This window comes from Veillonella sp. T34266-5 (genome assembly GCF_002959815.1).
Lineage (GTDB): Bacteria > Bacillota > Negativicutes > Veillonellales > Veillonellaceae > Veillonella > Veillonella atypica.
Window position 1 is genome coordinate 1 of the sequence record NZ_PPCZ01000015.1, and the last position, 42,630, is coordinate 42,630.

Consider the following 42,630-nt stretch of genomic DNA (forward strand, 5'->3'; position numbering starts at 1 on the left):
CAAATGGATTATTCTCGGCAAAAGAATGCTTACAATGAGGGCAAATATATCGACGTTGTCTGTATTTTCCAATTAATGGTCCTCGTTGTACTTTTCCAAATTTTACCGTACGTATGTGGTAATCTTTAATACGCTCTGTAGTTTCTCCGCATTTTGGGCAAATATGTGGTGTTACCGGTAATTCTATGTCAAAAATAAATGTTCCGTCCAATTCGTAGCTGTTTGTAATAAACTCTTGTTTTACATTATGTAAAAATTCAGTATAATCAGTAGTAGGCATATAAGCTCACATCCTTTCTTTAGGACTTTGACACTTTTATTGTAAAGTATGTGAGTCTTGTATGCTTATTTTTTTGCAAAAAAATAATGTTGGAAGTGACACCGTAGTGGTGTCACCCCAACATTTATTATAGAACCTTTTTATATGAGATATTCTATTGTTTTTTCTTAAAAGATTTTAGGATGAAACCACCCACAGTTCCAGTGATACCGAAACCTAAGAGCCCCATACCAATTGTATGCATTAAAATACTTGTTTGATTGTTTTTAGAGATTTCTTGTGCCGCTTGCATTGCACTAGTAGCTTTTTTTGCAATCTCCACATTGTTAGCTGATGGATCTGGAATGACAAATAAGATTACGATGGCAATAATTAAACTAATAATACCAGCAATGAATAAATACTTTCCGCGTTGGTTTACTCTTTCCATAATATCCTCTCCTTTATATATTACGAAATAAGATATATAGTGTTCATCTTGATTATATCCTGTATGTATATAAATGTAAATTAATAATTCTGTATATGATTTTCGTAATTAAGTACTTATGGAAGGTTAATGAAAATGAAAAGGGAAAAGACAGTTTATGGTTTGTTTAAAAATAGAGATTTGATGTGGTTGAGATAATGTTCGAACTAATATTAAAATATATTTAAAAATACATAGAAACAACTAATTATTCAGTATCGTAAATGAATAGAAATATCTAATATTCATAATTAGTTCATGAAAATATAGTGAGGGTGATGCGTTTGGAATTTACTGTGCTTATTAAAATATTGATTATTTATAAGTAAATTGATGTATCGCATGAAAAGGGCACAAAGTATTCTGATTTTAAAGCTCATCATAAAAATTGATGAGCATATCAATAGGGTATAGAACAATGGCAATCAAGCTATTTTTGATGTATGTGAAGTGTTATTAATGAACTTTATATGGAAAAAAGTCTTGTGCATATCGTAAAATTTTGATATGCTATGCAAGTAATTAACAATATAAATTTTTCTTAAACTAACTCAAACATGATTATTTAGAGATAGAGAGAAAAAATATGTTTAGGTTAGGCTAAAGAGAGAGGCGAATAGAGAGACTGAAAAATTGTATTGTATATTGTTAAGGATTTTAATTTAGTGAGGGTGTAAGATGAGAGAAAACAAACATTCCAAAAAATTAGCATTTGCAGTATTGGCTGCTACAGCAGCTGTTGGTGTATCCGCAGTTGCTCCTGTTAGTGCAGCAACACCTGTATCTAAAGCAGGTGGTTTTATTTTTGCAGCCGTAGGTGATCAAGCTGGTCAAACTCCAGACACCACACACAATAGTGTTTCTTATGGTACTGTTGCAAATGGTACAGCTACTAGTATTGCAGTTGGCCAACATAATGAAATTACAAGTGCTACTGGCTCTAGTAGCGCTTATGGTAACCAAAATATCGTTAATGGTGATCAAGCTAATGCATTTGGCGATGGCAATACTGTAACAGGTGCTTATGCACAAGCATTTGGCGATAGCAATGTTATTAATGGTACACATGCTATTGGTTATGGTTATAAAAATACTGTAGGTGAATCGACTTCTAATTTCCGCGATCGTGATTATGATAACGAACCAGATAGTGCAACATTACGTCCAGGAGATTGGAAATCTAATTCTGTAGCTATTGGTTCTGAAAATACTGCATTAGGCAGTTCCGCATTGGCAGTAGGTAATGGGTCTCAAGCTAAAATGAGCGAATCTATTGCTATTGGTCACGCTGCAGAGGCTGAACGTACATGGTCTACAGCTATTGGTACACGTGCTAATGCATCTGAAGTTCGTTCTCAAGCTATTGGCTATGAAGCACAAGCTGCTGGCTATAAAGCTAATGCTATTGGTTCTGGCGCTCAAGCCACTGGTGCACATACTAATGCAATCGGTTCTTCTGCTATTGCCTCTGGTGATCATGCACAAGCTTATGGTGCGGGTGCACAAGCTCAAGGGTTACGTGCTAATGCTTTTGGTTCTGATGCACATGCTACTGCTGACCATGCTATGGCGATTGGTGATCACTCCGTTGCGTCTGATGCAAACTCGATTGCTATTGGTTTCCAATCCCAATCTGCTCCGGCAAGAGCTGTAAGTGAAGCTTCTATTACTACTACTAGTCTTACAAGTGGCGCTCCAATTAAAACTCATACATATGGTGGCTTTGCAGGTGTGGGCTCCGCTACTAATGGATCTGTATCTGTAGGTCAAGTTGGTCAAGAACGTCAAATTAAGAACGTAGCTGCAGGCGAAATCTCTGCTACATCTACAGATGCTGTAAATGGTAGTCAATTGTTCTCTGTAGCTCGTGATTTACAAAACCAAATCGATAATACAACACCAGGTCAAATCAATAATAATATTACTAACTTGAATAATCGTGTCGGCGATGTAGAACAACGCGTTAATAAAGTAGGTGCAGGTTCTGCTGCATTGGCTGCGTTACATCCATTAGACTTCAACCCAGATGATAAATGGACAGTAGCTGCTGGTTATGGCCACTACCATAATGCTAACTCTGCTGCATTGGGCGCTTTCTACCGTCCTAATGAAGATACAATGTTCTCCATCGGCAGCACAATCGGCAATGGTAACCCTCAATTAAATGCAGGCGTATCCATTCGTCTTGGTAAACGTGCTCCTGAATCTCGTTCCCGTGTAGCTATGGGGCGTGAAATTGCTGAATTGAATGCACGTCTTCAAGATATTGAAAATAAATACAATAACTTGTTACAAGTATTGAATCCACATGCAATTGATCCTAGCAAAACTGCTGAATTCCCTGATGTTCCTCGCAATCACTGGGCTTACCAATACATTAGCCAATTGGCTGGTAATGGTATCCTTGTTGGTTACCCTGATGGCACATTCAAAGGCGATGCAACAATGACTCGTTACGAATTCGCAACTATGTTGTACCGTGCTCTTCAGAATGGCGCTCCTATCGATGATAACATGCGTCGTGCTATGAACGAATTCCAACCTGAATTACAAAATATTCGTCTTAACCATTACCGTGTTGACCGTATTTCTGGTGGCGATAATGACCGTCATAAAACAGAACGTGTTCGCGTTAACAACGAACCTAAAAACCAACGCGACGTATATGGTTCCCGTATTAGCCAATAATACATTGACTATAACTTCCCCTCGAGCTTGTGAAAGCTCCAAAACAGGATGTATCCTCGTGATGCATCCTGTTTTTGTTTATTATAAAGATTATAAAACTTCATCAAATATTTATGTAAAATTATTGCATTTAGATACATATAGGAGTATAATTACATTTATGATAAATAAATATACAGAATATATGTATAAAATATAAATATGTAGTTTGATAAAGATATAAAATGAGGGCAAGAGAATGAAAGAATTCAGACAATTAACAGTAGAAGATACAGCGGAATACCATAAGGTTTTAATTGATGGTTATGCAGCTATTAAAGATTTTCCAATCACCTTTGATGCCATCGATTTTACCGAAGAAGAATCTAAAGAGTGGATTGAAACCTATCCTGTATATGGATTGTATATTGACGGACAATTAGTGAGCTCTATTACATTCTGCATGCCATGGGTTAAATACTCTACACCGGATAAATTTCCACATATTGCCCATTTCGTAACAGCACCAGCTTTCAAAGGCAAAGGCTATGCACGGGAAACACTTGGTTATGCAGAAGAGTTGTTAAAAACTCAATTCAAAACACCAGCCGTTACATTGGGGACGGCTAAAGAGCATCCATGGTTGCCTAAGATGTATGAATCCTTTGGATTTAAAGCTTATGATAAAGTACATTTTAGAGGAAAACAACATACAACGGTATTGTTTAAAAAAGACTTGATATAACTAATACAAGCACCTCGTGAGAATATTCCTCGTGAGGTGTATTTTTTTGTACAAGATGGTTCAGGATTTTTACATTTAGATATATAATATATACATATATGTCATATCTATGCGTTCATTTTGAATGGTAGATGGTTTATTGAAAGGATGTGAGACTATGTTAGTCTTATCTGGTATTTTAGTGATGGTCATCGGTCTGATGCTGCGCTTTAATGCCTTGTTAGTTGTCGTAGCCGCAGGTTTTGTAACGGGCCTTGCAGGTGGTCTCAGTATCAATGATATCGTTGGTGCTATAGGCGAAGCTTTTGTTAAAAATCGTTATATGTCATTATTTATTTTGATTTTACCTGTTATTGGTCTTATGGAACGTCATGGTTTACGTGAACGGGCAGAAATTTTGATTGGCAAGATCAACGCTGCTACGGCTGGTCGTATCTTTATGATTTACTTATTTGTGCGCCAAGTAACTGTAGCTTTTGGTATTAACATGTCCGGTATGGTTGCCATGGTACGTCCGTTGATTGCACCTATGAGTGAAGCTGCAGTAGCTCAAGGTCGCCCAGTATCTCAACGTACTCTTGATAAGGTGCGTGGTGTAGCTGCTTCTGCAGATAATACAGGCAATTTCTTCGGTCAAAACTTGTTCCTTGCTGCTGGTGGGTTATTGCTTATCAAAGGTGTTATGGAACAATTAGGCTATTCTGTAGAGTTAACAGATATGGTATTGTACGGATTGCCAACGGCTGTTTGTGCATATATCGTTAATTTTATTCGTTTTATTATTTTTGATGAAACAATTCAAGCCTCTGTAGCTCGTGACGAAGCTGATATGAAAGCTGGTAAATTAGTACCAAATGAATTTAATATCCTCGTTACTCCAGAAGAATTAAAGAAGGAGGCTAATTAATATGTTAGAAATACTCTATAAAATGCAGCCTTTAGATTATGTATACCTTCTTGTAGGTATTATTCTATTTATTTTCGCAATTCAATCATTTTTAGATAAAGAACATAAATATCGTATTGGTACAGGCTTATTCTGGTTATTGTACAGCGTATCCTTTATCTTTGGCTCTTATCTTTCTAAAGAAATTAATGGTTGGCTCGTAATTGGCATGGCAGCTATCGTTTTGGTGAAACAACTCGGCAAAGGTCATTACTCCGAATCTCCTATCGAATTTAAAAAAGGCGAAGCAGTTCGTATCGGTAATATTATTTTCGTACCTGCTTTACTTGTTGGTATTATTACCTTCGTAATTGGCTTCTTTACTAAGCTAGGTGCTCTTGTAGGACTTGGTATTGCAGCAATCATCGCGATGTGTGCCGCTCTTTACATTACAAAGGGCAATCTTAACCAAGGCTTCCATGAAGGTCGTCGTCTTATCGATGCGATTGGTTGGACTGCTATCTTGTCCCAATTATTAGCGGCTCTAGGCTATCTATTTAATTTGGCTGGCGTTGGTAAACTTATCTCCAGTGCCGTAGCAAGTGTAGTACCAGCAGATAATGTATTCCTCGTAGTTGTAGCATACTGCATCGGTATGGTCATCTTCACAATGATCATGGGGAACGCTTTTGCAGCCTTTGCGATGATTACAAGTGCTATCGGTGTTCCAATGCTCGTTGTAGCTCATGGTGCAAACCCAGCTGCTATTGGTGCTATCGCAATGCTTGCTGGCTATTGCGGTACCTTGATGACACCTATGGCGGCAAACTTTAACATTGTACCGGTAGCGCTTCTTGAAATGCGTGATCAATACGGTGTTATTAAAGCTCAACTTCCAATTGCATTGATTATGCTCGTGTTGAACATCCTATTGATGTACTATTTTATTTAAGACCTTGTTCTGTGGATGAACAATCTTTTGAAATATCCTTATGAGGTGTTATGATGAAAACTATTTTAATTACTGGATTTGATCCATTTGGTGGCGAACCTATTAATCCTGCATGGGAAGCTGTAAAAACGATGGATGGTTATACTGATGGCGATTACAAGGTGGTAACTCAAATGGTGCCAACTGTACGTTATACTTCTGTTGATACTGTGAAAGCAGCTGCTGAAAAATGCGAACCAGACTTTATTCTATGTGTAGGCCAAGCAGGGGGCCGTCCAGATATTACAGTGGAACGTGTTGCTATTAACTGCGATGACTTCCGCATTCCAGACAATGCAGGCAATCAACCAGAGGATGAGCCAATCGTAACTGATGGGCCTAGTGCGTACTTTTCTACATTGCCTATTAAAAACATCGTCAATGCATTACATCAAGCGAGCATTCCTGCAAAGGTTTCTAATACAGCCGGTACCTTTGTATGCAATCATTTGATGTATGGTGTATGCCATTATGCGGCACAAAAGGGCAATATCAAGGCTGGCTTCATGCACATTCCATATTTGCCATCTCAAGTGGTGGATAAACCAAATCAACCAAGTATGGCTGTTGAAACTGTACGTGCCACATTAGAAACCATCGTGCATGTATTGGCTCATGGTGAAAGCTACAAGGCACAAGATATTAACTATACAACACCTCATGAATAGGTGGTATCTTTAATACGTGTATCGCATGTTATATAGTATGATGATGCGGTGTAGATAATATAGAGTCATATATTTTGTTTGTGTATAGATGAGAGTGGGTTATCTCTATGAATAGAAAATTAGTAGCAAGTTTAGTTTCTTGTTTTGTATTGGGTTCTGTCAGTGCCTATGCAGCCAATCCATTTAGTGATGTAGAGCCTTCTAGTTGGGCCTATCAATCAGTAGAACAATTGGCATCTGTCGGTATTATTAATGGTTATCCAGATGGGACTTTCAAAGGCAATAAAGATATTACACGGTACGAAATGGCTCAAATGGTAGCGAAAGCCATGGCGAATCAAGACCGCGCTAATGCAGAACAACAAGCTATGATCAATCGCTTAGCCGATGAATTTAGTAATGAACTCAATACATTGGGCGTGCGTGTAGCAAAATTAGAAGATCAAGTGGGTAATGTGAAGGTAACAGGAAATTATCGTTTACGCTATCGCGGCAGCCAATTGAAAAATGATGCGTATGCTTATGGAAAGCATTCTTCCTTTGATTATCGGGCGCGTGTGATTTTTAATGCTAAGGTCAATGATAAAACCGATGCCGTTGTTCGTGTACAAGGTTCCGGTGAGCTCGGCAATAGCAATGCTAATATAGCTCAGGTAAATCTTGCCTATGTCGACCATCATTTTGGTAAAGACACAACATTGCGCGTAGGTCGTCAATTATATACGCCTGCACTAGGTCTTATGTATGATGACCTCATCGATGGGGTGCGCCTCATGTATAAACATGGTAAGCTAGATGTATCCGCTAGCTATGGTTACTGGTGGGGTGGTGCAGGTACGTACCAAAATAAGGAAAACACTATCTCTGCAGCTATGCTAGAAGTGAAAGGTAAACTTAACAAACATGTTACCCTTGGCGGTATGTATGGCCGATTCCACAATGGTAAATTATACCAAGGTCAAGACATTGATGCGGCTACAGGTAAACAAGTTAAATCCTTTATCGATTCCCCGTACAAAAATATTTGGGGTCTTAACGCGAATATGAACTTCAACCGTTGGAACGTATTCGGCGAATGGCTTACAGCACCAGGCATATCCAACTCCCAAGCTTGGATGGCTAGTGTAGGTTATGGTAATTACAATATTAGTAAAGCCCGTACTTATAGCGTACGTGGTCAATATTACTATGAAGAAGCTAACTCGCCTGTCTTTAGTAGTGCCTTTGCACCGGCCTATAGCTTCTACAATCAACACTATGTGGATACTAAGGGCGTTGCTCATGTACGTAATGGTTTTAAAGGCTTTGTAGCTAATGTAAACTACGTACCATTCCAAAATGTATCCATCGGTGCTTACTATGGCTTCGGTAATAAAGACATGGACGGTAATAAATTAGGTAATTACTGGCGTACAGACGTGAACTTCATGTTCTAATCTCAGAACGTCTTATATATGTGGTTCTAATCTTAGAACGCCCTATACATGTGGTTCCAAAATTAGTACAGGCCTGTACTAATTCTCAGAAAGGATATATAGGGGTACTACAAAATAGAACAGGCCTGTTCTATTTTGTAGTAGGGGTTGTTCAAAATGTAATAAGAGGCTGTCATTATTGACAGCCTCTTTTGCTATTGTTGAGCTATATTGGGATGAATGAAATTGATGTATTTTTCGTCGAGTAAACGTATGAAATAAGCAGATCGTTGTTGGATATAGGATTCTAATATATCTAATTTTGCATCTGTTAATATATCTGATGGAATACGATTAAATTTAAAATTTAGTAATGGTGTTAACATGGCACGGTGCGAATCGTGAAGATATAATTTTGCCAATGTATCAAAGGAGAGTCCCCAAAAACTGATATCTTTCACACCATTTAAATCGGCATATTCATCGTTAGTTATATTGTAGAATAATGAATTTCCATGATCAAATAAAGGTGCAGGACCTAGGATACGATTGCTTTCATTATCGATGAGAACACCAAAATTGTTGAGGTGTCGGTCAGTATTATGAATGAGTGCATCGAATACCATCATATCAGAAAATGGGATAATACCGTACAAGCTAGCTATATCGTGCTGTGTGTCATATAACATAAGTTCGTCACGAGATATCGTTTCTTTTAGGAGACTAGATATAGGCATGTATCCGACCTGTTCCGATGTGAATAGAGGGCACGCACTAACTAGTTGGTCGTGGAATGTAGTGAGTTTATATTCCACATGTGCTAACCCCATAGCTGCTGCAATCTGACTAGCATATACTTCACTGAGTGCCTCAAGCCCTCCATTGGCATAGCGAGGTGTTGAACCTTTATATAAATAAATGACATCATTTTCACGATGCCAACACTTACGGAGCATGCCGTTTGTTGTGTATTCTGGGGTCGTCACAATCCCTTGTATATGACTATCTTCGCCTGTGAAAGCGATGCCTGACACAATTTCGCTAAATGGATTGTCGTATAAATTAACATCTGACCATGAAATAGTGGAATGAGTCGGTTTTACCCAATATGTATCATTTAGGGATAGACCATAGGTTACATCTAAATATCGATATGGATTTTCTGTATCTGAAATGGCATCTAATAAATTCTCAACAAATGCACGATTATTTGGAATCTTACGTTGTAATAACCAATTTTTTAGTCCTTTTATGGTAGGTTGCATATTTATTGGCAATGTCGCATTATCTATGATTGTTAAATCAGAAATATCCATGCGAACCAATGTGGTTAAGTTGACAACATCTTCGTGCCTCTCGATGCAAAACTGCAAGAGAGGGGTATCCTTGTTGAGTAATACATACTCCATATGAATCCTCCTTTCCTTTGAGTTTTATATATGCTCATTATAGCATACGGAAAAGTCTATATATTTTATAAATTAGTACACGCCTGTACCAATTTCAAAGTAGCTTATATATGTGGTTTCAGAATTAGAACAGGCCTGTACTAATTCTCAGAAAGGGTATATAGGGGTACTACAAAATAGAACAGGCCTGTTCTATTTTGTAGAAGGGGATGTATTCGAGCCTCTATCTCCTAATGTTCTATAATTTAGCAATTAAAAAGAGTCGCACCATATGATGCGACTCTTTTTCTGTACCCAGTTTCTATTTACAATTATTTTGTAACAACTTTAAGATCTACAGGGATTTTAGCTTCTACAGCTTCGCCTTTGATAACTTTTTGAGCTGTATCGATAGCGATTTTACCCATTTGGTCTGGTTGTTGAGCAATTGTTGCAGCCAATGTGCCGTCTTTAACAGCTTTGTCTGCGTCAGCAGTACCGTCGAAGCCTACGATGAAGATTGTTTTGCCTGCGGATTTAGCTGCTTGGATAGCGCCCAATGCCATTTCGTCGTTATGAGCGAAGATAGCTTGTACGTCTGGGTTAGCTTGCAAGATGTTAGTTGCTACGTTCAAACCTTTTGTACGGTCGAAGTCAGCGCTTTGTTTTGCTACTACTGTTAAGTCTTTGTCAGCTACGTTGTGGAAACCTTGGCCGCGTTCACGAGTTGCGGAAGCACCAGGGATACCTTCAATTTCAGCTACTTTTGCAGCTTTGCCAACTTTATCAACGATAAGTTGAGCTGCCATTTCGCCACCTTTTACGTTATCGGAAGCGATGTGAGCTACTACTTTGCCTTTGTCAGCAGAGCGGTCAACAGTGATTACAGGAATGTTTTTAGCATTTGCTGCTTCTACAGAAGTAGAGATAGCTGCAGAGTCTACAGGGTTGATGATCAATACGGAAACGCCGCTTTCAATCAAGTCGGAAATATCATTTGCTTGTTTTGCAGGATCGTTTTGAGCATCAACGATTTTAACTTTAAGACCAAGTGCTTTAGCTTGAGCCTCAACGCCTTCTTTCATAGATACGAAGAATGGGTTGTTCAATGTGGAAACAGAGAAGCCGATAGTGCCGGATTTTTTGTCGCCGCCGTTATCAGCGCTTTTACCACAGCCTGCTACAAGACCGATAACCATAACGGCCATCGCCAACAGTAACAATAGTTTTTTCATAGGAACCTCCTAGGCTTTCTTACGGTCTGCAAGAACAGCCAGTAAAATAACAATACCTTTTACAACTTGTTGATAGAAACTGGAAACGTCGAGAATATTTAACCCATTGTTGAGGGTACCGATAATTAGGGCACCAATTAATGTGCCAACGATATGACCACGACCACCAGCAAGGCTTGTACCGCCAAGAACTACCGCTGCGATAGCGTCAAGTTCGTAGCCTGCACCTGCTGTAGGTTGTGCAGAGTTAAGACGAGAAGTGATGATTGCACCAGCGATACCACAGAGCATACCAGTTAAGGCATACACGAAGATTTTAACGCGGTCAATCTTGATACCAGCAATGTAACTTACCTTTTCACTACCACCTACGGCGTATGTTTTACGACCTAAGGATGTGCGGCTCAATACGAACCAGAGGACGATGAAAGCTAGGAACATTGTGATGGCTGGAACTGGAAGGCCTGCAATATCCCCTTGGCCAAAGCCGTGGAATAGAGGGTCTTGTGTAAGGCCAGAGATTGGGTTACCGTCTGTAAATACTAGCGTCGCACCACGGTAGATTGTCATGGTCGCCAAGGTAGCGATAAATGGAGCTACGCGGCCATAAGTAATAACGAGGCCGTTAATACCGCCCAATACAAGGCCGGCACCTGCGGCTAATACGATAGCCAATACAGGGTCAGTACCAGTTACGATGAGGTTAGCCATCACTGCACTAGAGAGGGCAAGGATGGAACCGACAGATAAGTCGATACCGCCCGTTAAGATGACGAACGTCATACCAAAGGCGATGATTGCATTGATGGATACTTGGCGCAACAAGTTACGCAAGTTAGAGAATTCAAGAAAACTGTCATTCATGACAGAGATAATGATAAATAATAGGATGAGGCCGATGAGGGGGCCTAATTTTTTTACATATTGTAGAGCTTTGCTGTCCATTATTGTCCTCCTGTGGCTAATGTCATAATCGATTCTGGTGTTGCATCGCAGCGGTCCAAGATACCTGCTACGCGACCTTCATGAATGACCATAACGCGGTCGCTCATGCCTAGCACTTCAGGTAACTCAGAGGACACCATGATAATGGACACACCATCGTTCGTTAATTCGTTCATTAAATCATAAATGTCACGTTTCGCACCGATATCGATACCGCGTGTCGGTTCGTCCATGATGATAATGGATGGCTTTTTACCAACCCATTTCGCGATAACCACCTTTTGTTGGTTACCACCGGATAGGGACGATGCCGGTTCGTGAATAGATTGTGTTTTAACGCCTAGCTTTTTAGACAATTCGTCAGCAAAGGAATTGAGCTTGCCCTTATCCAATACATGGGATGGGCAAATATCACCAAGGTTCGGCAATGTAATATTGGAACCGATGGAGAAATCGAGGATCAAGCCTTCGCTCTTTCTATTTTCTGTGATGAAAGCAATGCCAGCTTTGATGGCATCTTCTGGTTTTTTACAGTTCAGAACGGAGCCGTTAACTGTTACGGTACCGCCATTATGCTTATCTACACCGAAGATAGCACGCATGATTTCAGTACGGCCAGCGCCCATAAGGCCTGCTACGCCGAGGATTTCGCCTTTGCGCAAGGAGAAGGAAATGTCGTTGTCGAAACCTTCTGGTTTGAGGTTATCTACGCTCATTACCACTTCGCCCGGTGTTGTAGTGCGAGCAGGGTAGAACTCGTCGATGGAACGGCCTACCATGTGGCGTACTACTTCGTCTACAGAGATTTCAGCAGTTGGTTTTGTAATGATAGTATGACCATCACGCATAACTGTTATAGTATCGCATTCGCTAAATACCTCTTCCATACGGTGAGAGATATATACGATAGCAACGCCACGTGCTTTCATTTTGCGCATCATGTTAAACAATGTCGCCGTTTCACGTTCTGTAAGGGCTGCTGTTGGTTCGTCCATGATGACAACTTTGGCATCTAACATCAAGATGCGAAGGATTTCTGTCATTTGTTGGTGCCCAACGGAGCAAAGGCCTGCTTCCGTTGTGAGTGGTAATTCGATACCTAGCTCGCGGCATGTATTTTCCGCCTCAGCGAGCATCGCTTTTTTATCGAGCATACCAAATTTATTGCGCTTTGGTCTCATTAAATATAGATTTTCTAACAATGTTAGATTTGGCCAAATGTTGAGCTCTTGGTGGATGAAAGCCACGCCGTTTAGCTCGGCCTCTCTCGGGTTCGGGAAGGTGCGCTCTACGCCGTCAATAGTGATTGTACCAGCGTCTGCCTTGTGAATGCCCGTAAGAATATTCATGAGGGTGGACTTGCCGGCGCCGTTTTCGCCCATCAAGGCGTGAACCTCGCCCTCCTTAAGGGTAATACTTACATCGCGCAGTACTTGGTTCGTACCAAATGCCTTTGCAATGCCTGACATAACAATTTCCATAACTACTCCTATATGACTTGTGAAAGTATCTCTTAATCTATTGCTCTAGGGACGATCGCTGAAAATACAATCGGCACGCAAGATAATGTTCGCATACGGAGATGCTTCACCAGTTTTAATAATGCATTTGCATTGTTTTGTTGCTTCTTTGAAAGCTTCATGGCTCGTTTCAATCCATTCGTATTGACTAGATGGGAAGGTAGACTCCAAAAAGTCATAAGCTTCAGGATTATTTTCCTTAATTTCCTTTGCCACATGAACCGCTTCGGATTTCATATGCTTAGAGATGATGGATACCACTTGCTCGAAGCTTGGTACACCAAAATCTAAGGCTAAATCAATCTTTTGAACCCCTTCAGGTACTGGCAATCCACAGTCGGAGATACAAATCGTATCTGTGTGACCAAGATCTGCAAGAACCTTAGCAATATGGCTATTTAAAATGCCGTGTCGTTGCATATAAACTCCTTTCATTCCAATGAATGAGGCTGCTAAAGCCTCGTTCATTGTTCCTTTTATTATATAGAGGTTGAAAGTATTCGTTATTAGGTAAATATTTGTTGGAGCTGACTAGGACTTTCAAATCGACTTTACCTTCACTGTGGATTTCGATTCTCGAAATCTTACGTTCAGGACTAAGTGATGTGTGGCTCCCATGCGTCGCGTTGCTCCTCTGTTAGCTCACACCCTACTTATGTCCCTGCGAAGGCCGTAGGCCGAAGTCAGACCCGGCCGGTGGAGCTTTTAAAGTCCTGTTCAGTTCGTTAATGCTTAGACAAGAATGCGTCGACCTCATCCTTGGTAGGCATTCCGGACTGAGCACCTAGTTTTTGGATGGATAAGGCCGCAGCTGCATTGCCGTAGTGCAATGCGTCGGCTAAGCTTTTACCATTAACGATAGCTGTTGCAAAGGCACCGTTGAAGGTATCGCCTGCACCTGTTGTATCCACTGGTTCTACCTTGAATCCAGGAACAATGTGAATTTCGCCATCGTCTGCGTAGCCTACACCTTGGCTGCCGAGAGTAACGATGATCTTGTTTTCATTAGCTAATAATGTTTCCTCTGTAGTTTTGTTAGGGTAGAGGGCCGATAATTCATGCTCATTTGGCGTGATATAGGTTGCTAATTCTAACCATTCAGGATTGAGGTCCGCCGCTGGAGCCGGATTTAAGAGGACCTTTACATTAGCATTGTGACACCGACGAACGATATATTCGATGGTTGGAATAGGAATCTCGTTTTGTATCATTACAAGATCTGCTTGTTCGATAGCAGACCAAGCATTATCTACGACAGATTGGTCCACCTTAGCATTAGCACCTGCAATAACAATAATACTGTTATCGCCTTCAGCCAATGTGATGTGGGCTGTGCCAGTTGTCGTATCTGGGACAGTGACGATATAGTCCGTATTGATATGATTTTCTTTGAGGTTATCCAAAATCATTTGGCCGTATGCATCTTCGCCGATACAACCTACCATGGTAACCTCTGCGCCTAGGCGAGCGGCAGCAACCGCTTGGTTTGTACCTTTGCCGCCATGAGCGATGTGCAATTCGTTGCCCATAATTGTTTCGCCTGCTGCGGGACGCTTATCCGCGAGGACCACAATATCCATGTTGCAACTACCTATAACAACAATGCGATTCATGATATCTCCTTACCTGTTTATTAGTGTATCTTAATTCTGTTATTAGTATAGCGTAAATAACGTTGTTTATCTACATAAATAACCATAAATTATGGGAATAAAAAATCGGTATACATTTTCTTGAGAGAGAAATGTATACCGAAGGTATTATATGTAATTATAGACCATTTATAATATTAATATTAGGTTAGTCTAATTGATGTATCATTTTATCAATACTATTAAAAGTTTCCTCTATGGTTATTGTACGTCCTTGAATGATATCATTTTGTCCTTCCACTAGAGCGGTTAATATTTCTAACTGGGCTTTTAATTTATTATATGTTTTACTTTCTAGAATGATTGTATCATTTGAATTTCCCATAGATATCTCCTAATATATGGTAGTTTATAAAAACGATGGTTTATCGTAGTGTGTACCTGGTTCACCTACACCAATGCTGGCACGGCTGAATGGCGTTTCGTCTTCAACGTGTAGGATATCATACACGGCTTTTACTACAGCTTCGCGTGTAACTTGTGCGTCGTTGAATGGGGCGCCTTCTGCGATAAATTCATAATTTGTGTTCTCCATATTGTTATAGAGCCAAGGTAAACGCAAAATAGTGTAGTTTAGGTTAGATTCTCGTAAAACGTTGCGCGCCTGACGTTCGCCTTGTACATAGCTAATTGGTAGAGTATCGAAGGTAAATTTTTCTAAAGCCGTTGGAAATTCACCAGATAGGCCAACCATGGATAAGCCGATGATACGACGAATATTTTGGCGAGCAAGTGCTTTCACAATAGCAGCCATATCACTGCCAGTTTCCATAGCACTGAGAAATACGACTTCTGTATTTTTAACGGCTTCCTCTAATTTTTTAGGGTTTTGAAAGGATCCTTCGATAACGGTTATCCGTTCGTGTTCTAAAATTTCCGGATGAATGCGTGTGCTCAATTGGCGTCCATATAATGTGATGTGCATATCTGTATATGTTAGAAGTGTTGCTGTCAATCGTTGTGCGATTTGGCCTGCAGCGCCTAAAATTGTGATATATTTGTACATGTAGACCTCCTGTGTGGGCGTAATTAATATATGCATTATATCATAACTATGTGACGTGGAAGTGAGAATGGTATGTATAGTGAGGTTACAATTTATTCGTTTATATAATGCTGTAAAATTTATTGTTGAATTTACATGATAATTTAACTACAATAATAATAAGACATTTGAAAAATGAGTGTTATATTACTAAAGTTTCTTGGAGGTGATAGTATGCCGAATATAAAACCTATTTCAGATTTACGTAATTATTCTGAAGTATTGCGTGATGTTGCTATAGATAGTCCCGTATTCTTAACTAAAAATGGTAGAGGTCGATATGCAATTATGGATATTCAAGACTATGAACGTGTAATGGCTACGATAAAACTTATGGGCGCTTTAGAGACCGGTCGCAAATCTGGTGAAGAACAAGGGTGGATTTCATCAGAGCAACTAAAGAGTGAATTGGGGATTTAATTGTGGATTATCAAATTAGTTATGCACCTAAAGCACGAGAAGATTTGCTTAAAATAAAATCCTATATAGAAGAAGAAACTGGTGATATTGAGTTAGCTAAGAAAACTATTTCGGATATAGTGACTACTAATGATTCCTTAAGCGTTTTTCCCGAAATGGGACAGCGGTTATTGATAAATATGGGGAGTAAAATTGAATATAGATATTTGCTTTGTCATAATTATTTAAGTTTTTATCGTTATTTAGATTGGACTATCTATATTGATAGAATATTAAATAGTAGACGTGAATATCTTAAAATACTATTGGATGAAGTACATTAGTTTTTAAAGGCACCATCATTAATAGATGGTGCTATAAAATGATTTTAATAGTAACATGAAGATGCGTGAACACTCTTTATAATTTGAATGCATTGTGATTTAATGATATAAAAGTAAGATTTTATTTAATTTTAATCTGTAATTGAAAGAGAGAAGGCATTCATTACAAAATTATTTGGAGGGAACTAACATGAAGTTTTTAGATCAATTAGGAGATGCTGTAAAGGATGTAAAAGAATTAGCTAAGTCTAAAGCTAGTGTTGTAAAAGATTTAACTGCTGATGCAGCGCAAGAAGTAAAGGTATTGGCTAAAGAAAAGGCGGCAGATGTAAAGGCTAAATCCGCTGATGCGGCGCAAGAAGTAAAGGGCTTAGTTAAGGAAAAGGCGACGGATGTAAAGGCGAAATCGGCTGATGCAGCACATGATGTAAATGAATTAGTAAAAGCTAAGTCTGCAGATGTGGCAAAGGACCTAGAAGCGACCCTTAAGGTGAAGGCTGAAGAGCTAAAACAAAAGGCTAGAGAAGTGAAAGATATAACGGCTGATGCAGCTAGGGATATTACAGATACCGTGAAAGAAAAATCCGCAGGAGCGGCAAAAGACATTAGAGCGAAAGTTGCTGAAACAACAGAAGGTAAAGAAAACGCTGAAGTTCCGAGTGAAGCAGTAGCAACAGAGGATGGAGAAAAGACTGAATAGAATTTTAGATTGAATAAATCTAATCTACATTTATATATACGTATTGACTTATACTGTTTTAATTTGTAATATTATTGCACATAGAAAAATCTTATATGGTTTCAAGCGGCGGCATCGTTTATTCGGTGTCGCTTTATTTTTTGTATGAATTATATTGTTGCATAGAAAAGGATTATAAACTTTCACAATACCCATATAAATGTTAAAATAGACAGTATATATTCTATTGAAGAAAAGAGGGTATTATGGAACGAATAAAGGATCTCGTGTACACCCATGATCAGGGTGGACAGTTTAGATGGGTAACAGTGAGTACCTTGATGCTCGCGTTAGGCACGATTTTGCATTTAGTAAGTCCTAGTTTTGCAGGTGTTACACCAAACTGGATGATTGCGGCCTATTGTGTGGCGATTTTGTTGACGAAACCTAGCGTCTCTCAGGCATTAGGAATTGGCTTAGTAGCCGCTTTGATTGAAGTTTTAACCTCAAAATCTGGCTTCCCTTATGGTAACTTGTTGTCCGAGCCAGCTGGTGCATTGGTGATAACATTCATTTCACGTACCATGACATCTATGAAAATCGGTAAAATTGGTTCCTTTGAAATCACGCCGATAGTAGGTGCATTTTTTACAACTGTTGTATCTGGTGGTATTTTCGTTACGTTGTTATGGCAAATTGCAGGATTACCTAATAATGTATATCTGTATGCTATGTGGCCTCTTGTGTTAGTGGTAGCGGCTGTAAATGCAGCGATTACACCAGTGTTGTACATTCCGGCTCAAAAGATGTTCGCTAAGAGAGGCATGTTGCCTACCGGTAGCGAAGCTTCTAGCGACCATAATGGTCTCGTTATTACGCCAGAACGGGATGCAAAGATTTCCATTGAGCATATGAATTATTACCATCCTAAGGCGACTGCGCCTACGTTAAAGAACATCAACCTCGATGTGCATGATGGTGATTTCCTCGTTGTAACAGGTCCTGCCGGTTGTGGTAAAAGTACGCTTTGCATGGCCATGGTTGGGGCGGTGCCAAAATTCTACGGCGGTCGTCTAGAAGGTATGGTATTCGTAGATGGTAAAGCGACTACGCAAATGGAAATTCCTGAATTGGCTAATCACATCGGTGTAGTTCTTGCCGATTACGATACACAGCTTGTTACGATGACTGTTCGTGAAGAAGTAGCCTTTGCCATGGAAAATCGTGGTTACGATCGAGCTACTATCGATGCTCGTTGTACGGAGGTATTTAAACAAGTTGGTATTGAAGGCCTTGAGGATCGTAAAATTACGAGCTTGTCCGGCGGTCAACGTCAACGGTTAGCGATTGCTTCCGTGCTGGCAACCAATCCATCTGTCCTCGTTCTTGATGAACCAACTAGTTCACTTGATCCAGATGGGACAGCCGAACTATATCGCCTCGTTGGTGATTTGAACCGCAATCATGGTATCACTGTTGTAGTTATCGACCATGATTTGCATGCCGTATTGCCATATGCTAATCGCATGGCACTTATGGTGGATGGTGAAATCGTATGTGATAGCGATGTGGCTACAACATTGGAATACATGTACAATCATAATATTTATGTAGAAGCATTGCCATCCGTATTTACAACGTATATGGAATTGGAAAAGGCCGGTTATCATAGCGATGAACCTTGGCTTAGCATCGAATCGGCTATTAAGGGTCTTCATCACATCGAAATGGCTAAGGCCATCGATCGTTCTCGTTATGAGCATATAAATGTAAATGGTGAAAGCCAAGCTCAACAAGGTAATCGTGTAGGTGAAAGTACAGGAGGTGGCGCACATGCTTAAGGTAGAAAACTTACGATTTGGCTATGTGCCTACCGTAGATATTTTTAGAAATGTAAACTTTACCATTCGTGAAGGCGAATTTATTGCTGTGGGTGGTAAGAATGGTTGTGGTAAAACGACGATTACCCGTCTCTTAGTAGGCCTTGAAAAGGCTAGTGAAGGTTATATTCGTTATAACGGCAAGGATATTACATCCATGCCACCATCTAAACGAGGCCAATTTATTGGATATGTGTTCCAACAACCAGATCGCCAAATGTTTAGACCTACTGTGGCTACAGAGGTAGCGTTTGGTCCTGAATCCTTGGGACGTTCTAAAGATGAGATTACACACATTGTGGACGAAGTGTTAGATCGCTGTGGTATCAGTCATTTGCGTGACGAGTATCCACCTACATTGCGCCGTGGCGAAAAACAACGTGTTGCCATTGCATCTGCATTAGCTATGCAGTCTAAAATCCTCATCCTCGATGAACCTACAAGTGGTCAAGATGGAAAGGAAACAAAAGAATTGTTAGCCTTGCTCCGTCAGTTGAATAGTGAAGGCATTACGATTTTATTGATTACTCATGACATGGAAATCATGGCGGCTGAATGTTCTCGTGCCATCATCATGGGCCATCGCACCGTATCCTTTGACGGTACACCAGAAGAATTATTTTCGAAATCTACCGATGAATTACATGATCTTGGCCTCACAAAACCGCCAAGTGTAGAGCTTTCACAAGCGGTACCGGGACTAGGTTACTGCAAATCGATGGATGAATTACGGACGCGTCTTATCGCGCAATTGGCAGAATAGGAGGGGACCATGGAACGATTAGTACCATTAACAAAAATTTTGATGACCCTCGCCGTATCCGTATGGGCCATCTTCTTGCGAGACTGGATGTCATTGATGGCATTAGTTGTCGTAGAATTAGTAGCATTGTTGTTGACCGGTTTATTATGGAAACAATACAAGGCGGTGTTTGCTTTAGTTGTGTTCGCCGTATTCCTAGGCGCCGTTCAATACTTAGGTAGCGGGGACGTTGTATCTGCCGTTGTATCTGGTCTTCGTATGCTTGCCATGACACTCGTATTTATTGCACTTTTGGCAACGACTAAATTACAAGATTTAACCGCGGCCCTTGTAACACAATGCAAAATTCCTTATGAATATGCATTTATGTTTACGGCAGCACTTCGCTTTGTACCGGATTTCATTGGTGAAAGCAAGGCTGTACAAGAGGCACAATCTTGTCGAGGCCTTTCCTTAGAAGGCAATATTTTTAAACGCATGAAATCCTATGCCTCTGTTATACAACCATTGCTCTTAAAATCCTTGGGCCGCTCTGAAACGATGGCATTATCCTTGGAACTAAGAGGCTTTGGTGGCAAGACACATAGCTTTGCAGCGTCTGTAGGCCTTAAATTATTAGACTATATAGTTATTGTTGCGTTAGTTGTAGTTACGCTTATTCTATTTGGTGTACTATAATTTTTGGACAGGATTTACAAGAATATAGAGTAAATCTATTTAAGCGTAAAAACAATACTTTTTACTCTTAAGAAATTTAAATATATAAAGTGAGTGGTAAAAAACGTTGTTTTTACCACTCACTTTTGTTATATTGAAAATATAAAAGTAAAATTTATGATTTTTACGTTTTAAAAGTCTATGAAAGGAGGAGGAAGTATGTCATATGAACCTTTATATAAGGTGTATTATAAATATCCCGAAAAATGGCAAGAGATACTTAATACACGATATACGTCTGAAAATACAGAGCATATAGGAATATCTATAACACAAATTAATAGAAGAAAAAGTTTTTCAGCTTTCTTTGTATATCATAAGGATATTCTTGATGTAATGATTAAAATTGAGAGAAAACATTCTGCATTTTTAGAGTTGTTAAAAGAAGTTCCTTTAATTATGCATCCGTATTTACTTAACACTTTTTTAGTCGAAGAAATTAAGGCTAGTAACGATATAGAAGGTGTTCATAGTAGTAGACGGGAAATACAGGAAGCAATTGGTACGAATGTTACTGAAATCAAACGGTTTAGTAGTGTTGTTTCGAAATATAGAGATATCTTAAATCCAACAGGAAAAAAAGAGTTTTATTTAAATGAAGAAATTAGATCTTTGTATGATGCATTGGTCTCGAATGAGATTGAAGAGAAAAATAAGTTAGATGGGAAGATTTTTAGAAAAGATTCAGTTTCTGTTTATGATGGTTTTGATAGAGAAATACATGTGGGAACAACACCTGAATCGGAAATTATTAGACTTATGAATATTGCTTTGGGTTTTTTAAATAATAATGAGATACAATTGTCAATTCGTGTTGCAGTATTTCATTATATATTTGGGTATATCCATCCTTTTTATGATGGTAATGGGCGCATAAATCGATATATATCCTCTTCATATTTAGCAAAAGAATTTCATCCTTTGGTAGCGTTGCGTTTATCAGCTTTGATAAAAGCAAATCGTTCTAAGTATTATAAAATCTTCAGTAAGACTACATCCGAATATAATGGGGGTGATTTAACACCTTTTATAATTCAGTTTTTAAATTTTTTAGTTGATACGATAGATAATTTACATGACTTGCTTAATACTCGTTTAGAAAGATTACGTAATGCTTGTAATCAATTAGAACAGTTCTTTATTAATCAAGGTATCACAGATGAAGTGGTACAAAATATATATTATATTCTGTTACAGACCTCTTTGTTTATGATTGGTCCAGGCATTACTAGAGAAGAATTATGGAAGAATCTTGAGAAAAGTAAAAAGACAGTGTATGAGCGTATTAAACATATACCACGTGAACATCTTAAGATTCAAAAAGTTGGTAAAATAGAATATTTTAAATTAAAGAAATCTATACTGGGATCTATCCAGTAGAATATGGTGGGTATTATGAGTAAATTACAAATCCGTAGGGCTGTAATTAATGATGTACAGGACTGTCTTACAATTTACAACTACGAGGTCGAACACGGCGTAGCCACCTTAGACCTCGAACCACGCACGTTAGGAGAGTGGCATGAATGGTATAATGCTCACCGCGATGAGCATCATCCTATTATTGTGGGAACCGTTAATGATGTAGTGGTAGGTTATGCATCGCTTTCACCATATCGATTAAAGGATGCTTTCAAAAGTACTGTAGAATTATCCATATATATTCACAAAGATTACCGTGGCCAAGGTGTGGCAACACAGTTGATGGAACGTATTTTAGAGATGGCTAAAGAAGATACAATGCTTCATAATGTAGTATCTGTTATTACGGCAGGCAATGAGGAAAGCACGAAATTACACAATCGATTCGGCTTTACCTATTGTGGACTTACCCCTGAAGTTGGTTTTAAACATGGAAAATATCAGGATACCGAAACTTACGCATTATTGGTATAATAATAGATATTAAATCATTCATATGTCCGTGGGGTTGCGGATTATATGTTACACATAGACAGGGGTAAAGTAAGTTATGATAAATATGAAAGCAGAACGGCAATTCATAGGCAATAGTACGTATCGTAGCCGATTGGTGGATGGTCATTTTCATACTGAATTATGTCCACATGGTAGCGGTGATAGAACGGCATTGATGATTGAAAAAGCCATTGAATTGCGCATCGAAAAGGTGTGTTTAACAGAGCATGCTCCGTTACCAAAGGCCTTTGAGGCTGAGTATGGCGGTGATAAAATTGCCTATGATACGGCGTCTCTTAAACTCAATCAAGTGGATTCTTATCTTGAATTGGGACGTGAATTACAACGTGCCTATGGTACGCATATCGATATTTCCCTTGGCTTTGAGGTGGATTATATCCCTGGTTTTGAAAGCGACATTCAAGACTTTCTTGATCGCTATGGTCCATTGACGGATGATAATATTCTATCTGTTCACTTTATGGATGGCGTAGGTGACAAATACTACTGTGTTGACTATAATACAGAGGAATTTGAAAAGGGCTTTGGTCCTTGGATTTCTAATCAAAGTGAATTGTACTATAAATACTTTAGTATCATTCGCCAAGCGGTGCGTGCTGATTTGGGTGCCTATACGCCAAAACGAATCGGTCATTTTGATTTAATTAAGAAATACCAACACCATTTCGGTTTTGAACACCATTTAGATAAACGAAATGCTCAATTAGTGAGCGATATATTACATATTATGCGCGTTCAAGGTAGAGAACTAGACTATAATATGAGTGGATTCTTTAAACCTGATTGCGGTGAAATGTACCCAAGCCGTTTTATTCAAGGGATAGCTGCCATTATTGGTGTACCCTTTGTGCTTGGATCCGATGCGCATAGCGTAGCAGATGTAGCAAAGGTTTGGGACTAGAAATAATACTCCTCTATTGACAATTCTATAGAGGAGTATTATTATAGTTTTATGCTTTAGCGTGATAAAGTGATAAAATCTAAAAGAATCTATATATTTTAAATAGAAATATTAGCATGGTTTATAGAAAGGATGATCCTCATGGTACAGAAACAGTTGCCTACAGGTTTTCGGGATGATATAGGTGCTGTAGCGGAGCGCAAGGATGATGTGAGTCAATATTTGCTCAGCCTTTGTCGCAATCGTCAGTATACAAAAATTTCTACACCCCTTGTAGAATACAAAGATGTGTTTAATGGTTATACATTAGGCCGTGGTCAACATATGTACGAATTCTTTGGTAGTTCTGATGCATCTGTGGTTATCCGTCCCGATTTAACCATGCCGATCGGTCGTTTCTTGGCGACTACGAATATTGAATTGCCTCGCAAGTTCTACTATCTTGGCGATGTGTTGATGAAAAACAAACAGCATCGCGGCGATATTAACCAAGTTACACAAGGTGGTATCGAAATGGTCGGCTATGAAGGTATTGATGCCGAGTTAGAATGCTTTGCCATCATTAAAGAGGTGAATGAATCACAGCTCAATAATACCTTATTATTAGAAATTGGTGATGCTCGTTTCTCCCGTGCTATCACCGATGCATTGGGCTTGACCGATGGGGAACGGGCAGATTTGCTCGATGCGTTATTTACAAAATATTTGCCACACTATAACGAATTGATTAGCGAATTTAAAAATAATGCATTGTATCCATTCCTTACGATTTGGCCTCGCTTATTCGGCACTGTAAATGATATTAAAAATGAGCTTAGTCAAGTCATCTTGCCTGCAGGAGCACAACGTATTTTAGATAGCCTTATGGATCTAGCGGGACAAATTGAAGCGACTGGCCAACAAGTTCGCATTGATGTGTCTACAGAACCACTTCAATCCTATTACACAGGCCTTACCTTTAGAGGTTATGTAGATGGCGTATCGCAATACATCGTCAGCGGTGGTCGCTATGACGGTCTCTTATCTGGATTTGATGGCACGCCGATGCCATCCGTTGGTATGGCTTTCAACATCGATGTCCTTACAGATGTGCTTATGCAAGGTGAAAGCAACATTCAAGATAATGGTAAATTGCGAATCGCCTTGACAAAGGGGCGCGTTGAAAAGGATTTTATTCCACTCTTAGAGTCCTGTGGTATTGACTGCGAACCATTACGCAACAAAGCGCGCAAGTTGATTATCCCATTGGGGGATTCGGTAGAGGTTATCTTAGCGAAGGGCCCTGATGTAACGACATATTTGAATAATGGTGTCGTTGATTTAGGCATTGTTGGTAGTGATGTACTGGATGAACAAGACAATACATCTTATGAAATGCTAGATTTGAAAACGGGCCAATGCCAATTTATCTTGGCCTCCTTAGAAGGGTACAATCCGAAGGAAGGCCGTCGTCAACGGATTGGTACAAAATATCCAACCATTACAAAACAATATTTCGGATCCCAAGACGTAGAAATCATTAAAATCGAAGGTTCCGTTGAATTGGCGCCCCTCGTAGGTCTGGCCGATGCCATTGTAGATATTACAGAAACGGGTACAACGCTACGAGAAAATAATCTTAAAATCTATGATTGGCTCCAACCAATCTCGACGCGTCTTGTAGCAAATCCATTGGCATTGAAACAAAAAAGAAATACCATCTTTGCGTTGATTGATCAATTACAATCGGCTATTGATAAATAATAGATAGCATAGGCTATTGCGATGTGATGAGAAACGTTTACAATAGAAGTATTGATATACATAGTTTGAAATGAGGACATACAATGAAAATTTACAAAGAATCCCTTGATGCAATGCTCAGCATTGTCCGTCAATATACACAACAAACAACAGATATGGAAATTGAACGCCGCGTGTACGATATCATTGAAAATGTACGTGCTAATGGCGATGCAGCACTCCGTGAATATTCTGAAAAATTCGATGGTGTAAAACTAGATGATTTCAAGGTAGAACAATCTATTATCGATGCAGCGTGGGACAATTTACCAGAAGATTTAAAACACGCTTTATTGGTAGCGAAGAAAAATATTACCGAATTCCACAGTCGTGAAATTGAACAGGGCTTTGTAGATATGGATACACCAGGCATCACACGTGGTCAAAAGGTAACGCCATTGGCTCGTGTTGGCCTCTATGTTCCTGGTGGCACAGCAGCGTATCCGTCTACCATTATGATGACTGCATTGCCTGCAAAAATCGCTGGTGTTAAGGAAATCATTATGGTAACGCCACCACAAAAGGATGGTATTAATCCTGCTGTACTAGGCGCTGCAAAACTTGCTGGCGTTGATGCGGTATACCAAGTGGGTGGTGCTCAAGGTGTTGCGGCTCTTGCCTATGGTACAGAGCAAATTCCTAAAGTAGATAAAATCGTAGGCCCTGGTAACATTTATGTAGCCACTGCAAAACGCCAAGTATTTGGTCAAGTCGATATCGACATGATTGCAGGCCCTAGTGAAATCGGCGTTATCGCTGATGAAAGTGCTAATCCAGTACATCTTGCAGCGGATTTGTTATCCCAAGCAGAACATGATCCACGAGCTCGTGCTATCATGGTTACAAATAGTGAAAAACTAGCCCAACTCGTATCCGATGAGGTAGAACGTCAACTTTCACAATTACCTCGTGAAAGCATTGCTCGTCCAGCTATCGAAAATAACAGCTATATTGCTGTTATGGATAGCGTAGAAGATATGTTTACTGTAATGAACGAAGTGGCGCCAGAACATTTGGAAATTCAATTGCCAGACCCTATGGAATATATGAGCATGGTAGAAAATGCAGGTTCCGTATTCCTTGGCAGATATGCATCTGAACCATTGGGTGACTATGTAGGCGGTACAAACCACGTATTACCTACGAGCGGTACTGCAAAATTCTCGTCCCCACTAGGTGTGTACGATTTCGTAAAACGCATTTCCTTTACTCAATTTAGTCGTGAACGTTTGCAAGAAGTGGCGAAGGATATTACTACATTGGCTCGTACAGAAGGCCTTGAAGCACATGCTCGTGCTATTGATGTACGCTTTGAAAAATAATTGTATGGATCGGGAGATTCCCGCAAGGGCCTCCCTAATGATAAAGAGGATACTATGATGAGAACAAATCGGTCAGCTACGGTAACTCGTAAAACGGGCGAAACTGATATTACAATTACACTTACCCTAGATGGAAATCAAGATATTCACGTTGATACAGGCATCGGTTTCCTTGATCATATGCTCCATTTGTTGGCTAAGCATGGCCGTTTTGGTCTGGCTGTGAAAGCCGTAGGCGATACGTACGTAGATGCGCATCACACGGTGGAGGACATTGCATTAACCTTGGGTCAAGCATTGACACAAGCCCTTGGTGACAAGGCGGGTATCGAACGCTATGGAGACGCGTGGGTGCCTATGGATGAGGCGTTGACACAGGTTGTCATCGATCTAAGTGGTCGTCCATACCTCGTGTTTAATGGTGAATTTACAACACCTGTGTTGGGTGGCAATTTTGAAACAGAATTGGTAGAGGATTTCTTCCAAGCCTTGGCTGTGAGCGGAGCCATGAATTTACATGTGCGCAATGAATATGGTCGCAATACGCATCATATTATTGAAAGCATGTTTAAGGCTACTGGTCGCGCATTGCGTAAGGCGGTTACGATTAACCCAGACATTCATGGTGTGAATTCTACAAAGGGCATGATTTAATCGAGTCCTTGTGAATGGTGAAAGCAGGGCCACATAAGATTCGTGAATAGAGGAGATACTATGATTTTTCCAGCTATAGATTTACAAGATGGTCGCAGCGTACGCCTATATAAGGGCGATTTTGCGAAGGAAACCATCATTAATCCGGATCCGGTTGACCAAGCATCTCAATACGAGGCTGCTGGTGTTGGTGCGTTGCACTTCGTCGATTTAGATGGGGCGAAGGCAGGGAAACCGGTCAATGTAGATATTGTTAAACGCGTACGCGCTGCATTTACAGGTGTGTTAGAAATCGGTGGCGGTATTCGCGATAAAGCGGCTGTAGATTTATATTTAGAAATGGGCGTTAATCGCGTTATTCTCGGCTCCGTAGCCCTTAAGAATCCTGAATTGACGAAACAGGTTATCGCAGAATACGGCCCAGAACGCATCGTTATCGGTGTAGATGGTAAGAATGGTAAGGTCGCTGCGGAAGGTTGGCTCGACCAATCTGATGTACCTATGACCGACCTTATCGGTGCTATGGTGGCAGCCGGTGCTAAGTATTTTATCGTTACCGATGTGGACCGAGATGGCACTATGCAAGGTGCTAATGAAGACCTATTGGGTTCCTTACAAGATCAATTCCCTACGGCCCGTATTGTTGCATCCGGTGGTGTCCGCAATTTAGAGGATATTAAAAACCTTGAACAACGCGGTGTAGTAGACAGTATTGTAGGCAAGGCCTTGTATGAAGGCACTATTACATTAGAGGAAATTGCTGCGTTTAATAAGGAGAATGCATCATGTTAGCAAAACGGATTATTCCTTGTTTAGACGTAGATAATGGTCGCGTAAAAAAAGGTGTTAACTTTGTAAACCTCGTTGATGTAGGGAGCCCTGTTGATATTGCTGCTACCTATGAGGAGCAGGGCGCCGATGAGCTCGTATTTCTCGATATTACGGCTACGGTGGATAGACGTACGACAATGCGCGATGTGGTGACAGATATTTCAAAACATGTGTTCATGCCCCTCACCGTAGGTGGTGGCATTAAAACGGTGGATGATATGAGCGCGCTATTGAAAGCTGGCGCCGATAAGGTATCGCTTAATTCAGCGGCTTTAGCGCGTCCAGAACTCATTAGTGAAGGCGCTCAAAAGTTTGGCAACCAATGTATGGTAGTAGCCATTGATGTAAAAACGGATCCAGAGACGGGTAAATGGTATGTGTATACCCATGGTGGTCGCAAGCGTAGCGATTGGGAAGCCCTTGCGTGGGCTAAAGAAGCTGTGAGCCGTGGCGCTGGTGAGTTACTTGTAACGAGCATGGATAAGGACGGCACTAAATCCGGCTTTGATATTAAACTATATAAAGCCTTGGAAGAGGTCGTAGATGTACCAATTATCGCCTCCGGTGGTGCAGGTACGGTACAGCATTTTATCGATGTATTCACCGAAACTGGTGTTACCGGTGCGCTGGCAGCGTCTATATTCCACTTTGGTGAAATTAGCATTCCCGATTTAAAATCACAATTGAAGGCAGCTGGCATTGCTGTTAGATAGGGTAGGAGATTGTAGCATACATGAAACCAGACTTTAATAAGGGTGGCGGCCTGTTACCTACGGTCGTTCAAGATAATACAACAAAAGTAGTGCTCATGGTGGCGTGGATGAACGAAGAGAGCTTTCACAAAACATTGGAAACCAAGGAAACTTGGTTCTGGTCTCGTTCTCGCCAAGAACTTTGGCATAAGGGTGGTACCAGTGGCAATGTGCAACATGTGGTGGATATGAAGCTCGATTGCGATGGCGATACATTGCTAGTCCTCGTCAATGCGGAAGGGCCTGCATGTCATACAGGAGCGGTGAGCTGCTTTTTTAACGATGTAGAAGCGTAGAGACATACGAAATATGAGGTGAGATGACGCATAGGCGTTAGCTTTCACAAAGGAGAAGAACAATGGCCAATCAACAAACATTAGAAGAATTATACGCCATTATCAAAGGGCGCAAGGATACCCCAAAGGAAGGATCCTATACGAATTACTTGTTCGACAAAGGACTCGATAAAATCTTGAAAAAGGTGGGCGAAGAAGCAACAGAAGTTGTCATCGCTGCTAAAAACGAAGACCCTCAAGAGCTAGTATATGAAACAGCAGACGTACTCTATCATTTGCTCGTGCTATTGGTAGAAAAAGGCGTTCCTTATGAAGCCATCTTAGAAGAGTTGGCAAGCCGTGAAGGTGTCATCAGCAAAACACAGGAACGCAAAGCGATTACAGAGTTGTAAGGAGTAGAGTATGAAGAAGATTATTGGCCAATTAAAGCCGTATGTGCCAGAGGAACCGGCGGAATCCGTCAAAGCTCGCCTCGGTGTGGAGCGCCTTGTGCGATTATCAGCTAATGAAAATCCTTATGGTACATCGCCAAAGGTGCGCGAAGCAGTATTAGATTATGTTACGAACAATGATGCCAACCTATACCCTGATGGCAATGCATCATCCTTGCGAAGCGTCCTAGCAGATTATTGGAAGGTAGCAGAAAATCAACTCGTCATTGGCGTCGGTCTTGATGAAGTGATTTCCATGGTAAATAAAACATTTATCAATGCCGGTGATTCTATTGTCATCAGCGTTCCAGCCTTTTCTGAATACGGCCTTAACGGCCTCGTAGAAGGGGCGGACATTCACGAGGTGCCATGCATCGAGTCTACAGGTCAATACGATTTTAAGGCGATGCGTCAAGCCGTAGATACTACGACGCGCCTCGTATGGATTTGTAATCCTAACAATCCAACAGGGACCTATGAAACTGTTGAAGATATTCGTAACTTTATCAGTACATTGCCAAAAGATGTGTTAGTCATCATCGACGAAGCTTATATCGATTTCGTAACCTCCGTAGAGGTGCCAACGGCACGAGCTTTGCTTGATGAATTTCCTAATGTATTTATTATGCGTACCTTCTCTAAGGCCTATGGCCTTGCGAACTATCGCGTAGGCTATATGATGAGTAGCGCTGAATTAGCGAACTATATTCAAACCATTCGCTTGCCATATAATTTGAATACTTTGTCCCAAGTAGCTGCTGAGGCTGCCTTTGGTGATCGTGAATTTTTGCGCAGCACTATAGAGAAGAATGCCGCAGAACGTGCCTTGTGGGAACAAACATTGGATGAAGTGGGTGGTACTTATTATAAGAGCGGTGCTAATTTTATCTTTATGTCCGTACCTAATGCGGATAGTCTTGCTGATGAATGGCTCGCCAAGGGCTATCAAGTACGCCGTGGACAACGAGACAATTGGTTGCGTGTAACATTGCCACCTGCTAGTGATGGTGCTATTATGCGCGCTATTTTGAAAGAGTATATGGCTCGTCAATAATGTAGGCCATTTATATAGCGATGTACATTGCGACGTATGTTGCTATTTACATAGGCGTAAAAGAAAGGATGTCACTATGATTGCCATAATTGATTATGATGCGGGCAATACATTTAATGTACAAAAAGCATTACAACATATCGGTCTTGATGCGGTATTGACCGCTGATCGAGATATTATATTGGCTGCTGATGGTGTGATTCTACCGGGTGTCGGCGCCTATGCATCGGCTGTTTCCGTCCTTCGTGAGCGCGGTCTTATTGACGTTATTCATGAGGTGGTGGAGCGCAATATACCATTGCTTGGTATTTGTTTAGGGATGCAGCTTTTATTTGATGAATCTGAAGAATATGGACCGACTCCCGGATTGGGTATTATACCGGGCACTGTGAAAGCCATTCCTAATAACCTCGGCCTTCGTGTACCTCATATGGGGTGGAATCAAAATACACTATGCCGCAAAGACAGTGCTTTTTCTGATGTAGCTGATAAATATACATATTTTGTGCACTCTTATTACGTAGAGACAGATTCTCAATATGTTACAACAACTGCAGACTATGGGATTAAAGTACCGGGCGTTGTTGAGAAGGGGAATGTGTATGGCATGCAGTTTCACCCTGAAAAAAGCGGATCTGTTGGGCTTAATCTGTTACGCACGTTTGGAAATATCATATTAAAAAAATAAAATAGTCTTCGATATATGCTTTTAATGAATAATGAGTATCTAGAATGAGAAAGTGTAAATTGACATATTTTTGTTTAGATATACAATGAGTATGTAAGTACTCATCAATTTATAAGCTACAGTGGCATTGGAGACCTAGTTTTATTAGAAATATTTATTCGGCACCTCCGATGTCATGTACATTGGAGGTGTTTTTATGGTTATGAATGGTATTTACTTAGTTATAGCCTCCGCGTGTATTCTAATTTTAGCGTACCGCTTTTATGGGGCTTTCATAGCGGCCAAGGTGCTCACACTCGATCAGTATCGCCCAACGCCAGCTATGGTTCACAATGATGGTCACGATTACGTGCCAACAAACAAATGGGTAACATTTGGTCATCACTTTGCAGCGATTGCTGGTGCAGGCCCTCTCGTAGGTCCTGTTATTGCAGCTCAATTCGGGTATTTGCCTGGTGCATTATGGATTCTAATTGGTTCCGTACTCGCTGGTGCCGTACATGACATGGTTATCTTGTTCGCATCTGTTCGCTATGATGGTAAATCTATCGCGGATATTGCCCGTGAAGAAATCAGTAAATTTGCTGGTTTCGGTGCTATGCTTGCTACATTGTTCCTATTAATCATCACCCTTGCTGGTATGGCCGTAGTAGTAGCTAACGCATTGCATAACTCCCCTTGGGGGTTCTTCTCCGTATTTGCTACAATCCCAATCGCTATTTTTATTGGTATTTATTTGAAATGGTTGCGTCCTGGTAAAATTCAAGAAGCAACTGTTATCGGTGTAGCATTGATTTTTGCAGCTATCATTTACGGTCCAAACGTAGCAGCTAGCGAATATGCTTCTTGGTTCACATATGATTTGCAAACCATCGAAATCATGCTTGCTATCTATGGTTTCTTTGCAGCAGCATTGCCAGTATGGTTGTTGCTTGCTCCTCGTGACTACTTGTCCACATACCTTAAAATCGGTACAATCGGCGCATTGGCTCTTGGTATTATCATCGTAATGCCTGAAATTCAAATGCCAGCTGTTACCCCTTACATCTGGGGCGGCGGTCCTGTATTGAAAGGTTCTGTATTCCCTTACATCTTCATTACTATCGCATGTGGTGCGTTATCTGGTTTCCATACTGTTATCGCAACAGGTACAACACCTAAAATGCTTACTAATGAAAAAGAAATCTTGCCTATCGGTTATGGTGCGATGTTAACAGAAGGCTTCATCGCCATGATGGCGCTGATCGCAGCCACTGCATTGCATCCAGATGATTACTTTGCTATTAACTCCACAGTTGAATCCTTTAAGGCATTAGGACTTCAAGTTCATGAATTACCAGCATTGTCCGCAATGGTTGGCGAAGACTTGATGCACCGTCCTGGTGGTGCCGTATCCCTTGCAGTAGGTATGGCTCATATCTTCTCTAAATTGCCTAACATGTCTCACTTGATGGGTTACTGGTATCATTTCTGTATCATGTTCGAAGCATTGTTCATCATGACATTAATCGATGCTGGTACGCGTGTAGGTCGTTACTTGCTTCAAGAATTATTAGGTCATTTCCATCCTAAATTTAACGATCAACATTGGAAACCAGGCGTATATGGCTGTGCAGCTCTTATATGCGTATTGTGGGGCTACCTAGTTCTACAAGGTAACATCGGTATTATTTGGCCTCTATTCGGCGTATCTAACCAATTATTGGGTACTATGACATTGGCCGTAGGTACTACAGTTATTATGCGTCTTGGTCACAAACGCTATGCATGGGTAACAGGTATTCCTTGTATCCTAATGGCTATCGTTGCTATCGCTGCGGACTTTGAAAACGTATTTAACAGCTACATTCCTGCTGGTAAATGGATCCTAGTAGCATTCAGTGCTGCTATGTTCCTCATGATCCTCATCGTATTAGTAGAGGCTGTACGTAGCTGGATTCGCTTGTCTAGCATGCCTCAAGACTACCGTACACAAGCTGAAATTGAAGCTGAAAGCCTTGTAAAATACGGTAAAGAAGTAAAAGCATAATTCTGATTTGCTATACTATACGAACACGCACTCACATTAGTGGGTGCGTGTTCTATTTGTTTGAGTGTCAATTAAGATACATTTGTCATTTCATATATTCTATAGAATTTATTGACATATAGTTAGAAATGCTATAGGATGTAAGTAAAGATGTATTTCAACAATAAAATAGTTAGGTAACGGTGCCTAGTTTTCAGAATATTCTGAGACTAGGTGCTTTTTTTATGAAAGGAGTCTATTATGATAGGTATCGATACAGGTAATACGGCATGGATACTCATAGCGGCTGCTATGGTGTTTTTCATGACACCAGGGCTTGCCTTATTTTATGGAGGTATGGCACGGAGTAAAAACGTACTTAGCACTATCATGCAGAGCTTCTTTCTAATCGGTGTGATTTCTGTAGAATTTATGCTCATAGGCTACACATTGATCTTTGGTGACGATGTACATGGTATTATTGGTAGCCTCAATAAAATTGGTCTTATGGGCACAGAGAATAGCATCATGGAAGGTGCGAATATCCCAGAAATGGCATTTATTGCATTTCAATGCATGTTTGCTATTATCACACCAGCTATCATGAGCGGTTCTATTACGGGTCGTATGCGTTTTGCACCCTTTGTAGTATTCGCTGTGATTTGGTCCGTACTCATTTATAATCCTATGGCCCATTGGGTATGGGGCGGTGGATTCCTCGCCAATCTAGGAGCACTCGACTTTGCAGGTGGTCTTGTTATCCATGTATTATCTGGCGTATCAGGTCTCGTACTTTGTTTGCTCTTAGGTCGTCGTCGCGGTTATGGGCGCATGCCAATGTTACCGCATCACTTGCCAATGACCGTCCTCGGTGGTGCCATGTTATGGTTTGGTTGGTTCGGCTTTAATGCCGGTTCCGCTCTAGGGGCAGGCCCCTTGGCTGCAAATGCAGTGTTGACGACCCAAATGTCTGCTGCTATCGGCATCGTTGGATGGGTATTGGTAGAACGATATCACCGTGGTAAACCGACCGTGTTAGGTGCCGTATCTGGTGGCGTATCTGGCCTTGTTGCTATTACGCCAGCAGCTGGTTTTGTAACACCTGTAGCGGCGATTCCAATTGGCTTTATCGGCGCCATCTGTTGCTATGTGGCGGTCGCAATTTTAAAGAGCAAGTTTGGTTATGATGATTCTCTCGATGCCTTTGGTATTCATGGTGTAGGCGGTACGTGGGGCGCTATTGCAACAGGCTTATTTGCTACGGTTACTGTAAATCCTGATGGCGCAGATGGATTGTTCTATGGTGGTAACTTGCTCGTTCCTCAATTGATTTCTCTCGTCGTAGCCATTGCCCTTGCTATTATTGGCACAGTTGTCATCTTCAAGGTGGTTAGCTACTTTATGGATATGCGCGTTAGCATTAGTGCCGAATCCTTGGGAATCGACATTAGTGAACATGGCGAAGGTGCGTATAATCAATCTGAATTTAAGAGCAGTGGACGTTTTATTACCTCTGACCAACATTCCTTGGTGTAACGTATTCATGGTGAAAGCTAGCTTTCACAGATGGTACAATAGAAGTAATGAAAACGCAGATGAGGTGATACTATGAAACGGATGAAGAAAGTAGATATCATTGCTCGGGCAGAGCAATTAGAAGATTTAAAAGAGGCCTTGAATCGCATTGGCATTCAAGGGATGACGGTTTCCCAAGTATTTGGCTGTGGATTGCAAAAAGGGCATACCGAAGTCTATCGTGGGCAAGAGTATGCGGTCAATCTCGTACCAATGGTGAAGGTTGAAACCGTTGTATGTGACGTGCCTGTTGATCTTGTAATGGATACGGCGCGCGATACCTTGCAAACTGGCGAGGTAGGAGATGGTAAGATTTTCGTGTACGATGTAGAAGATTCTATGCGGATTAGAACCGGTACGCGTGGTACGAAGGCCGTTACTGACGATGAAGCTTAATTAATCATATATATAATATATGAGCTGCTACATACCTTGGTGTGTAGCAGCTCTTTGCGTTTATACATTTGTGGGTGATTGGTTTTGTAAAATTTAATGCTATAATAATTGTATGACTAGACGATTACGCTCGTATTGGAGCAAATATATACAACTATATAAGCGAGGTATACTAGGCATCATTGCATTTATTGGAATTACGGTGGTCATTATTTCCATCTTAGCTACTATTGCGAGTCGAGGGATGGGGGTTATTTTTAATGATGTGATAGCACGTCAGACCATGATGCGAGGGACTATTACCGTCGCTAGCCTGAGCGCTACCCCATGGGGGACCATATCTTTTGAGGATTTGCAATGGTCTGATGACGATGGGCGTCAGTTGATGACCGTACCTTCCGGTAAGATACGCGTTAATATGTGGGATGTGATTACTCGTAATTTCAAGGCCTCTGCCATACGAGGCATAGAATTAAATGATGCGGTCATTGTAGTAGATTTAGATGACGATAATCGAGTTGATTTTGTGCCGGCTTCTCCTGATATTAACAAACCCTTATCTGAAGTAGAACAGCGACCTAAAGCACCAAAAAAAACGACCCTAGAACGTCAAGAAGAGCTAGGGAAAAAGGTGCGTAACTTTAACTGGAATGGTCAACATATCGATGCGATTGTGAAGCTTTCAGACTGTCAATTGGAAATATTCCAAAAGAATCGACATTATGTGATGAATAATGTTAATGCTCGATTTGATATCGATACGAATCGTGCCATTCGCATGAATCTAATAACTGGTAAATTCGGAGGCACCGCCATTGGGGATGGCCTCACATTGGAAGGCCGCATCGATCTAAAGGATGTGCTCAAGCATCGTATGCCTACACTCGATATGAAGTTAAATATTTATGGCGTAGATCCGGCGTCCCTGGGATTTGGTGATAGTATTCACGATAAGATGACCTTGCTGACAGCAGTGACGGGGGATATTAATCGGCCCTTTGCATCGGGGCGTGTTACCATGCCAATCCTTAGAATCCCTGCACTAACCTTTGAAAATGTGGTAGGCGATGTGACCTATCAAGATGGAATATTAGATTTTAAAGAGGTATATGCTAATGTATTTGGCGGTAAGTTAAAGGCTAAAGGTGTATATAATCTAGATACACGGGCCTATGAATTAACAGGGGTTGCCACGAATCTAGATAGTAGCATGGCCTTAAAAACACCGGATTTTGCTGTTCCTGTATCGGCGGACCTTAACTTCTCAAGTAAGGGACAGCCTAAAGATATGGTGGTGTGGGGCGATTTTACATCTGGTGCAGGTCGTTACATACTCATTCCTATACAATCTATTACGGGACGCTTTCACAATCAAGGACGTCATTTATCGTTCTTTGATGTGAAAGTACATACATCGGTAACAACGATTTCAACGGATGCATTGCATATCGATAATGGCGAATTAACATTGGGGCCATTGAATATTACATCCAATGGGGGGAGTAATTTTGCCATTTATGATGAAAGTATCTTTGGCGAGCTTGGGCGTACAATGGATGGTATAAAAAATGATATGGCACAGGCAAGTCAAAATATGAAACGCGCTCAAGATAATAGTCAATCGATGAAGCACGAAGGTATAAAGCCACCAAGTGATGCAAAAGGCGTTTTAGATGATGCCAAAGAAGCAATCAAAGGATTTTCCGATAGCTTGAAATCGATTAAGATTCGATGAAATTTGAAAATTTTCATGTTCAGCTTATCTCTTAAGTATAAAATGCGAAATGTTATCAAAACATTTGATAACATAGTGGATTATATATGTGTTTTATTAGGAGGTTTCTTATGAGAAAAGCTAAAAAATTATCTATAACACTTATGGCGTCTGTTATGGCTTTAGGCGTTGTAGCATTTACAGCACAACCAGCTAACGCATCTTATGGCTATAAATATACTGATTCCATTCGCCCACCAGTTTTGACACCTACACCATCTACGGGTAGAGCACCTTTGGAACCTGTAGCCACTACAGTTACACCAGCTCCTGCTGCCAACACTACAACAACAGTAGAGCCTACTAAAACGGCTGGTTCTGTAACAACAGCTAATACTACAATTAATACAGATAAAACAGCACAAGATATTCTTAGCTCTTTGCTTTCCTTGTTGCAAAACTTGTTTAACACTCTATTTAAATAATAGGGGATAACAAAACGGCGGTCCTTCTTGGAACCGCCGTTGTTGCATATACCAAAGCCCTTCGGTATCATCCGAAGGGCTTTACTATTTGTATTATTATTTTGTGTTTTTGTCAGTTGTTTGCGTATGTTTAACCTTGATAAGAGGTTCGTCCTTTGTAGTGGATTTTGTGTTGGATTCCACTTTAGAACTAGTCTCTACCTTATCAGATGTATTGTCTGATGGCGGCAAGAATGTACTGATTTCGTTTTTGTGAGGCCCGTTCGTATTGGTTGTAGATGCTAGCTGAGCACGTTGTGGAGCAATAAAAATTTCATCCTTCGTGATTTTTACGTCATTTAATAGCAATTTGAATGCGCTAGGACTCACGAATAATTGACCATCTATCATGCGCGGTGTAGGAAGCATTGATTCGGATGTATCAAGGTTGATGATTTGCAACTTGCCTTTTCTTACGATTTGCGCATGATCTGGTTGGATGGCTAGTGTAGCAATGCTCATGTCTACCAATGCAGTTTTTGTTGGTGCGTCCCACGCTACCTTATAGCCTAACGCTTCTGATACTTGGCGCAATGCTACGAGCGGTTGGCCATCTACATAGGCTACGTTTTGATGGTCTTTCACCGGCTCTAATACCTTGCCATCTACATTGATGTGATGTTGTGTCGTTACAGATGCAGGTTTTTCTAAATTTTGAGCTGGTGCAGGTGTTTCTATACCGATTGCTGCATGTGCTGGTTGCGCCATGCCTACTGTGAAAGCTAACGCACCTAGAGCGATGCTAGATAAAATAAGCTGTTTTAGTTTCATAAGGAACCTCCATAAGGTGTTATATCGTTCTGAATAAACTAATGTTATCAGATGTATATGAATATTTTATTATAAACTTTAATTTCATGCAATTTAAATTAAGCTAGAATAAGTTAATGGTTTATTTTGTATGAATTATAAACTCATTGATAATATAAACTTTGCTAAAAAAATCAACCATGTTATCCTGATGTATATAAAATTGTTGGTGTGTGGTTAGGTCGTGTAATGTGTCATACTTCATTAGGTGTTACTGGTGCAACATTTGGCTGTCACGTTAAAGATGAAATTAAATTTAATTTGAAAAAGGATATAGATAAGTAATGTATCAAGATTTAATCATAATGTTTGGTATTATATTCTTTATATACAAACTTATTACGCATAAAGGTGAGCTTAGTTTAGCTAGAATTATCTATACTTTTAGTTTAGTACTTGGATTGGGAATATTTTTCTTACGTAATTTAATATCTCCATTTACTATGTTGTTTTGGTGGATATTTTGTATGGGGATTTCTTTGGTTGGAATGTACTTTATGCTTAAAAATGATGAGTTTGAAAGTGATAAAGTAGAAATATTACAGTCTAATTTTAAAGCAGGCGTATATGTTTGGTTATTTCTAGTAGCATTATACATATATTTATATGTTTTGACTTATTATTAGATACTTTGATCGTATATAGCGGGATATTTAGGACTTTTTTAGCATTACGTATGATATAATTTATTTATATTGAATACTTTCGCAGAATTTATATTTTATAGAAAGAGGTTCCTTATGGCATCCGGCAGATCTGAAAAAGAGTTACAAGGCGTAACGATGTTAGGTCACAAGACCGATTATCCTACTGATTATGCACCACAGGTGTTAGAGGCATTTGATAACAAACATCCTGATAATGATTATTTCGTTAAGTTTAACTGTCCTGAGTTTACAAGCTTGTGTCCTATGACAGGTCAACCAGACTTTGCGACCATCTATATTTCGTATGTACCAGATAAGAAAATGGTAGAGTCCAAGTCTTTAAAATTATATCTATTTAGTTTCCGCAACCATGGGGATTTTCACGAAGATTGTATCAACATCATCATGAAGGACCTCATTAAGTTGATGGAACCTAAGTACATCGAAGTATGGGGCAAGTTTACACCGCGCGGTGGTTTGTCCATCGATCCATATGCAAATTACGGCAAGCCTGGTACAGAGTGGGAAAAGACGGCGAAAGAGCGCCTTCATTTCCATGATATGCAGCCTGAACGCGTAGCGTACCGTTAAGATGAATTACGAATTTATAGCTGTCATCTCGGCAATCATATTTTGCTTTGTATTTGGCCTATTATTGTCTTTGCATCCAGCAGCGCTCGTCGTTGGTAGTCATAGTTCATTACATACATACAGCCGATGGACACGATGGAGTGCTTATATAGCGTTGATACTATTAGTATTGCGCATCGACATTACTGTAACAGACAGTATGGTGCCGTCTAGCTGGCTGTTTAGTGAATGGTTTCAGCTCGTTACCATTGTTATATTTGCTCTCGTCCTACTACAAACCTTGGGATTCGTAGATTTTACACATGGGGAACGAAATGTACAGTTTCACTATTGGCAAATTGAGCAAGGTTACAGTTCGAACTCTTGGATGGAACGATATTTACAACAGCATCCTGGTCAAGTAGCAGGGGCATTGGTAAATTATTGTTATGTCTTATGGATGACATGGCGTTCTATGTGGCCTGCCATATTGATGTTATTCTGGTATAAACTATGGGCTGTTGAAGTGAATGGCTTGCTTTCACCAATTATATCTAGAAAAGAGCATATGCCAGATGTGGTTTCTTATTTGATATTAGATCCACATATTTTAACGTATACCTTGGCTGGTTTCTTATGGGGTCATATTGTATTGCATGAACGAAAGAACATCATCCTACATGGCAATAGTAGGGCGTTCCAGTTTGTGCTCTCTAGGCTTATAGTTATCGTGGGTAGTCTTTTATGGATAGGAATTGCCGTTGCCATTGTGACTGTGCCTATTACGTGGGATTCGGTAATTAACACACTTAGTAAGATACGATAAACTCAGTTATTTCCTATAAACTGCGGACTTTAAAGAGCCTCAAAATTCTTGACAGATATATTCCTAGGTGTTAGAGTAGGAATATATTTATAGAGTGTACAAATGATTATACCCAGTGTATAGTTTGGTTATCGTTAAAACCGTGACTTACGCCCTTGGGAGTATCCAAGGGCGTTATATTTTTGATAGACACACTGTTCGTGTAATGAATGTAGATATGGAGTACTTATGATGCAAGGTTTGCGCGAATTATGGGGCAAAATTCAATACAATATTAAACGCGTCATGGATTCTGACCCGGCTGCCACAAATGTGTGGATGGTTATATGGACGTATCCTCATATTACGGCCTTGTTTTGGCATTTCTTTGCGCATCGCCTCTATAAGGCAGGGTGGCCTACATTGGCACGCCGTATAGCACTTCATTCTCGTCATGTAACAGGCATTGAGATTCATCCCGGTGCTACCATAGGTCGCGGCTTATTTATTGACCATGGTATGGGCGTTGTTATCGGTGAAACGGCCATCGTCGGAGATAATGTAACATTGTTCCACCAAGTAACATTGGGCGGTATGTCCTCTAAGAAAACAAAACGCCATCCCACCATTGAAGATGATGTACTCATTGGTACAGGTACAAAAATTTTAGGGGATATTACGATTGGAGCGCGCACTAAAATCGGTTGTAATCTAGTTATAAAACACGATATTCCGAAAGATATGGTTATCTTTGAAACAGATCCAGAAAATATGTACGTTCGGAAGCCTAGACGAAAGAATAAAAATGGCGCATCTAATGATAGCCCATATCCTGAAAACTACATAGAATACTATATATAATATAGATTGGTTTAGACCTCTTGCTGTTAGATGCATATCTGATGGTAAGAGGCTTTTTTGTTTCATAAAAATTTCATTGAAAAAAATCGATAAAGTTATTGACAAGGAAAATCATTATTGCTAATATAATCATGTAATCAATATTGATTACAAATTACAGAAATAAATAACAGGCATAAAAGCCGACTGGATTTATCCTGATGTTAGGATAAATTGTAATTGAGAATTAAATGAAAAAGGAGTAATTATTATGAAAAACGTACAACAAGTTAATCAATATTTAGCAGATCTTTCTGTATGGAATGTAAAATTACACAACCTTCATTTCAATGTAACTGGTCCACAATTCAAATCTATCCATGAATACTTGGAATCCATTTATGATGAAGCATTTGAATACTTTGATGCAGTCGCTGAACATGTAAAAATGCAAGGTGAATTCCCATTGGTAAATTCTGTTGAATATGCTAAATTGGCAAAAATCGGTGAACTAGGTCAAGAAAATATTCCTCAACATAAAGTTATCGAAATTTTACTTCATGACTTCAAATATATGAAAGATCAAGCTGCTGCTATTCGTGAAGCAGCTGGTGAAGAAGATAATTTCTTGCTTTCCAACATGATGGAAGACCATATTGAATATTATGTAAAACAAATTTGGTTCATTGAATCTATGTTGAAATAATTCAATTGACAACGCCTTATTGGGTATGATATGATTACCCAGTAAAGCATGGAGGATTACTCAAGAGGCTGAAGAGGACGGTTTGCTAAATCGTTAGGGCGGGTTACCGTCGCTAGGGTTCGAATCCCTAATCCTCCGCCATGCTGAGACCTCACATCGTCTGATGTGAGGTCTTTTTTATTGTGCGCCGAATAGGCATGACTAAACCCCCAGTTAAACTGGGGGTCGGTAAAAAATTCTTAGAGAAAAGGAAAGAACCTCCTAGTGGTAAAATAAAGTTGGTCTGGCAACCACAACATTTCAACATAGGAGGTTCAATGTCAATGAATGACGTAAAAAGCTTATCACATAGTAAATGGAGATGTAAATATCATATTGTTTTTGCACCAAAGTATAGAAGACAAATAATTTATGGTCGGATAAAAGCTGATGTAGGTAAAATTTTAAGAGATTTATGTAATAGAAAAAATGTAGAGATTATAGAGGCAGAATGCTGTCCGGATCATATTCATATGCTAGTAACTATTCCACCACATTTAAGTGTATCAAGTTTTATGGGATATTTAAAAAGCAAAAGTAGCCTCATGATATTCGATAAACACGCAAATTTAAAATATAAGTATGGAAATAGACATTTCTGGTGTAGAGGATATTATGTGGATACGGTAGGACGATATGAAGGAGCGATAAAAGAGTAT

46 protein-coding genes and 1 tRNA gene are annotated in these 42,630 nt (G+C 40.1%); 36 read left to right on the forward strand and 11 right to left on the reverse strand.

Features of this window, described 5'->3' with window-relative positions; genetic code table 11:
• A partial coding sequence (locus VIHSUH07_RS05615; RefSeq protein ID WP_146104941.1) for a transposase family protein occupies positions 1–280 on the reverse strand: 280 nt, incomplete at its 3' end.
• A 154-nt stretch (positions 281–434) separates the two neighbouring features.
• Entirely contained in the window at positions 435–710 is a 276-nt protein-coding gene (locus VIHSUH07_RS05620) for a hypothetical protein (protein ID WP_105084208.1), read from the reverse strand.
• A gap of 717 nt (positions 711–1,427) precedes the next feature.
• Between VIHSUH07_RS05620 and VIHSUH07_RS05625 the strand changes: the two genes are divergently transcribed.
• The 6 genes from VIHSUH07_RS05625 to VIHSUH07_RS05650 all read left to right on the forward strand — a co-directional run bounded on the left by VIHSUH07_RS05625 (position 1,428) and on the right by VIHSUH07_RS05650 (position 8,142).
• Positions 1,428–3,437: an S-layer homology domain-containing protein gene (locus VIHSUH07_RS05625; RefSeq protein WP_105084209.1), complete on the forward strand. Its 2,010-nt coding sequence runs from the start codon at positions 1,428–1,430 to the stop codon at positions 3,435–3,437.
• Between the two features lie 238 nt (positions 3,438–3,675).
• Positions 3,676–4,161 (forward strand): GNAT family N-acetyltransferase, encoded by a 486-nt coding sequence (locus tag VIHSUH07_RS05630; RefSeq protein ID WP_105084210.1) that lies wholly within the window; start codon positions 3,676–3,678, stop codon positions 4,159–4,161.
• A 157-nt stretch (positions 4,162–4,318) separates the two neighbouring features.
• Positions 4,319–5,068 (forward strand): DUF969 domain-containing protein, encoded by a 750-nt coding sequence (locus VIHSUH07_RS05635; protein WP_105084211.1) that lies wholly within the window; start codon positions 4,319–4,321, stop codon positions 5,066–5,068.
• Position 5,069: 1 nt separating this feature from the next.
• On the forward strand, positions 5,070–5,999 hold the full coding sequence (locus VIHSUH07_RS05640; RefSeq protein ID WP_105084212.1) for a DUF979 domain-containing protein: 930 nt from the start codon (positions 5,070–5,072) through the stop codon (positions 5,997–5,999).
• 53 nt (positions 6,000–6,052) lie between these two features.
• Complete coding sequence (gene pcp, locus VIHSUH07_RS05645; RefSeq protein ID WP_105084213.1) at positions 6,053–6,706, forward strand: pyroglutamyl-peptidase I; 654 nt, start codon at positions 6,053–6,055, stop codon at positions 6,704–6,706.
• A 107-nt stretch (positions 6,707–6,813) separates the two neighbouring features.
• Complete coding sequence (locus VIHSUH07_RS05650) at positions 6,814–8,142, forward strand: S-layer homology domain-containing protein (RefSeq protein WP_105084214.1); 1,329 nt, start codon at positions 6,814–6,816, stop codon at positions 8,140–8,142.
• Positions 8,143–8,336: 194 nt separating this feature from the next.
• On the opposite strand, the gene VIHSUH07_RS05655 is transcribed toward VIHSUH07_RS05650, so the two are convergent.
• The 8 genes from VIHSUH07_RS05655 to VIHSUH07_RS05690 all read right to left on the reverse strand — a co-directional run bounded on the left by VIHSUH07_RS05655 (position 8,337) and on the right by VIHSUH07_RS05690 (position 15,867).
• Positions 8,337–9,530, reverse strand: coding sequence for a protein kinase (locus tag VIHSUH07_RS05655; protein ID WP_105084215.1), 1,194 nt, complete (start codon positions 9,528–9,530; stop codon positions 8,337–8,339).
• A gap of 311 nt (positions 9,531–9,841) precedes the next feature.
• Entirely contained in the window at positions 9,842–10,744 is a 903-nt protein-coding gene (gene rbsB / locus VIHSUH07_RS05660; RefSeq protein WP_005384445.1) for a ribose ABC transporter substrate-binding protein RbsB, read from the reverse strand.
• 9 nt (positions 10,745–10,753) lie between these two features.
• The gene (locus VIHSUH07_RS05665; RefSeq protein WP_105084216.1) at positions 10,754–11,689 is read right to left on the reverse strand and encodes an ABC transporter permease; all 936 of its coding nucleotides are present in this window, start codon (positions 11,687–11,689) and stop codon (positions 10,754–10,756) included.
• A complete protein-coding gene (locus VIHSUH07_RS05670; RefSeq protein ID WP_105084217.1) occupies positions 11,689–13,170 on the reverse strand; it encodes a sugar ABC transporter ATP-binding protein in 1,482 nt (493 codons plus the stop codon). The genes VIHSUH07_RS05665 and VIHSUH07_RS05670 overlap by 1 nt, the downstream gene beginning before the upstream one ends.
• A gap of 45 nt (positions 13,171–13,215) precedes the next feature.
• Positions 13,216–13,629 (reverse strand): D-ribose pyranase, encoded by a 414-nt coding sequence (gene rbsD, locus VIHSUH07_RS05675; RefSeq protein ID WP_105084218.1) that lies wholly within the window; start codon positions 13,627–13,629, stop codon positions 13,216–13,218.
• Positions 13,630–13,934: 305 nt separating this feature from the next.
• Positions 13,935–14,822, reverse strand: a complete 888-nt coding sequence (gene rbsK / locus VIHSUH07_RS05680; protein ID WP_105084219.1) for a ribokinase — start codon at positions 14,820–14,822, stop codon at positions 13,935–13,937.
• A 187-nt stretch (positions 14,823–15,009) separates the two neighbouring features.
• Entirely contained in the window at positions 15,010–15,186 is a 177-nt protein-coding gene (locus VIHSUH07_RS05685) for an antitoxin PHD (protein WP_105084220.1), read from the reverse strand.
• Between the two features lie 24 nt (positions 15,187–15,210).
• Positions 15,211–15,867 carry an NAD(P)H-binding protein gene (locus VIHSUH07_RS05690; protein WP_105084221.1) on the reverse strand — a complete coding sequence of 219 codons (657 nt, stop codon included), beginning with the start codon at positions 15,865–15,867 and terminating at the stop codon, positions 15,211–15,213.
• A 213-nt stretch (positions 15,868–16,080) separates the two neighbouring features.
• On the opposite strand from VIHSUH07_RS05690, the gene VIHSUH07_RS05695 reads away from it, so the two are divergent.
• The 23 genes from VIHSUH07_RS05695 (at position 16,081) to VIHSUH07_RS05805 (ending at position 37,515) form a co-directional block, all read left to right on the forward strand.
• Positions 16,081–16,326: a type II toxin-antitoxin system prevent-host-death family antitoxin gene (locus tag VIHSUH07_RS05695; protein WP_005381552.1), complete on the forward strand. Its 246-nt coding sequence runs from the start codon at positions 16,081–16,083 to the stop codon at positions 16,324–16,326.
• Positions 16,327–16,328: 2 nt separating this feature from the next.
• Positions 16,329–16,649, forward strand: coding sequence for a type II toxin-antitoxin system RelE/ParE family toxin (locus VIHSUH07_RS05700; RefSeq protein WP_105084222.1), 321 nt, complete (start codon positions 16,329–16,331; stop codon positions 16,647–16,649).
• Positions 16,650–16,839: 190 nt separating this feature from the next.
• Positions 16,840–17,349, forward strand: a complete 510-nt coding sequence (locus VIHSUH07_RS05705; protein WP_105084223.1) for a surface exclusion protein — start codon at positions 16,840–16,842, stop codon at positions 17,347–17,349.
• A gap of 245 nt (positions 17,350–17,594) precedes the next feature.
• Positions 17,595–19,169 carry a tryptophan transporter gene (locus VIHSUH07_RS05710; RefSeq protein ID WP_105084224.1) on the forward strand — a complete coding sequence of 525 codons (1,575 nt, stop codon included), beginning with the start codon at positions 17,595–17,597 and terminating at the stop codon, positions 19,167–19,169.
• Positions 19,162–19,971 carry an energy-coupling factor ABC transporter ATP-binding protein gene (locus VIHSUH07_RS05715; RefSeq protein ID WP_105084225.1) on the forward strand — a complete coding sequence of 270 codons (810 nt, stop codon included), beginning with the start codon at positions 19,162–19,164 and terminating at the stop codon, positions 19,969–19,971. Before VIHSUH07_RS05710 ends, VIHSUH07_RS05715 begins: the two co-directional genes overlap by 8 nt.
• A 9-nt stretch (positions 19,972–19,980) precedes the next feature.
• The gene (locus VIHSUH07_RS05720; protein WP_105084226.1) at positions 19,981–20,649 is read left to right on the forward strand and encodes an energy-coupling factor transporter transmembrane component T; all 669 of its coding nucleotides are present in this window, start codon (positions 19,981–19,983) and stop codon (positions 20,647–20,649) included.
• 198 nt (positions 20,650–20,847) lie between these two features.
• Positions 20,848–22,068 (forward strand): Fic family protein, encoded by a 1,221-nt coding sequence (locus VIHSUH07_RS05725; protein WP_158251386.1) that lies wholly within the window; start codon positions 20,848–20,850, stop codon positions 22,066–22,068.
• A gap of 15 nt (positions 22,069–22,083) precedes the next feature.
• Positions 22,084–22,584, forward strand: a complete 501-nt coding sequence (locus VIHSUH07_RS05730) for a GNAT family N-acetyltransferase (protein WP_105084228.1) — start codon at positions 22,084–22,086, stop codon at positions 22,582–22,584.
• 76 nt (positions 22,585–22,660) lie between these two features.
• Positions 22,661–23,527, forward strand: a complete 867-nt coding sequence (hisJ, locus tag VIHSUH07_RS05735; RefSeq protein ID WP_105084229.1) for a histidinol-phosphatase HisJ — start codon at positions 22,661–22,663, stop codon at positions 23,525–23,527.
• 141 nt (positions 23,528–23,668) lie between these two features.
• Complete coding sequence (gene hisG, locus VIHSUH07_RS05740) at positions 23,669–25,270, forward strand: ATP phosphoribosyltransferase (protein WP_105084230.1); 1,602 nt, start codon at positions 23,669–23,671, stop codon at positions 25,268–25,270.
• A gap of 83 nt (positions 25,271–25,353) precedes the next feature.
• Positions 25,354–26,631 (forward strand): histidinol dehydrogenase, encoded by a 1,278-nt coding sequence (hisD, locus tag VIHSUH07_RS05745; RefSeq protein WP_105084231.1) that lies wholly within the window; start codon positions 25,354–25,356, stop codon positions 26,629–26,631.
• 54 nt (positions 26,632–26,685) lie between these two features.
• Positions 26,686–27,285: an imidazoleglycerol-phosphate dehydratase HisB gene (hisB, locus tag VIHSUH07_RS05750; RefSeq protein ID WP_105084232.1), complete on the forward strand. Its 600-nt coding sequence runs from the start codon at positions 26,686–26,688 to the stop codon at positions 27,283–27,285.
• A 60-nt stretch (positions 27,286–27,345) separates the two neighbouring features.
• Positions 27,346–28,077, forward strand: a complete 732-nt coding sequence (gene hisA / locus VIHSUH07_RS05755) for a 1-(5-phosphoribosyl)-5-[(5-phosphoribosylamino)methylideneamino]imidazole-4-carboxamide isomerase (protein WP_105084233.1) — start codon at positions 27,346–27,348, stop codon at positions 28,075–28,077.
• Entirely contained in the window at positions 28,071–28,829 is a 759-nt protein-coding gene (hisF, locus tag VIHSUH07_RS05760; protein WP_005381416.1) for an imidazole glycerol phosphate synthase subunit HisF, read from the forward strand. The genes hisA and hisF overlap by 7 nt, the downstream gene beginning before the upstream one ends.
• Positions 28,830–28,849: 20 nt before the next feature.
• Complete coding sequence (gene hisI, locus VIHSUH07_RS05765; protein ID WP_105084234.1) at positions 28,850–29,164, forward strand: phosphoribosyl-AMP cyclohydrolase; 315 nt, start codon at positions 28,850–28,852, stop codon at positions 29,162–29,164.
• Positions 29,165–29,226: 62 nt separating this feature from the next.
• Positions 29,227–29,556, forward strand: coding sequence for a phosphoribosyl-ATP diphosphatase (hisE, locus tag VIHSUH07_RS05770; protein ID WP_105084235.1), 330 nt, complete (start codon positions 29,227–29,229; stop codon positions 29,554–29,556).
• 10 nt (positions 29,557–29,566) lie between these two features.
• The gene (gene hisC, locus VIHSUH07_RS05775; protein ID WP_105084236.1) at positions 29,567–30,649 is read left to right on the forward strand and encodes a histidinol-phosphate transaminase; all 1,083 of its coding nucleotides are present in this window, start codon (positions 29,567–29,569) and stop codon (positions 30,647–30,649) included.
• Between the two features lie 76 nt (positions 30,650–30,725).
• Positions 30,726–31,337, forward strand: a complete 612-nt coding sequence (gene hisH, locus VIHSUH07_RS05780; protein ID WP_105084237.1) for an imidazole glycerol phosphate synthase subunit HisH — start codon at positions 30,726–30,728, stop codon at positions 31,335–31,337.
• Positions 31,338–31,533: 196 nt separating this feature from the next.
• Positions 31,534–33,366 carry a carbon starvation CstA family protein gene (locus tag VIHSUH07_RS05785; protein WP_105084238.1) on the forward strand — a complete coding sequence of 611 codons (1,833 nt, stop codon included), beginning with the start codon at positions 31,534–31,536 and terminating at the stop codon, positions 33,364–33,366.
• A 240-nt stretch (positions 33,367–33,606) separates the two neighbouring features.
• Positions 33,607–34,881, forward strand: coding sequence for an ammonium transporter (locus VIHSUH07_RS05790; protein ID WP_105084239.1), 1,275 nt, complete (start codon positions 33,607–33,609; stop codon positions 34,879–34,881).
• A 72-nt stretch (positions 34,882–34,953) separates the two neighbouring features.
• Positions 34,954–35,316, forward strand: a complete 363-nt coding sequence (locus VIHSUH07_RS05795) for a P-II family nitrogen regulator (RefSeq protein ID WP_005375366.1) — start codon at positions 34,954–34,956, stop codon at positions 35,314–35,316.
• Between the two features lie 112 nt (positions 35,317–35,428).
• A complete protein-coding gene (locus tag VIHSUH07_RS05800; RefSeq protein ID WP_105084240.1) occupies positions 35,429–37,051 on the forward strand; it encodes a membrane biogenesis protein AsmA in 1,623 nt (540 codons plus the stop codon).
• Between the two features lie 110 nt (positions 37,052–37,161).
• Positions 37,162–37,515 carry a hypothetical protein gene (locus VIHSUH07_RS05805; RefSeq protein ID WP_105084241.1) on the forward strand — a complete coding sequence of 118 codons (354 nt, stop codon included), beginning with the start codon at positions 37,162–37,164 and terminating at the stop codon, positions 37,513–37,515.
• Between the two features lie 96 nt (positions 37,516–37,611).
• On the opposite strand, the gene VIHSUH07_RS05810 is transcribed toward VIHSUH07_RS05805, so the two are convergent.
• Positions 37,612–38,325 (reverse strand): stalk domain-containing protein, encoded by a 714-nt coding sequence (locus tag VIHSUH07_RS05810; protein WP_105084242.1) that lies wholly within the window; start codon positions 38,323–38,325, stop codon positions 37,612–37,614.
• A gap of 323 nt (positions 38,326–38,648) precedes the next feature.
• Here VIHSUH07_RS05810 and VIHSUH07_RS05820 point away from each other — a divergent pair, with 323 nt between their 5' ends.
• The 7 genes from VIHSUH07_RS05820 to tnpA all read left to right on the forward strand — a co-directional run.
• Positions 38,649–38,990: a hypothetical protein gene (locus VIHSUH07_RS05820; protein WP_105084243.1), complete on the forward strand. Its 342-nt coding sequence runs from the start codon at positions 38,649–38,651 to the stop codon at positions 38,988–38,990.
• A gap of 114 nt (positions 38,991–39,104) precedes the next feature.
• Positions 39,105–39,602, forward strand: coding sequence for a preQ(1) synthase (gene queF, locus VIHSUH07_RS05825; protein ID WP_005375471.1), 498 nt, complete (start codon positions 39,105–39,107; stop codon positions 39,600–39,602).
• Between the two features lies 1 nt (position 39,603).
• The gene (locus VIHSUH07_RS05830) at positions 39,604–40,407 is read left to right on the forward strand and encodes a hypothetical protein (protein WP_105084244.1); all 804 of its coding nucleotides are present in this window, start codon (positions 39,604–39,606) and stop codon (positions 40,405–40,407) included.
• A gap of 228 nt (positions 40,408–40,635) precedes the next feature.
• The gene (gene epsC / locus VIHSUH07_RS05835) at positions 40,636–41,247 is read left to right on the forward strand and encodes a serine O-acetyltransferase EpsC (protein WP_009661741.1); all 612 of its coding nucleotides are present in this window, start codon (positions 40,636–40,638) and stop codon (positions 41,245–41,247) included.
• A gap of 250 nt (positions 41,248–41,497) precedes the next feature.
• Complete coding sequence (locus VIHSUH07_RS05840; protein WP_038124636.1) at positions 41,498–41,932, forward strand: Dps family protein; 435 nt, start codon at positions 41,498–41,500, stop codon at positions 41,930–41,932.
• Positions 41,933–41,982: 50 nt separating this feature from the next.
• A tRNA-Ser gene (locus VIHSUH07_RS05845) sits at positions 41,983–42,073 on the forward strand.
• Between the two features lie 182 nt (positions 42,074–42,255).
• Positions 42,256–42,630: IS200/IS605 family transposase (tnpA, locus tag VIHSUH07_RS05850; protein ID WP_105084245.1), on the forward strand; the 375-nt coding region annotated here is incomplete at its 3' end.

What these genes read in the sequence shown, in the direction of transcription:
- hisH (WP_105084237.1), top strand. Translation starts at nt 30,726, where the DNA reads ATGATTGCCATAATTGATTATGATGCGGGCAATACATTTAATGTACAA.
- hisG (WP_105084230.1), top strand. Translation starts at nt 23,669, where the DNA reads ATGGTACAGAAACAGTTGCCTACAGGTTTTCGGGATGATATAGGTGCT.
- hisI (WP_105084234.1), top strand. Translation starts at nt 28,850, where the DNA reads ATGAAACCAGACTTTAATAAGGGTGGCGGCCTGTTACCTACGGTCGTT.
- rbsK (WP_105084219.1), bottom strand. Translation starts at nt 14,822, where the DNA reads ATGAATCGCATTGTTGTTATAGGTAGTTGCAACATGGATATTGTGGTC.
- hisC (WP_105084236.1), top strand. Translation starts at nt 29,567, where the DNA reads ATGAAGAAGATTATTGGCCAATTAAAGCCGTATGTGCCAGAGGAACCG.
- VIHSUH07_RS05715 (WP_105084225.1), top strand. Translation starts at nt 19,162, where the DNA reads ATGCTTAAGGTAGAAAACTTACGATTTGGCTATGTGCCTACCGTAGAT.
- VIHSUH07_RS05800 (WP_105084240.1), top strand. Translation starts at nt 35,429, where the DNA reads ATGACTAGACGATTACGCTCGTATTGGAGCAAATATATACAACTATAT.
- VIHSUH07_RS05805 (WP_105084241.1), top strand. Translation starts at nt 37,162, where the DNA reads ATGAGAAAAGCTAAAAAATTATCTATAACACTTATGGCGTCTGTTATG.
- VIHSUH07_RS05620 (WP_105084208.1), bottom strand. Translation starts at nt 710, where the DNA reads ATGGAAAGAGTAAACCAACGCGGAAAGTATTTATTCATTGCTGGTATT.
- VIHSUH07_RS05705 (WP_105084223.1), top strand. Translation starts at nt 16,840, where the DNA reads ATGAAGTTTTTAGATCAATTAGGAGATGCTGTAAAGGATGTAAAAGAA.
- VIHSUH07_RS05830 (WP_105084244.1), top strand. Translation starts at nt 39,604, where the DNA reads ATGAATTACGAATTTATAGCTGTCATCTCGGCAATCATATTTTGCTTT.
- VIHSUH07_RS05730 (WP_105084228.1), top strand. Translation starts at nt 22,084, where the DNA reads ATGAGTAAATTACAAATCCGTAGGGCTGTAATTAATGATGTACAGGAC.
- VIHSUH07_RS05690 (WP_105084221.1), bottom strand. Translation starts at nt 15,867, where the DNA reads ATGTACAAATATATCACAATTTTAGGCGCTGCAGGCCAAATCGCACAA.
- queF (WP_005375471.1), top strand. Translation starts at nt 39,105, where the DNA reads ATGGCATCCGGCAGATCTGAAAAAGAGTTACAAGGCGTAACGATGTTA.
- VIHSUH07_RS05630 (WP_105084210.1), top strand. Translation starts at nt 3,676, where the DNA reads ATGAAAGAATTCAGACAATTAACAGTAGAAGATACAGCGGAATACCAT.
- pcp (WP_105084213.1), top strand. Translation starts at nt 6,053, where the DNA reads ATGAAAACTATTTTAATTACTGGATTTGATCCATTTGGTGGCGAACCT.
- hisD (WP_105084231.1), top strand. Translation starts at nt 25,354, where the DNA reads ATGAAAATTTACAAAGAATCCCTTGATGCAATGCTCAGCATTGTCCGT.
- hisJ (WP_105084229.1), top strand. Translation starts at nt 22,661, where the DNA reads ATGATAAATATGAAAGCAGAACGGCAATTCATAGGCAATAGTACGTAT.
- VIHSUH07_RS05670 (WP_105084217.1), bottom strand. Translation starts at nt 13,170, where the DNA reads ATGGAAATTGTTATGTCAGGCATTGCAAAGGCATTTGGTACGAACCAA.
- VIHSUH07_RS05725 (WP_158251386.1), top strand. Translation starts at nt 20,848, where the DNA reads ATGTCATATGAACCTTTATATAAGGTGTATTATAAATATCCCGAAAAA.
- hisB (WP_105084232.1), top strand. Translation starts at nt 26,686, where the DNA reads ATGATGAGAACAAATCGGTCAGCTACGGTAACTCGTAAAACGGGCGAA.
- VIHSUH07_RS05810 (WP_105084242.1), bottom strand. Translation starts at nt 38,325, where the DNA reads ATGAAACTAAAACAGCTTATTTTATCTAGCATCGCTCTAGGTGCGTTA.
- rbsD (WP_105084218.1), bottom strand. Translation starts at nt 13,629, where the DNA reads ATGCAACGACACGGCATTTTAAATAGCCATATTGCTAAGGTTCTTGCA.
- VIHSUH07_RS05720 (WP_105084226.1), top strand. Translation starts at nt 19,981, where the DNA reads ATGGAACGATTAGTACCATTAACAAAAATTTTGATGACCCTCGCCGTA.
- hisE (WP_105084235.1), top strand. Translation starts at nt 29,227, where the DNA reads ATGGCCAATCAACAAACATTAGAAGAATTATACGCCATTATCAAAGGG.
- VIHSUH07_RS05655 (WP_105084215.1), bottom strand. Translation starts at nt 9,530, where the DNA reads ATGGAGTATGTATTACTCAACAAGGATACCCCTCTCTTGCAGTTTTGC.
- epsC (WP_009661741.1), top strand. Translation starts at nt 40,636, where the DNA reads ATGATGCAAGGTTTGCGCGAATTATGGGGCAAAATTCAATACAATATT.
- VIHSUH07_RS05650 (WP_105084214.1), top strand. Translation starts at nt 6,814, where the DNA reads ATGAATAGAAAATTAGTAGCAAGTTTAGTTTCTTGTTTTGTATTGGGT.
- VIHSUH07_RS05795 (WP_005375366.1), top strand. Translation starts at nt 34,954, where the DNA reads ATGAAACGGATGAAGAAAGTAGATATCATTGCTCGGGCAGAGCAATTA.
- VIHSUH07_RS05695 (WP_005381552.1), top strand. Translation starts at nt 16,081, where the DNA reads ATGCCGAATATAAAACCTATTTCAGATTTACGTAATTATTCTGAAGTA.
- VIHSUH07_RS05685 (WP_105084220.1), bottom strand. Translation starts at nt 15,186, where the DNA reads ATGGGAAATTCAAATGATACAATCATTCTAGAAAGTAAAACATATAAT.
- VIHSUH07_RS05785 (WP_105084238.1), top strand. Translation starts at nt 31,534, where the DNA reads ATGGTTATGAATGGTATTTACTTAGTTATAGCCTCCGCGTGTATTCTA.
- hisF (WP_005381416.1), top strand. Translation starts at nt 28,071, where the DNA reads ATGTTAGCAAAACGGATTATTCCTTGTTTAGACGTAGATAATGGTCGC.
- rbsB (WP_005384445.1), bottom strand. Translation starts at nt 10,744, where the DNA reads ATGAAAAAACTATTGTTACTGTTGGCGATGGCCGTTATGGTTATCGGT.
- VIHSUH07_RS05820 (WP_105084243.1), top strand. Translation starts at nt 38,649, where the DNA reads ATGTATCAAGATTTAATCATAATGTTTGGTATTATATTCTTTATATAC.
- VIHSUH07_RS05790 (WP_105084239.1), top strand. Translation starts at nt 33,607, where the DNA reads ATGATAGGTATCGATACAGGTAATACGGCATGGATACTCATAGCGGCT.
- VIHSUH07_RS05625 (WP_105084209.1), top strand. Translation starts at nt 1,428, where the DNA reads ATGAGAGAAAACAAACATTCCAAAAAATTAGCATTTGCAGTATTGGCT.
- VIHSUH07_RS05640 (WP_105084212.1), top strand. Translation starts at nt 5,070, where the DNA reads ATGTTAGAAATACTCTATAAAATGCAGCCTTTAGATTATGTATACCTT.
- VIHSUH07_RS05710 (WP_105084224.1), top strand. Translation starts at nt 17,595, where the DNA reads ATGGAACGAATAAAGGATCTCGTGTACACCCATGATCAGGGTGGACAG.
- VIHSUH07_RS05840 (WP_038124636.1), top strand. Translation starts at nt 41,498, where the DNA reads ATGAAAAACGTACAACAAGTTAATCAATATTTAGCAGATCTTTCTGTA.
- VIHSUH07_RS05665 (WP_105084216.1), bottom strand. Translation starts at nt 11,689, where the DNA reads ATGGACAGCAAAGCTCTACAATATGTAAAAAAATTAGGCCCCCTCATC.
- hisA (WP_105084233.1), top strand. Translation starts at nt 27,346, where the DNA reads ATGATTTTTCCAGCTATAGATTTACAAGATGGTCGCAGCGTACGCCTA.
- VIHSUH07_RS05635 (WP_105084211.1), top strand. Translation starts at nt 4,319, where the DNA reads ATGTTAGTCTTATCTGGTATTTTAGTGATGGTCATCGGTCTGATGCTG.